48 protein-coding genes and 2 pseudogenes (1 of these 50 running past the window's edge) are annotated in these 57,671 nt (G+C 52.5%); 31 read left to right on the top strand and 19 right to left on the bottom strand.

Going from position 1 to position 57,671, the window contains the following annotated elements; genetic code table 11:
• Positions 1-106: 106 nt before the first annotated feature.
• Entirely contained in the window at positions 107-1,297 is a 1,191-nt protein-coding gene (gene malE, locus FEK50_RS19290; RefSeq protein ID WP_131162419.1) for a maltose/maltodextrin ABC transporter substrate-binding protein MalE, read from the bottom strand.
• A 364-nt stretch (positions 1,298-1,661) separates the two neighbouring features.
• Between malE and malK the strand changes: the two genes are divergently transcribed.
• The 5 genes from malK (at position 1,662) to ubiA (ending at position 6,912) form a co-directional block, all read left to right on the top strand.
• The gene (malK, locus tag FEK50_RS19295; RefSeq protein WP_130205781.1) at positions 1,662-2,777 is read left to right on the top strand and encodes a maltose/maltodextrin ABC transporter ATP-binding protein MalK; all 1,116 of its coding nucleotides are present in this window, start codon (positions 1,662-1,664) and stop codon (positions 2,775-2,777) included.
• 71 nt (positions 2,778-2,848) lie between these two features.
• A complete protein-coding gene (lamB, locus tag FEK50_RS19300; protein ID WP_130205783.1) occupies positions 2,849-4,189 on the top strand; it encodes a maltoporin LamB in 1,341 nt (446 codons plus the stop codon).
• Between the two features lie 241 nt (positions 4,190-4,430).
• Positions 4,431-5,351, top strand: coding sequence for a maltose operon protein MalM (gene malM / locus FEK50_RS19305; RefSeq protein ID WP_131162418.1), 921 nt, complete (start codon positions 4,431-4,433; stop codon positions 5,349-5,351).
• Positions 5,352-5,529: 178 nt separating this feature from the next.
• Positions 5,530-6,027, top strand: coding sequence for a chorismate lyase (gene ubiC, locus FEK50_RS19310; RefSeq protein WP_064525550.1), 498 nt, complete (start codon positions 5,530-5,532; stop codon positions 6,025-6,027).
• Between the two features lie 12 nt (positions 6,028-6,039).
• Positions 6,040-6,912 (top strand): 4-hydroxybenzoate octaprenyltransferase, encoded by an 873-nt coding sequence (gene ubiA, locus FEK50_RS19315; protein ID WP_130205787.1) that lies wholly within the window; start codon positions 6,040-6,042, stop codon positions 6,910-6,912.
• Between the two features lie 154 nt (positions 6,913-7,066).
• On the opposite strand, the gene plsB is transcribed toward ubiA, so the two are convergent.
• On the bottom strand, positions 7,067-9,490 hold the full coding sequence (gene plsB, locus FEK50_RS19320) for a glycerol-3-phosphate 1-O-acyltransferase PlsB (protein ID WP_130206092.1): 2,424 nt from the start codon (positions 9,488-9,490) through the stop codon (positions 7,067-7,069).
• A gap of 170 nt (positions 9,491-9,660) precedes the next feature.
• On the opposite strand from plsB, the gene dgkA reads away from it, so the two are divergent.
• The 4 genes from dgkA (at position 9,661) to FEK50_RS19340 (ending at position 12,470) form a co-directional block, all read left to right on the top strand.
• Positions 9,661-10,029: a diacylglycerol kinase gene (gene dgkA, locus FEK50_RS19325; RefSeq protein ID WP_000002907.1), complete on the top strand. Its 369-nt coding sequence runs from the start codon at positions 9,661-9,663 to the stop codon at positions 10,027-10,029.
• A 109-nt stretch (positions 10,030-10,138) separates the two neighbouring features.
• Positions 10,139-10,747, top strand: coding sequence for a transcriptional repressor LexA (gene lexA, locus FEK50_RS19330; protein ID WP_064525560.1), 609 nt, complete (start codon positions 10,139-10,141; stop codon positions 10,745-10,747).
• Positions 10,748-10,819: 72 nt separating this feature from the next.
• Positions 10,820-12,145 (top strand): MATE family efflux transporter DinF, encoded by a 1,326-nt coding sequence (gene dinF / locus FEK50_RS19335; RefSeq protein WP_130205792.1) that lies wholly within the window; start codon positions 10,820-10,822, stop codon positions 12,143-12,145.
• 115 nt (positions 12,146-12,260) lie between these two features.
• Positions 12,261-12,470 (top strand): CsbD family protein, encoded by a 210-nt coding sequence (locus FEK50_RS19340; RefSeq protein ID WP_001030602.1) that lies wholly within the window; start codon positions 12,261-12,263, stop codon positions 12,468-12,470.
• Positions 12,471-12,511: 41 nt separating this feature from the next.
• Here FEK50_RS19340 and zur read toward each other — a convergent pair whose 3' ends face one another.
• Entirely contained in the window at positions 12,512-13,027 is a 516-nt protein-coding gene (gene zur / locus FEK50_RS19345; protein WP_130205794.1) for a zinc uptake transcriptional repressor Zur, read from the bottom strand.
• Positions 13,028-13,182: 155 nt separating this feature from the next.
• On the opposite strand from zur, the gene dusA reads away from it, so the two are divergent.
• Positions 13,183-14,178, top strand: a complete 996-nt coding sequence (dusA, locus tag FEK50_RS19350) for a tRNA dihydrouridine(20/20a) synthase DusA (protein ID WP_135524432.1) — start codon at positions 13,183-13,185, stop codon at positions 14,176-14,178.
• A gap of 133 nt (positions 14,179-14,311) precedes the next feature.
• Complete coding sequence (gene pspG / locus FEK50_RS19355) at positions 14,312-14,554, top strand: envelope stress response protein PspG (protein ID WP_000891404.1); 243 nt, start codon at positions 14,312-14,314, stop codon at positions 14,552-14,554.
• Between the two features lie 163 nt (positions 14,555-14,717).
• On the opposite strand, the gene FEK50_RS19360 is transcribed toward pspG, so the two are convergent.
• The 5 genes from FEK50_RS19360 to FEK50_RS19380 all read right to left on the bottom strand — a co-directional run bounded on the left by FEK50_RS19360 (position 14,718) and on the right by FEK50_RS19380 (position 21,504).
• Positions 14,718-15,701, bottom strand: a complete 984-nt coding sequence (locus tag FEK50_RS19360) for a quinone oxidoreductase (RefSeq protein WP_130259467.1) — start codon at positions 15,699-15,701, stop codon at positions 14,718-14,720.
• Positions 15,702-15,806: 105 nt separating this feature from the next.
• Entirely contained in the window at positions 15,807-17,843 is a 2,037-nt protein-coding gene (locus FEK50_RS19365; RefSeq protein WP_131161381.1) for an FAD-binding protein, read from the bottom strand.
• A gap of 10 nt (positions 17,844-17,853) precedes the next feature.
• Entirely contained in the window at positions 17,854-19,083 is a 1,230-nt protein-coding gene (locus tag FEK50_RS19370; protein WP_165383160.1) for an Nramp family divalent metal transporter, read from the bottom strand.
• A 77-nt stretch (positions 19,084-19,160) separates the two neighbouring features.
• Positions 19,161-19,940 (bottom strand): enoyl-CoA hydratase/isomerase family protein, encoded by a 780-nt coding sequence (locus FEK50_RS19375; protein WP_131161380.1) that lies wholly within the window; start codon positions 19,938-19,940, stop codon positions 19,161-19,163.
• A complete protein-coding gene (locus FEK50_RS19380) occupies positions 19,933-21,504 on the bottom strand; it encodes a CoA-transferase (RefSeq protein WP_130259471.1) in 1,572 nt (523 codons plus the stop codon). Before FEK50_RS19380 ends, FEK50_RS19375 begins: the two co-directional genes overlap by 8 nt.
• Before the next feature lie 255 nt (positions 21,505-21,759).
• Here FEK50_RS19380 and FEK50_RS19385 point away from each other — a divergent pair, with 255 nt between their 5' ends.
• The 7 genes from FEK50_RS19385 to FEK50_RS19420 all read left to right on the top strand — a co-directional run bounded on the left by FEK50_RS19385 (position 21,760) and on the right by FEK50_RS19420 (position 28,799).
• A complete protein-coding gene (locus tag FEK50_RS19385; protein WP_130205808.1) occupies positions 21,760-22,794 on the top strand; it encodes a LacI family DNA-binding transcriptional regulator in 1,035 nt (344 codons plus the stop codon).
• A gap of 70 nt (positions 22,795-22,864) precedes the next feature.
• Complete coding sequence (dnaB, locus tag FEK50_RS19390; RefSeq protein WP_130205810.1) at positions 22,865-24,280, top strand: replicative DNA helicase; 1,416 nt, start codon at positions 22,865-22,867, stop codon at positions 24,278-24,280.
• A 52-nt stretch (positions 24,281-24,332) separates the two neighbouring features.
• On the top strand, positions 24,333-25,412 hold the full coding sequence (alr, locus tag FEK50_RS19395) for an alanine racemase (RefSeq protein ID WP_130218569.1): 1,080 nt from the start codon (positions 24,333-24,335) through the stop codon (positions 25,410-25,412).
• Positions 25,413-25,665: 253 nt separating this feature from the next.
• Complete coding sequence (tyrB, locus tag FEK50_RS19400) at positions 25,666-26,859, top strand: aromatic amino acid transaminase (RefSeq protein WP_131161379.1); 1,194 nt, start codon at positions 25,666-25,668, stop codon at positions 26,857-26,859.
• 339 nt (positions 26,860-27,198) lie between these two features.
• Positions 27,199-27,912, top strand: a complete 714-nt coding sequence (gene aphA, locus FEK50_RS19410; protein WP_130205816.1) for an acid phosphatase AphA — start codon at positions 27,199-27,201, stop codon at positions 27,910-27,912.
• A gap of 110 nt (positions 27,913-28,022) precedes the next feature.
• Positions 28,023-28,439, top strand: coding sequence for a secondary thiamine-phosphate synthase enzyme YjbQ (locus FEK50_RS19415; RefSeq protein ID WP_130205818.1), 417 nt, complete (start codon positions 28,023-28,025; stop codon positions 28,437-28,439).
• Between the two features lie 3 nt (positions 28,440-28,442).
• Positions 28,443-28,799, top strand: a complete 357-nt coding sequence (locus tag FEK50_RS19420) for an MmcQ/YjbR family DNA-binding protein (RefSeq protein WP_130205820.1) — start codon at positions 28,443-28,445, stop codon at positions 28,797-28,799.
• Between the two features lie 51 nt (positions 28,800-28,850).
• Here the strand turns inward: FEK50_RS19420 and FEK50_RS24750 are convergent.
• Together FEK50_RS24750 and uvrA are read right to left on the bottom strand one after the other, a co-directional pair.
• Positions 28,851-28,958 (bottom strand): annotated as a pseudogene (locus FEK50_RS24750) (hypothetical protein); the annotation flags it as partial.
• 48 nt (positions 28,959-29,006) lie between these two features.
• The gene (gene uvrA / locus FEK50_RS19425) at positions 29,007-31,829 is read right to left on the bottom strand and encodes an excinuclease ABC subunit UvrA (RefSeq protein ID WP_130205822.1); all 2,823 of its coding nucleotides are present in this window, start codon (positions 31,827-31,829) and stop codon (positions 29,007-29,009) included.
• A 252-nt stretch (positions 31,830-32,081) separates the two neighbouring features.
• On the opposite strand from uvrA, the gene ssb1 reads away from it, so the two are divergent.
• Positions 32,082-32,618 (top strand): single-stranded DNA-binding protein SSB1, encoded by a 537-nt coding sequence (ssb1, locus tag FEK50_RS19435; RefSeq protein WP_000168309.1) that lies wholly within the window; start codon positions 32,082-32,084, stop codon positions 32,616-32,618.
• A gap of 76 nt (positions 32,619-32,694) precedes the next feature.
• Here the strand turns inward: ssb1 and FEK50_RS19440 are convergent, their stop codons facing one another.
• Positions 32,695-32,976, bottom strand: coding sequence for a YjcB family protein (locus FEK50_RS19440; RefSeq protein ID WP_130205826.1), 282 nt, complete (start codon positions 32,974-32,976; stop codon positions 32,695-32,697).
• Between the two features lie 439 nt (positions 32,977-33,415).
• Between FEK50_RS19440 and FEK50_RS19445 the strand changes: the two genes are divergently transcribed.
• On the top strand, positions 33,416-35,002 hold the full coding sequence (locus FEK50_RS19445; RefSeq protein WP_131161378.1) for an EAL domain-containing protein: 1,587 nt from the start codon (positions 33,416-33,418) through the stop codon (positions 35,000-35,002).
• A gap of 2 nt (positions 35,003-35,004) precedes the next feature.
• On the opposite strand, the gene soxS is transcribed toward FEK50_RS19445, so the two are convergent.
• Positions 35,005-35,328 carry a superoxide response transcriptional regulator SoxS gene (gene soxS, locus FEK50_RS19450; protein ID WP_000019357.1) on the bottom strand — a complete coding sequence of 108 codons (324 nt, stop codon included), beginning with the start codon at positions 35,326-35,328 and terminating at the stop codon, positions 35,005-35,007.
• An 85-nt stretch (positions 35,329-35,413) separates the two neighbouring features.
• On the opposite strand from soxS, the gene soxR reads away from it, so the two are divergent.
• From soxR to FEK50_RS19465, 3 genes are all read left to right on the top strand, one after another.
• The gene (gene soxR, locus FEK50_RS19455) at positions 35,414-35,878 is read left to right on the top strand and encodes a redox-sensitive transcriptional activator SoxR (RefSeq protein WP_000412432.1); all 465 of its coding nucleotides are present in this window, start codon (positions 35,414-35,416) and stop codon (positions 35,876-35,878) included.
• A 544-nt stretch (positions 35,879-36,422) separates the two neighbouring features.
• Positions 36,423-37,772 (top strand): guanine/hypoxanthine transporter GhxP, encoded by a 1,350-nt coding sequence (ghxP, locus tag FEK50_RS19460; protein ID WP_130205830.1) that lies wholly within the window; start codon positions 36,423-36,425, stop codon positions 37,770-37,772.
• A 149-nt stretch (positions 37,773-37,921) separates the two neighbouring features.
• On the top strand, positions 37,922-39,571 hold the full coding sequence (locus tag FEK50_RS19465; protein WP_130205832.1) for a Na+/H+ antiporter: 1,650 nt from the start codon (positions 37,922-37,924) through the stop codon (positions 39,569-39,571).
• An 82-nt stretch (positions 39,572-39,653) separates the two neighbouring features.
• Here the strand turns inward: FEK50_RS19465 and actP are convergent, their stop codons facing one another.
• The 3 genes from actP to acs all read right to left on the bottom strand — a co-directional run bounded on the left by actP (position 39,654) and on the right by acs (position 43,955).
• Positions 39,654-41,303 carry a cation/acetate symporter ActP gene (gene actP, locus FEK50_RS19470; RefSeq protein ID WP_000832550.1) on the bottom strand — a complete coding sequence of 550 codons (1,650 nt, stop codon included), beginning with the start codon at positions 41,301-41,303 and terminating at the stop codon, positions 39,654-39,656.
• Positions 41,300-41,614, bottom strand: coding sequence for a DUF485 domain-containing protein (locus FEK50_RS19475; RefSeq protein ID WP_001337746.1), 315 nt, complete (start codon positions 41,612-41,614; stop codon positions 41,300-41,302). Before FEK50_RS19475 ends, actP begins: the two co-directional genes overlap by 4 nt.
• Before the next feature lie 382 nt (positions 41,615-41,996).
• Positions 41,997-43,955: an acetate--CoA ligase gene (acs, locus tag FEK50_RS19480; protein WP_130205834.1), complete on the bottom strand. Its 1,959-nt coding sequence runs from the start codon at positions 43,953-43,955 to the stop codon at positions 41,997-41,999.
• 393 nt (positions 43,956-44,348) lie between these two features.
• Here acs and nrfA point away from each other — a divergent pair, with 393 nt between their 5' ends.
• The 8 genes from nrfA to gltP all read left to right on the top strand — a co-directional run bounded on the left by nrfA (position 44,349) and on the right by gltP (position 52,378).
• A complete protein-coding gene (gene nrfA, locus FEK50_RS19490; protein ID WP_131161377.1) occupies positions 44,349-45,785 on the top strand; it encodes an ammonia-forming nitrite reductase cytochrome c552 subunit in 1,437 nt (478 codons plus the stop codon).
• Positions 45,786-45,829: 44 nt separating this feature from the next.
• On the top strand, positions 45,830-46,396 hold the full coding sequence (gene nrfB / locus FEK50_RS19495) for a cytochrome c nitrite reductase pentaheme subunit (protein ID WP_131161376.1): 567 nt from the start codon (positions 45,830-45,832) through the stop codon (positions 46,394-46,396).
• The gene (gene nrfC, locus FEK50_RS19500) at positions 46,393-47,064 is read left to right on the top strand and encodes a cytochrome c nitrite reductase Fe-S protein (RefSeq protein WP_000220281.1); all 672 of its coding nucleotides are present in this window, start codon (positions 46,393-46,395) and stop codon (positions 47,062-47,064) included. The genes nrfB and nrfC overlap by 4 nt, the downstream gene beginning before the upstream one ends.
• Positions 47,061-48,017: a cytochrome c nitrite reductase subunit NrfD gene (gene nrfD / locus FEK50_RS19505; protein WP_131161375.1), complete on the top strand. Its 957-nt coding sequence runs from the start codon at positions 47,061-47,063 to the stop codon at positions 48,015-48,017. The genes nrfC and nrfD overlap by 4 nt, the downstream gene beginning before the upstream one ends.
• Before the next feature lie 19 nt (positions 48,018-48,036).
• Positions 48,037-49,755: a heme lyase CcmF/NrfE family subunit gene (locus tag FEK50_RS19510; RefSeq protein WP_131161374.1), complete on the top strand. Its 1,719-nt coding sequence runs from the start codon at positions 48,037-48,039 to the stop codon at positions 49,753-49,755.
• Entirely contained in the window at positions 49,748-50,131 is a 384-nt protein-coding gene (gene nrfF / locus FEK50_RS19515; protein ID WP_001032531.1) for a heme lyase NrfEFG subunit NrfF, read from the top strand. The genes FEK50_RS19510 and nrfF overlap by 8 nt, the downstream gene beginning before the upstream one ends.
• Entirely contained in the window at positions 50,128-50,724 is a 597-nt protein-coding gene (nrfG, locus tag FEK50_RS19520; protein WP_131161373.1) for a heme lyase NrfEFG subunit NrfG, read from the top strand. Before nrfF ends, nrfG begins: the two co-directional genes overlap by 4 nt.
• Positions 50,725-51,064: 340 nt before the next feature.
• Positions 51,065-52,378, top strand: coding sequence for a glutamate/aspartate:proton symporter GltP (gltP, locus tag FEK50_RS19525; RefSeq protein WP_130205847.1), 1,314 nt, complete (start codon positions 51,065-51,067; stop codon positions 52,376-52,378).
• Between the two features lie 194 nt (positions 52,379-52,572).
• Here gltP and yjcO read toward each other — a convergent pair whose 3' ends face one another.
• From yjcO to mdtO, 4 genes and pseudogenes are all read right to left on the bottom strand, one after another.
• Positions 52,573-53,262: a Sel1 family TPR-like repeat protein YjcO gene (yjcO, locus tag FEK50_RS19530; protein ID WP_064525643.1), complete on the bottom strand. Its 690-nt coding sequence runs from the start codon at positions 53,260-53,262 to the stop codon at positions 52,573-52,575.
• Positions 53,263-53,355: 93 nt separating this feature from the next.
• Positions 53,356-55,503 carry a formate dehydrogenase subunit alpha gene (gene fdhF / locus FEK50_RS19535; RefSeq protein ID WP_077629246.1) on the bottom strand — a complete coding sequence of 716 codons (2,148 nt, stop codon included), beginning with the start codon at positions 55,501-55,503 and terminating at the stop codon, positions 53,356-53,358.
• A 197-nt stretch (positions 55,504-55,700) separates the two neighbouring features.
• The gene (gene mdtP / locus FEK50_RS19540) at positions 55,701-57,167 is read right to left on the bottom strand and encodes a multidrug efflux transporter outer membrane subunit MdtP (protein WP_130205853.1); all 1,467 of its coding nucleotides are present in this window, start codon (positions 57,165-57,167) and stop codon (positions 55,701-55,703) included.
• Positions 57,164-57,671, bottom strand: a pseudogene (gene mdtO / locus FEK50_RS19545) (multidrug efflux transporter permease subunit MdtO) (it continues 1,543 nt past the right edge of the window). The gene mdtP and the pseudogene mdtO overlap by 4 nt, the downstream one beginning before the upstream one ends.

Below are 57,671 nucleotides of genomic sequence, written 5' to 3' on the forward strand. Positions count from 1 at the left end.
CGGCAACAACTGCCTGATGCGTCGCTGACGCGTCTTATCAGGCCTACATACGTTTAGTTTTCGTAGGCCGGATAAGGCGTTTACGCCGCATCCGGCATTTCAGGCATTACTTAGTGATACGACCCTGTGCATCTTTTAGCGCGGCATCAACGGTCTGACGACCACTGGCTGCGTTGATTACTGCGGTACGCACGGCATACCAGAAGGCGGACATCTGCGGGATGTTCGGCATGATTTCACCGTTCTTGGCGTTATCCATGGTGGCGGCGATGCGTTGATCTTTCGCCAGCTGATCCTGGTAAGACTTCAGCGCCACGGCACCCAGCGGTTTGTCTTTATTCACCGCTTCCAGACCTTCGTCGGTCAGCAGGTAGTTTTCGAGGAACTCTTTCGCCAGCTCTTTGTTCGGACTGGCCGCGTTAATGCCTGCGCTCAGCACGCCAACGAACGGTTTGGACGGTTGTCCCTTGAAGGTTGGCAGCATCGTCACACCGTAGTTCACTTTGCTGGTGTCGATGTTAGACCATGCCCACGGACCATTAATGGTCATCGCAGTTTCACCTTTGTTAAAGGCTGCCTCTGCAATGGAGTAGTCAGTATCCGCATTCATGTGTTTGTTTTTAATCAGATCAACCAGGAAGGTCAGACCCGCTTTCGCGCCAGCGTTATCCACGCCAACGTCTTTCACGTTGTATTTGTCGTTTTCATACTTGAACGCATAACCACCGTCGGCAGCAATCAGCGGCCAGGTAAAGTACGGTTCTTGCAGGTTGAACATCAGCGCGCTCTTACCTTTCGCTTTCAGTTCTTTATCCAGCGACGGGATCTCTTCCCAGGTTTTTGGCGGGTTCGGCAGCAGATCTTTGTTATAAATCAGCGATAACGCTTCAACGGCAACCGGGTAAGCAATGAGTTTGCCGTTAAAACGCACGGCATCCCAGGTGAATGGATAAATCTTGTCCTGGAGCGCTTTGTCCGGAGAGATTTCAGCTAACAGACCAGACTGGGCATAGCCGCCAAAGCGGTCGTGCGCCCAGAAGATGATGTCCGGACCATCGCCAGTTGCCGCAACTTGGGGGAATTTCTCTTCCAGTTTATCCGGATGCTCAACGGTGACTTTAATTCCGGTATCTTTCTCGAATTTCTTACCGACTTCAGCAAGGCCGTTGTAGCCTTTATCGCCGTTGATCCAGATTACCAGCTTACCTTCTTCGATTTTGGCGAGAGCCGAGGCGGAAAACATCATCGTCGTTAAAACAGATAATGCGAGGATGCGTGCACCTGTTTTTATTTTCATAATCTCTGGTCCTTGTTGGTGAAGTGCTTGTGAAAACGCCTAAACGGACTCTAGTTTCTTTATACGGCAACCTCTTTCCATCCTCCTTGCCCCTACGCCCCACCTTCGTTTTGTGTGATCCATGTCGCAGAAACGGCAGTATTGCGGGAGGGCGCACACAAAATCGCCATGTTTTTTGCAAGCAACATCACGAATTTCCTTACTTTCCTTCGGATTAGTACGCAGACACCACCTTCTCATCCTCCCGCCTCCTCCCCCATAAAAAAGCCTGGGGGTGGAGGATTTAAGCTATCTGTCGATCAAGCATAGTCACCGCATCATGAATGTTGCTGTCGATGACAGGTTGTAACGAAGGGAGAAGGGCATGGCGAGCGTACAGCTGCAAAATGTAACGAAGGCCTGGGGGGATGTGGTGGTATCGAAAGATATCAACCTCGAGATCCACGAAGGTGAGTTCGTGGTGTTTGTCGGGCCATCTGGCTGCGGTAAATCAACGTTACTGCGCATGATTGCCGGTCTTGAGACGATCACCAGCGGCGACCTGTTCATCGGTGAGAAACGAATGAACGATACCCCGCCAGCAGAACGCGGCGTCGGCATGGTGTTCCAGTCCTATGCGCTCTATCCCCATCTGTCAGTGGCAGAAAACATGTCCTTTGGCCTGAAACTGGCGGGCGCGAAGAAAGAGGTGATCAACCAGCGCGTTAACCAGGTGGCGGAAGTACTGCAACTGGCGCACTTGCTTGATCGCAAACCGAAGGCACTCTCCGGCGGGCAACGTCAGCGAGTGGCGATTGGTCGAACGCTGGTGGCAGAGCCAAGCGTGTTTTTACTTGATGAACCGCTATCCAACCTTGACGCTGCGCTGCGTGTGCAGATGCGTATCGAAATCTCCCGCCTGCATAAACGTCTGGGCCGCACGATGATTTACGTCACCCACGATCAGGTCGAAGCGATGACGCTGGCCGATAAAATCGTGGTGCTGGATGCCGGGCGCGTGGCGCAGGTCGGGAAACCTCTCGAACTGTATCACTATCCGGCAGACCGCTTTGTCGCAGGTTTTATTGGTTCGCCGAAAATGAACTTCCTGCCGGTAAAAGTGACCGCCGTTGCAATCGATCAAGTCCAGGTTGAGCTGCCGATGCCAAACCTCCAGCAAGTCTGGCTTCCGGTTGAAAGCCACAACGTTCAGGTCGGAGCCAACATGTCACTGGGCATTCGCCCGGAACATCTACTGCCAAGTGATATCGCCGACGTCATCCTTGAAGGTGAAGTTCAGGTCGTCGAGCAACTCGGCAACGAAACCCAAATTCATATCCAGATCCCTTCCATTCGTCAAAACCTGGTGTACCGCCAGTCTGACGTGGTGTTGGTAGAAGAAGGTGCCACATTCGCTATCGGCCTGCCGCCAGAGCGTTGCCATCTGTTCCGTGAGGATGGCACTGCATGTCGTCGACTGCATCAGGAGCCGGGCGTTTAAGCACCCTACAAAAGACACAAAACCTGTGACAGGTGATGTGAAAAAAGAAAAGCAATGACTCAGGAGATAGAATGATGATTACTCTGCGCAAACTTCCTCTGGCGGTTGCCGTCGCAGCGGGCGTAATGTCTGCTCAGGCAATGGCTGTGGATTTCCACGGTTACGCTCGTTCCGGTATCGGCTGGACAGGGAGTGGCGGTGAACAACAGTGTTTCCAGACCACTGGTGCTCAAAGTAAATACCGTCTTGGCAACGAATGTGAAACTTATGCTGAATTAAAATTGGGTCAGGAAGTGTGGAAAGAGGGCGATAAGAGCTTCTATTTCGACACTAACGTGGCCTATTCCGTCGCGCAACAGAATGACTGGGAAGCCACTGATCCGGCCTTCCGTGAAGCGAACGTGCAGGGTAAAAACCTGATTGAATGGCTGCCTGGTTCCACCATCTGGGCGGGTAAGCGTTTCTATCAACGTCATGACGTTCATATGATCGACTTCTACTACTGGGATATTTCTGGTCCTGGTGCCGGTCTGGAAAACATCGATGTTGGCTTCGGTAAGCTCTCTCTGGCTGCAACCCGCTCTTCTGAAGCAGGTGGTTCTTCCTCGTTCGCCAGCAACAATATCTATGACTACACCAACGAAACTGCGAACGATGTCTTCGACGTGCGTTTAGCGCAGATGGAAATCAACCCAGGCGGTACGTTAGAACTGGGTGTCGACTACGGTCGCGCTAACCTGCGTGATAACTATCGTCTGGTTGATGGCGCATCGAAAGACGGTTGGTTATTCACTGCTGAACATACTCAGAGCATCCTGAAGGGCTTCAACAAGTTTGTTGTTCAGTACGCAACTGACTCGATGACCTCGCAGGGTAAAGGTCTGTCGCAGGGCTCTGGCGTCGCGTTTGATAACGAACACTTTGCCTACAACATCAACAACAACGGTCACATGCTGCGTATTCTTGATCACGGTGCGATCTCGATGGGCGACAACTGGGACATGATGTACGTGGGTATGTATCAGGATATCAACTGGGATAACGATAACGGCACCAAGTGGTGGACCGTCGGTATTCGCCCGATGTACAAGTGGACGCCAATCATGAGCACTTTGATGGAGATCGGCTACGACAACGTCGAATCCCAGCGCACTGGCGACAAGAACAATCAGTACAAAATTACCCTCGCACAACAATGGCAGGCTGGCGACAGCATCTGGTCACGCCCGGCTATTCGTGTCTTCGCAACCTACGCCAAGTGGGATGAGAAATGGGGCTATGACTACAACGGTAGTTCCTCTTCCAACCCGAACTACGGTAAAGCCGTTCCGGCGAGCTTCGAAGGTGGTAGCTTCGGTCGCGGTGATAGCGACGAGTGGACCTTCGGCGCCCAGATGGAAATCTGGTGGTAATAGCAATGTGTATGCCGGATAAGGTGCTTGCGCCGCATCCGGCAACCAACGCCTGATGCGACGCTGCCGCGTCTTATCAGGCCTACAACTGCTGCCGAATGTAGGCCGGATAAGGCGTTCACGCCGCATCCGGCATAAAAACACGTTGCCATTATCTATAAGGGGCGCAAGCCCCTCTGATTATCGGTTTAGCGCGCTATTGCCTGGCTACCGCTGAACTCCAGATTTTGAGGTGAAAACAATGAAAATGAAGAAAAGTCTCATCGCCCTCTGTTTATCAGCAGGGTTGCTGGCGAGCGCGCCTGGAATTAGCCTCGCCGACGTCAACTACGTACCGCAAAACACCAGTGACGCGCCTGCCATTCCATCTGCTGCGCTGCAACAATTAACCTGGACACCCGTCGATCAATCCAAAACTCAGACTACCCAGTTAGCGACTGGCGGCCAACGGTTGAACGTTCCTGGTATCAGTGGCCCGGTTGCGGCATACAGCGTTCCGGCAAACATTGGCGAACTGACCCTTACGCTGACCAGCGAAGTGAACAAACAAACCAGTGTATTTGCGCCGAACGTGCTGATTCTTGATCAAAACATGACGCCATCTGCCTTCTTCCCCAGCAGTTATTTCACTTACCAGGAACCTGGCGTCATGAGCGCCGATCGTCTGGAAGGAGTGATGCGCCTGACACCAGCACTGGGGCAGCAAAAACTGTATGTTCTGGTCTTTACCACGGAAAAAGATCTCCAGCAGACGACGCAACTGCTCGACCCGGCAAAAGCCTATGCCAAAGGTGTTGGTAACTCGGTGCCAGATATTCCAGATCCGGTTGCCCGTCATACCACTGATGGCCTGCTGAAACTGAAAGTGAAAACCAACTCCAGCTCCAGCGTGTTGGTGGGGCCGTTATTTGGTTCTTCCGCTCCAGCTCCGGTTACGGTAGGTAACACGACGGCACCCGCCGTGGCTGCACCCGCTCCGGCACCGGTGAAGAAAAGCGAACCGATGCTCAACGACACGGAAAGTTATTTTAATACCGCGATCAAAAACGCTGTCGCGAAAGGTGATGTTGATAAGGCGTTAAAACTGCTTGATGAAGCTGAACGTCTGGGATCGACATCTGCCCGTTCCACCTTTATCAGCAGTGTAAAAGGCAAGGGGTAAGTACGCCCCACAGTGCTGATTTTGCAACAACTGGTGCGTCTTCGGGCGCACCTTTTTTTCTCCCTCCCAGTGATTGTTGCGTTTTTGTTGCGTATTAGATCACTTAATATGCTTTACATCTCCCGTTATCGCTTTTCTGCGATACAATGCCTTTACGTTATGTAACGGAGAGTTCGGCATGTCACACCCCGCGTTAACGCAACTGCGTGCGCTGCGCTATTTTGCAGAGATTCCTGCGCTGGAACCGCAACTGCTCGACTGGTTGTTGCTGGAAGATTCCATGACTAAACGTTTTGAACAGCAGGGAAAAACGGTGAGCGTAACGATGATCCGCGAAGGGTTTGTCGAGCAGAATGAAATCCCCGAAGAATTACCGCTGCTGCCGAAAGAGCCCCGTTACTGGTTACGAGAAATATTGTTATGTGCTGATGGTGAACCCTGGCTCGCCGGGCGTACCGTCGTTCCTGTGTCAACGTTAAGTGGCCCCGAGCTGGCGTTACAAAAATTAGGTAAAACGCCGTTAGGCCGCTATCTGTTCACATCATCGACATTAACCCGGGACTTTATTGAGATAGGCCGTGATGCCGGATTGTGGGGGCGACGTTCCCGCCTGCGATTAAGCGGTAAGCCACTGCTGCTGACCGAGCTATTTTTACCGGCGTCACCGTTGTACTAAGAGGAAAAAAATATGGAGTGGAGTCTGACGCAAAATAAGCTGCTGGCGTTTCACCGCTTAATGCGTACGGATAAGCCAATTGGCGCGTTACTGCTGCTCTGGCCAACGTTGTGGGCGCTGTGGGTGGCGACACCGGGTGTTCCCCAACTCTGGATCCTGGCGGTGTTTGTCGCAGGCGTCTGGCTGATGCGCGCCGCCGGTTGCGTGGTGAATGACTATGCTGACCGTAAGTTTGACGGCCATGTTAAGCGCACGGCAAACCGACCACTTCCCAGCGGTGCGGTTACGGAGAAAGAGGCGCGAACGCTATTTGTGGTGCTGGTGCTGCTTTCGTTCTTACTGGTATTGACACTGAACACGATGACCATTCTGTTGTCGATTGCCGGACTGGCGCTGGCGTGGGTTTACCCGTTTATGAAGCGGTATACCCATTTACCGCAAGTGGTGCTGGGGGCGGCGTTTGGTTGGTCGATTCCAATGGCTTTTGCCGCTGTGAGTGAATCAGTGCCGTTAAGCTGCTGGCTGATGTTCCTTGCCAATATTCTGTGGGCGGTGGCTTACGACACGCAATATGCGATGGTCGACCGTGACGATGACGTGAAGATTGGCATTAAATCCACCGCAATCCTGTTCGGCCAATACGATAAGTTGATTATCGGTATTTTGCAGATTGGCGTACTGGCGCTGATGGCAATCATCGGTGAGTTAAATGGCTTAGGCTGGGGATATTACTGGTCAATTCTGGTGGCTGGCGCTCTGTTTGTTTATCAACAAAAACTGATTGCCAACCGCGAGCGTGAAGCCTGCTTTAAAGCATTTATGAATAATAACTATGTTGGCCTGGTGCTGTTTTTAGGGCTGGCAATGAGTTACTGGCATTTCTGATGATGTAAAAAAGCCGGATGATCATCCGGCTTTCTTCTGGGCTGCCTGATGCGCTGCGCTTATCAGGCCTACACAATAAATCGCAATTTATTGAATTTGCAGATTATGGCCGGCCGGATAAGGCGTTTGCGCCGCATCCGGCAACTCTCACCGATTACCCTTCGCTTTGCGTCGCACTCTCAATCGTCAAACGTACATCTGACGTAATCAACTCCGCCAGCAACTGATAGACCTTCATCGTCTCTGCCGGTTCGGCGTCGCCGCTGTCGCTGATATACCCTTCATCACGCAGCGTCAGTACCAGAGAACTGAATACTGCTTTGTCGAAGAACTCTGGCGCGTTGATGCCGTGAAGCACGGAGAGACGTTGCGCCACGGTGCGGCTCTCTTTCTCCAGCGTACCGCGGTTGATCGACGGGTTGGCGCTCAGCAGCCAGAAAGTGATGGCATAACGTTGCAGCGTTTCGCGCGCGCCTGCGGCCAGCAACTGAAGCGTGCGGGAATGCGCTGGGTTGATATGCAATTCATCATCTTGCAGCGTAATCAGCCCCTGGCGTTGCATTTCATTCGCCAGCGCATCAATAACGCCCGGCAACTCGTCGCGCTCCCAGCGCAGGAACAGCTCCGCTTTCAGCATCGGATACAGCACATTGACGTGCTCCATCAATACGTCGCGGGAGATGTGGCGATGCTGGGTGACAATTGCCGCCATCAGCGAAGGCAGCACCAACATATGCGCAATGTTGTTGCGATAGTAGGTCATCAGCACTGCTTGCTCGCGCGGCAGAATGATGATGTCGCCGATCGTATCCTTCTCAACTTCAAACTTGTTCATCTGCAGCGCGTGATCGATAAGCTCGCTGGCACTGGCTGAAGGAACGGTAGAGTCCGTGGAGTAAGGCACGTTGCGCATCAAATCCAGATAGCAGTTGAGTTGCTCGGTTAACTGCTCGCGGGTGAGTGAGCGCTGACGTGACGCCAGAAGTGCAGTACAGCACAGGTTCATGGCGTTAGCCGCGCCCGCGTTGTTAATGCGTACCATCAGATCGGCAGCAATGTTATTGACCGTCGGCGTTAACCAGGCCGGACGCACCGCTTCGATGGGATCGATAGATTCACGCCAGTCTGGCACGTGCTGGTTAAGGTAGGTCATCAACGGCATTGGTTCACCGAAGTTGACATAGCCCTGACCGAGATTACGCAGCTTGCTTAAACCGCGCAGCATCTGCAGCAGGCTCTCTTTCTCTTTCGTTGCCCCGCGCAGTTCTTTGGCGTAAGTACCCACTTCCATGACGTGCTCATAACCGATGTAGATCGGAATTAACGTAATCGGACGTGTGCCGCCACGCAGCATCGCCTGAATGGTCATCGACAGCGTACCGGTTTTCGGGTCCAGCAAACGGCCTGTACGGGAACGACCGCCTTCCACAAAGTACTCGACGGAATAACCACGGCTGAACAGTTCGCCGAGATACTCACGGAAAACCGTGGAATAAAGTTTATTGCCTTTAAACGTACGGCGAATAAAGAACGCACCCAGACGGCGGAAAATCGGCCCGGCAGGCCAGAAATTCAGGTTGATCCCGGCGGCGATATGCGGCGGCACCAGCCCCTGGTGATACAGCACGTAAGAAAGCAGCAGGTAGTCCATGTGGCTGCGGTGGCAAGGCACATACACCAGCTCATGACCGTCGTGGGCCAACTGGCGAACGCGCTCGGCGTTATGGACGTTGATGCCCTGATAAAGTCGGTTCCAGGTGAAGCCCAGAATACGGTCAGTCAGGCGGATCATCTCGTAAGAAAAGTTCGCAGCAATCTCTTCCATCAGTGCAATAGCATTCTGCTGCGCTTTTTCATGGGAGATTTTTTTGCTGCGCGCTTCGTCTTCTACCGCTTTGGCAATGGCGCGGGAGGCGAGCAGTTTGTTAAACAGATCCTGACGAGCTGGCAGGCGCGGCCCTACGGCAGCCAGACGCTGGCGGGCAAAGTGCATACGCGCCACGCGTGCCAGTTTTTGGGCGATGGTTTTATCCGTGCCGTGTTCATCCGCCATACGGCGCAGCGAAACTGACGGAGAGAAGCGCACAAAACTGTCGCGACCGAGCCATAGCACGGCGAAAAATTTCTGTACGCCGTTGAGCATGCGCAGTGGCGGGTTAACTTCACCTTTTTCGCGCCCCGGCGCACGACCAAACATCACCGATACCGGCACCATCTGCACATCCAGATTTGGGTTGCTGCGGTGCAGATCGAGATAGTCGTGGAACAGCTTAATAGACTCTTCTTTCGGTGTGTAATAGGTGAAAACACGCGGCCCGCCATGAATAAACACATAGCGCGGTAGTAACGTGCCGTCTATTTCCAGCGGCTCTAATGGGTCAGGCAGGTCGTGCGCCAGGCACTGGGCGCGCAACGTCAGCAAATCCGCTTTTGAGTTGTACGGTAAAACGTACATAATTGGACGAGAGGTATCCAGTCCCAGTTCCGGGGCAGGATCTGCCGGAATAGACTTGCTTTTTACCAGGATGCTTAATGGTAAATTCAGTAATTTGTAGTAAATTCGTGGCCAGCCGGACATAAACGATGTAAAGCCTCTGGTTAATAATGCAAATGCGCGGGAAGGATAGCAGAAAGTCATGGGAAATTCTGTGGTATCCGCTCATGTTTCGCGCGACGTTACGCTAACCGTAATCTTCGGATTCAACGGTACACTGATATTGACGCTCATAATGTAAAAAGGTTCTTTCGATGGCCAATAATACCACTGGATTCACCCGAATTATCAAAGCTGCTGGCTATTCCTGGAAAGGTTTACGTGCCGCATGGATCAACGAAGCGGCATTCCGTCAGGAAGGTGTCGCGGTATTGTTGGCAGTTGTTATTGCCTGTTGGCTGGATGTGGATGCAATAACCCGAGTATTGCTTATTAGTTCTGTCATGCTGGTGATGATTGTGGAAATTCTCAATAGTGCCATCGAAGCGGTGGTTGACCGTATTGGCTCTGAATACCATGAGCTTTCCGGGCGGGCGAAAGATATGGGCTCTGCCGCGGTGCTGATCGCCATTATCGTCGCCGTGATTACTTGGTGCATTCTGTTATGGTCGCATTTTGGATAACCCTTCCAGAATTCGATAAATCTCTGGTTTATTGTGTAGTTTATGGTTCCAAAATCACCTTTTGCTGTATATACTCACAGCATAACTGTATATACACCCAGGGGGCGGAATGAAAGCGTTAACGGCCAGGCAACAAGAGGTGTTTGATCTCATCCGTGATCACATCAGCCAGACAGGTATGCCGCCGACGCGTGCGGAAATCGCGCAGCGTTTGGGGTTCCGTTCCCCAAATGCGGCAGAAGAACATCTGAAGGCGCTGGCACGCAAAGGCGTTATTGAAATTGTTTCCGGCGCATCGCGCGGGATTCGTCTGTTGCAGGAAGAGGAAGAAGGGTTGCCGCTGGTGGGCCGTGTGGCTGCCGGTGAACCGCTTCTGGCGCAGCAGCATATTGAAGGTCATTATCAGGTCGATCCTTCCCTGTTCAAACCGAATGCCGATTTCCTGCTGCGCGTCAGTGGGATGTCGATGAAAGATATCGGCATTATGGACGGCGACTTGCTGGCAGTGCATAAAACCCAGGATGTGCGTAATGGTCAGGTCGTTGTCGCGCGTATAGATGACGAAGTTACCGTTAAGCGTCTGAAAAAACAGGGTAATAAAGTCGAACTTCTGCCAGAAAATAGCGAGTTTAAACCCATTGTCGTTGACCTTCGTCAGCAGAGCTTCAGCATTGAAGGGCTGGCGGTTGGTGTTATTCGCAACGGCGACTGGCTGTAATCTATCTCTGATACCGCGATGCCGCCTGGCATCGCGGTTTGTTTTTAATCTCTCTTCATCAGGCTTGTCTGCATGGCATTCCTCACTTCATCTGATAAGGCACTCTGGCATCTGGCTTTACCCATGATTTTCTCCAATATCACCGTTCCCTTGCTGGGACTGGTTGATACGGCGGTCATTGGTCATCTTGATAGTCCGGTTTATCTGGGCGGCGTGGCGGTTGGCGCAACGGCGACCAGTTTTCTCTTTATGCTGTTGCTGTTTTTGCGTATGAGCACTACCGGGCTTACTGCACAGGCTTATGGTGCCAAAAATCCTCAGGCATTGGCGCGTGCACTGGTGCAGCCGTTGCTGCTGGCACTGGGGGCCGGAGCGTTGATTGCCTTACTGCGTACGCCGATTATCGAGCTGGCGCTGCATATTGTTGGTGGTAGCGAAGCGGTTCTGGAACAGGCGCGGCGCTTTCTTGCAATCCGCTGGTTAAGCGCACCGGCGTCGCTGGCGAATCTGGTGCTGCTCGGCTGGTTGCTCGGCGTGCAATATGCCCGCGCGCCAGTGATTTTGTTAGTGGTTGGCAATATCCTCAACATTGTGCTGGATGTCTGGCTGGTGATGGGGCTGCATATGAACGTGCAGGGCGCGGCGCTGGCGACGGTTATTGCGGAATATGCAACATTGCTGATTGGTCTGCTAATGGTGCGTAAAATCCTCAAACTACGTGGCATCTCCGGCGAAATGCTGAAAACTGCCTGGCGAGGAAACTTCCGTCGCTTGCTGGCGCTTAACCGCGATATCATGCTGCGCTCGCTGTTGTTGCAACTCTGTTTCGGCGCGATCACCGTACTTGGCGCGCGACTGGGGAGCGATATTATCGCCGTCAACGCAGTCCTGATGACGTTACTCACCTTTACAGCCTATGCGCTGGATGGTTTTGCCTACGCGGTTGAAGCCCACTCCGGTCAGGCGTATGGTGCGCGCGACGGTAGCCAGTTACTGGATGTCTGGCGCGCAGCGTGCCGCCAGTCGGGGATCGTGGCATTGTTGTTTTCGGTGGTTTATTTGCTGGCGGGTGAACATATCATCGCGTTGCTAACGTCGTTAACGCAGATCCAGAATCTGGCCGATCGCTACCTAATCTGGCAGGTTATTTTACCGCTGGTAGGAGTCTGGTGTTATCTGCTGGATGGTATGTTTATTGGCGCAACGCGCGCTGCCGAAATGCGCAATAGTATGGCAGTCGCAGCAGCAGGGTTCGCTTTGACGCTACTGACGTTGCCGTGGTTGGGTAACCATGGTTTATGGCTGGCGTTAACCGTCTTTCTGGCGTTGCGCGGGCTTTCTCTGGCAGCTATCTGGCGGCGTCACTGGCGCAACGGTACCTGGTTTGCCGCAACATGACGGTTAAAAGTTCTGAATAAATAATCCTAAGCCAAATTCCTGACTACACTTAATCCCACGTTCAGAAGAAAAGTGAGCGTACACTCATTCACCACCTAACGATGAGGATTTGAATATGAATAAAGACGAAGTCGGCGGTAACTGGAAACAGTTCAAAGGTAAAGTGAAAGAGCAATGGGGCAAACTGACCGATGATGACATGACGGTCATTGAAGGTAAGCGTGACCAGTTAGTGGGTAAAATCCAGGAACGTTACGGTTACCAGAAAGATCAGGCAGAAAAAGAGGTTGATAGCTGGGAAAAACGCCATGATTACCGTTGGTAATTAATCCCTCCTGCCCGACGTGTACAAGGATGTACGCCCTCTTAACGCGGTTTCTTTTTAACCTGCACAGAGTGATCATGCTGGCACTGTTCAGGATGACGACACGCTTCAACTTCCACACATGCCGCACAGAGACCATGTGCTTCAATCACATTATGCCGCAGGGCAAAACCCATTTTTGCCGCCAGCGTATGCATAATGTCTTCCACGCCTTCTGCACACTCTTCTTTCACTGCGCCGCAGCGATCGCAAATAAACATGGCTGAAGTATGCGTAGGCTGATCGAACAGATGACAGAGCACATAACTGTTGGTGGATTCCACCTTATGCACAAAACCTTGTTCAAGCAGAAAATCGAGCGCGCGATAAACCGTCGGCGGCTTGGCTTGCGGCTCGGCTTCGCGCAGCAAATCAAGTAGATCGTAGGCGCTGATAGCCCCTTCTTGCAGGCTCATCAGGCGCAGCACTTCGAGACGTTGCGGTGTCAGGCGCACATTACGCTGCGCGCAGAGTTTTTCAGCCTGCGCCAATAACTCCTGCGTTGTGGTCTTTTCCATTGTACACCTCGAAAGTGGGGTTAAGAATGTCCTTACTTTACCATAATTCTCACTTAAACGCCGACAACCGGGCATCGAAGCTGCCACATTGCCTGATCGCATATTCGTTATGCTATAGTAGCGCCCCCAATTCACCAGATGCTTAAAAAATCGCCATGTCAGCAGAATCACAAACCGCTTATCCCGTATACCGTTTCTCTATTGCTCCTATGCTCGACTGGACGGACAGACACTGCCGTTATTTCCTGCGTCTGCTCTCCCGTAATACGCTGCTCTATACCGAAATGGTGACCACAGGGGCGATTATTCACGGTAAAGGTGATTACCTGGCATACAGTGAAGAAGAGCATCCGGTGGCGTTGCAGTTGGGCGGTAGCGATCCGGCGGCGCTGGCGCAGTGTGCAAAGCTGGCAGAAGCGCGCGGATATGATGAGATCAACCTGAATGTCGGCTGCCCGTCAGACCGGGTACAGAACGGCATGTTTGGCGCGTGCCTGATGGGGAATGCGCAACTGGTGGCTGACTGCGTAAAAGCGATGCGCGATGTTGTGTCGATTCCAGTGACGGTGAAAACGCGTATTGGCATTGACGACCAGGACAGCTATGAATTTCTCTGTGATTTTATCGACACTGTTTCCGGCAAAGGCGAATGCGAGATGTTTATTATCCATGCGCGCAAAGCCTGGCTTTCTGGTTTAAGTCCGAAAGAAAACCGTGAGATCCCGCCGCTCGATTACCCGCGTGTCTATCAACTGAAGCGTGATTTCCCGCATCTGACTATGTCGATTAACGGCGGCATCAAGTCACTGGAAGAGGCTAAAGCACACCTGCAACATATGGATGGCGTGATGGTCGGGCGTGAAGCGTATCAAAACCCAGGCATTCTGGCGGCGGTGGATCGAGAGATATTTGGTTCCTCGGATACCGATGCCGATCCGGTGGCGGTGGTACGCGCTATGTATCCGTACATTGAGCGTGAACTCAGCCAGGGGACGTATCTCGGTCATATCACCCGGCATATGCTGGGGCTGTTCCAGGGGATTCCTGGTGCGCGGCAGTGGCGGCGGTATTTAAGTGAAAATGCCCATAAAGCGGGCGCTGACATTAACGTGCTGGAACATGCGCTCAAACTGGTAGCGGATAAGCGTTAATTTTTCACCACAAAGTAGTCAAATTCACCACGTCCTGCGCTTCGACGCGGGGCGTTTTGTTGATAAATCAATATGTTATTTCTGGCATGATTCTTGTAAAACAAGCAAGAGATTTCATTTTTGGGAGAACATCATGCTGGAACTACTTTTTGTGATTGGCTTTTTTGTCATGTTGATGGTCACCGGCGTTTCATTGCTGGGCATTATCGCTGCGCTGGTTGTGGCGACGGCCATTATGTTCCTCGGTGGGATGCTGGCATTGATGATTAAGTTGCTGCCGTGGCTGCTGTTGGCGATTGCGGTAGTGTGGGTGATCAAGGCGATTAAAGCGCCAAAAGTGCCTAAATATCAGCGTTATGACCGCTGGCGTTACTAAGGGATTGTGCGGATGATCACAACCTCGGGTTTTATCCTTAGAACAAAATAGGAATTGATAATCAAATCTGTCACTATTGCGCGTCAAACAAATTCATCGAGCTGTACCCTACATACAGCCGAACTATAAAAGAAAGGGCTTCCCAGGTGGAAGCCCAATTTCTTTATGGAATCAGTAAGCTGGAACCCTGCGTCGCCCGGCTTTCCAGAATCTCATGCGCACGCCGCGCATCCTTCAGCGGGTACTTCTGATGTTCTGCGACATCCACTTTAATTACGCCGCTGGCAATCAAAGAAAACAGTTCATTACTGGCTTCAGTTAACTCTTCCCGCGTGGTGATATAGCCTTGCAGGGAAGGGCGTGTCACATACAGCGAGCCTTTCTGATTGAGAATGCCTAAGTTCACACCCGTCACCGCGCCTGATGAGTTGCCAAAACTGACCATTAAACCGCGACGTTGCAGGCAATCCAGCGAGCGTTCCCAGGTATCTCTGCCCACGGAATCGTACACTACGCGCACTTTCTTGCCGTCGGTAATCTCTTTTAACCGCTCGACCAGATTCTCTTCGCGATAGTTAATGACCTGCCATGCCCCGGCTTTTAAGGCGCTTTGCGCTTTTTGCGCCGTTCCCACGGTGCCGATAAGTTTTGCCCCTAAGGCTTTTGCCCACTGACAGGCAATTAAGCCCACGCCGCCAGCAGCCGCATGGAACAGGAACTGTTCGTCAGGTTTGATTTCATACGTTTTGCGTAGCAGATAATAAACCGTTAAGCCTTTCAGGAATGATGCGGCGGCTTGCTCAAAAGAGATCGCCGCGGGAAGAATTGCGGCTTTATCGGCATTGACGTTATGCACAGAGCTGTAAGCCCCTAACGTTGACTGTGCATAAACCACGCGATCGCCTGCTTTAATATGCTTCACGCCGCTACCGACTTTGCTCACGATGCCAGCCGCTTCTGTGCCTAATCCACTGGGCAGCGATGGCGGCGGATAAAGGCCGCTGCGGATATACGTGTCGATAAAATTAATGCCAATGGCTTTATTTTCGACCTGGATTTCATTCTCTGCCGGATCGACAGGCGTGAACTCCACGGCTTGCAGAACTTCCGGGCCACCGTGCTTGTGAAATTCGATGCGTGTTGCCATTTAAACTCCTTTACTGAGCGACATATCTGTTTTAAGCCTAACAGTAGTCGCCGGGCCGCGCGGGGATTTTTTCCGGGCTGTGGTCACAACCCGGAATATCTCTGGTCAGTATTGAAACAGCGTCGCCGCAATCCAGTTTTGCCACTGGCGCTCAAAGGTGGTTAGCGTTGATACGCCCCGCTCACGGCACAAGCGAATCCAGGCATGGCAATCATTAGCTTCCAGACAAACACAAATCATGTATTGCCGGGCATCCTGATTTTCTGGTCGAAAACGCCAGGTCAGGAGTGGCCCACCTGGCGTTTGCGGTGCGATACCGGCTTCGCCATCATAGACAGCCCTGGCGCCACGGCTCCCGCCACCATTTTCGATATAGCATTGTAAAGAGCGCAGTACAGCCAGTGCCAGTTGCGCACTTTGCCGCCACTGGAAAGATTGGGCGAGGCTGTTTTCATCGCTTTGAATGCCTTCCCGGCGAATATCTTCACAAAGTGTTGCTATGGTTTGCGCGGCAGTGTTGATCCCCTGCGTATGACACAAAATTGCAGCATGGTGGCTCATGGTATTTTGTATCGTTTCTCGCACGTCGTCGCGCAGCAGCCCCTGATTCAGGAACTGTTGCGCCTCATTAATCGTGCTGAGAATTTGTTGCCTCTCGAGAGGGAGGTCCTGACTTTTCTGATGAGCAATATGCAATGCACAGCGGCGGGCGAAAACTTGCCCGGCATTGAGCGCCGACCCACCAGGACGCGTCACACCATGTGTTCCGGCATTTTCTCCGGCAGCATAACAACCAGTTAGCGATGTACGCCCCCAAATATCAACATCAATTCCGCCATTAAGATGTTGATTGTTTAGCGTAAATTTTAGCGGTGAGGCTGTGAGATCATGACCATGCATCTGATACAAACGAATAGCCAGAGGATTCATCTGTGTTAATCGCGCCAGCGGTTGCGCCAGCAGGGCGTGATTTTGTTGCAGATAGTCGATGACATCATCATCCAGTTCCCGCAGGTTGAATGGCGTTCCGTCCGCTGCGGGTTCGGGTTCCCGCAGAAAATCGAGGAAAACATCGCGCCCTTTTTGTGTCTCCTCATACACCGCGACATCCAGCAGGCTGGAGCCATATTCCAGCATTCGTTCCGCGTGAAACGGCCACTGGTAACCTTTGCGAAATATCGCGGAGGCCAGCATACGAGTCGTGGGGTAATAAGCTGCCAGAAAATTATACTGACGTCCGGAGTGGTCCTGCGAGTAGATGCGCGGCATCGCTTGCATGTAAGTACCGGAAAGATTCCACGGAAATTGGCTGCGCGGTGTACCGATACCAAACTGACTCTCCGTAAGATTCACCAGGCTTATACCTGCTTCCAACGCCATGCCCAACGCACTAAAACAGTTCACCGGATAGACACTGTCACGATAAAGTTCACCTGGCCCGCCCGTGGCTAAAACCAGATGTTGGCAGCGAATCACTATCATTCGCCAGGGATTATCCCGACAGGCTTTATCGATAGCGATCACCCCTACGACTCGTCTGTTTTCTCCTTCACCGCGGGTCAGGATACGAATCGCCGTTGTGTGATCGCGCAGAGGAATATTAAGGCGCATTGCCTCCAGAGCCAGAACTTTAACCATCAGGCGAGAAGTTCGTGGGCCGCAACTGGTGGCGCGACCGAACTCATCGTGATCGGTTTGATAACGCAACGTTGCGCCAAAGAGATCTTCTGGCAGATCCAGACCCAGATATTTCAGTACTTCACAGGTGTTCACTGAGCCGACGGCTTCAACATAGGCAGTGTCATGATCCATCGAACCGCCCGCCGCCAGAGTGTCACTTAATGCCAGAAAATGGTCACCATTTGCACGGGTATTGGCGGTGTGGAGAGTTTGTTTATCAGAACCAGAACAGGCGGAAGTGCCCCAGAAAACTTTGCTGGAAGCGACCATGACATCGATATTTTGCCGTTTCAGCTCGACGGCAGCTCGCCATCCGGCAGCACCACTGCCTAGCACCAGCGTGTTGCAGCAGTACTCAGGTAAAATGGCGCCGTTAAGGTCGATACTACCGCTGGCTTGAGCCAGCGGTGAGTAATGGGGCATTTTGATATCAGTGAGCGCCGTTAGCGTTTCGTCAATCATTGCGTCCCACCTATTTCATCAGACTTTCGATTAAGCCGCTCATTGCCATATAGCCCATGATTAGCGTAAATGCGCTTATGGCAACAAACATGACGTTTTCCCAGCGTGAGCAACGATATTCGCCCATTAACGAAGGCTTGTTCGCCAGCCAGAACATACATAAAACAGTCAGCGGCAGAATAATGGCGTTAAAGGCCTGGCTGGCAATCATCACCAATACCGGGCGTGCGTGGAACAGCGGCACAACCAGACAAAGCAGAGACATAACCGTCATCAGGATACGGTAACCTGGGCTAACTTCGTTGCTGGTATCACGCCAGTCAGCCAGCAGCCAGGGCGTTAACAGTAAATTCGGGAACTGACTGGAAAGCCCGGCAGCAACAATACCGATAACAAATAGTCCCACGGCAGCCGAGCCAGCAATAGGTTCGAGAATAATGACCATTTGCGAGGCGTTATTTAAACCTGTGCCAGTTTGATACAACGTACCCGCAGCCGCAGCCATCACCGCCGCACTGATGATGAACATCATTCCTGCACTGACAATGGCATCACGATTTTGATGAGGCAGATTGTCCACACCCCAACCATTACTTTTTACCAGAGTCGTGCGCATAAGAAACATTGCTGGCGCTACGGTGGTACCCACCATGCCAGAAATTATCAGAAATGGCGTACTGTTATCGCCAGCGACAGGATCGGGAACAGACGGAATAAATCCGGCCAGCAGATCTGCGACCGGCGGCATCATAATGAAAAAATTAATCACAAACGCCAGCCCCATAATGCCAACCAGCGCGGAGAGGATTTTGTCGAACCCGGCGTTGCTGTTGGTCCAGAGCATCACGTTAATCATAATGACCATCGCGATAGCCCAGGCGAGTGCTGAGATACCGCCACTAAACCAGGTCGTGGACCATGTTGCCATTACATCCGCCAGAATGCCCATTACCCCCATAATGGAACCACTGACGGCAACGGTTAACCCGATCAGAAACAACATAGCAACGCCAGGATGGATATGGCGACGAAATGCAGTCAACGCGCGTTCACCTGTGACGGAAGCATAACGACCATAAATACGGATTAAAAACCAGGTAACAATGCAAGAAAGCGCCACGGCCCACATCAGCGAGACGCCATAGTTTGCACCCGCTTTCGCCATAGTGGTGATACTGCCTGTCCCAATGCTGTAGCCAATAAGAAAGATGCCAGGCGCAAAGGCCGCAAGTTTTGTCATTATTCGCCGGAATAAAGAAGGCGTTTGGGGAACAGAGGTTGTCATATTCATTATCTTTCTTTCCTTGTAAGAGGCTTTCAGCGCGCCTGAAAGTGCGGGAGACGCTTCTCGGCGAATGCCTGACTTCCTTCACGAGCATCTTCAGTAGTGGCGGAAAAAGCGCCAGCAAGCGCTTCAAGCGTCGAGGCAACGGCAATACCTTCTCCGGCATCGATAACTTGCTTGGCGATCTGCACAGCAACCGGAGCACGTTGGGCGATACGTTGTGCCAGTTGCAGGCCTGCGTCGTGTAACGCTTCCCTGGTGACAACACGATTCACCAGCCCGCAGGACAGCGCACGCTGTGCATCTAGTGGTTCGCCGGTAAATACCAGTTTTTTCACCAGTGAACGCCCAAGTAGTGCCGTCAGCCGCTGCGTTCCTGACCAGCCAGGCACTGTCGCCAGTCCGGTTTCTGGTAGCGCCATCCGAGCCTCGGCGCTACAAATACGGATATCGGCGGTAGCAGCCAGTTCCAGACCACCGCCATAAGCCAGTCCGTGCACCAGGGCGATTACGGGTTGTGGCAGTTGTGCCAGAGCGTCAAATGCCTGATGACCGCGGCGGATCCAGTTGCGCCACATATCAAGTGCAGAAAGAGAGGTCCAGCGATGAATATCCGCACCGACACAAAACGCTTTTTCACTGGCGCTGGTCAGCAGAACCACGCGGATCTCCGAATCCGTTTCCAGCGTGTGGCAATGTGTCAGCAGCTGTTCAAGCATCTCCGGGGTTAATGCGTTGAGTTTCGCCGGACGATTAATCACCAGAGTGGCAATGAAACCGTTGCGCTGGAGGTCAATAGTGCCGTTATTCATGGTGACGTCCTTGTTGAAAATAGTGGGGATTCATTAGCTTGAGATCGTCTGCCAGACGGAGTGGGGCATCGCTTTGGGCGAGAATGTCGCGTTCAGGATCAATACCAGGGGCAATTTCTGTGACCAGTAGCCCGTCTGGTGTTAATTCCAGAACGCAGCGTTCAGTGATGTACTGCACTTGCTGCCCGAGTCTTATTGCGCGTTTGCCGGAGAACGTCACGTGGGCGACTTCTTGCACCAGCTTTTTGGCTTTGCCTTCTTTAATGATACGCAGCTGACCATCATCCAGTTGCAGCTGGGCACCAGCATTGAAAAAGCCAGAGAAAATAATTCGCTTCGCATGTGAAGTGATATCAATAAACCCACCGCATCCGGCAGTGACATGTGGACGGGCAGGCAGATGCGAGACGTTTACTGAGCCATCTGCGCCGATTTGTAAAAATGACATCAGAGTGAGATCAAAACCCCCGCCCTGGAAATAGGTGAACTGCTGGGGAGAGGGCAAAAATGCTTCTGCATTAGAGGCGCAGCCGAATTGAAATTCCAGTAGTGGAACTCCGCCAATTGCGCCCTGTTCCAGCAGCCAGGTGACATCACCGTGGCGACCTTGTTCCAGTAAAATACGCGGTACATTGGCAGAAATACCAAAGCCAATATTTACCGCATCTCCACTTTGTAGTTCTTGCGCGACTCGCTGGGCAATAACCCGCGCCGGGCCATGTTCCATATAACGAAAGGCGGACAGCGGACGACTGATTTCGCCGGAAATGGCAGGTTCGTATTGTGTTTGCGTGGTTTGTGTTTGTTCCGGCTCAATCACGATGTAATCCACCAGTACACCCGGAATACGCACCTCTTTTGGTTTCAGACTTCCGGCGGCAACCTGCCGTTTTACCTGCGCAATTACGATGCCACCGTTATTGCGAACAGCTGTGGCCTGTTCCAGTGGCCCAAGATAAGCCCCTTCATGTTCATAAGTCAGGTTGCCGCGTTCATCGGCAGTGGTAGCGCGAATGATCGCTACCTGGGGCACGATGCTGGGGAAAAACAGCCAGTCGTCGTTAGCAAATCGAACACGTTCAACCAGAGATTGTTGCGCCGCTTTTTCATTCATTGCGCCGCCCTGCAACAGGGGATCCACATAGGTATCCATGCCTGTTTGTGTCAGCACGCCAGGACGATGAGCCGCCGCTTCCCGGTGCATATCAAATAAGATCCCGGAAGGCAGATTCCAGGCGGGGATCGCGTTGTCATTGATCATTTGCCAGATTAACGGAGGCGTCATTGATGATGGCCCGGAGGGGTAGGAGCCAGCGATCACTTTTGCCAGTAAACCCGATTGCGCCAGATGATCGATGCCTTTTACGCCATACATATCACCTGCGGCGATAGGGTGGATGCTGGTGATGTTTTGCGGATGTCCGGCATGTTGAAAGCGTTCACCTATTGCTGCCAGCACGGCATCAGGACACCCCATTCCACTGGAGGAGGAGACGGTGACAACTGCGCCATCAGCAATCAAATCTGCAGCTTCCGATGCAGTGATCGTGCGTACAGAGCACATAATAATTTCCTTATTTCGATATAAAAATAATTAAAAATATCAATGTAAAACAACATAATAGTGATTATAAATTAATTGGAACGATCTAATTTATGCGTAATTTGTACGATTGGTGTGCAAAAAATACAACAAGGGAAGTATGAATCTGTGATCGAAACGACGATCTCCTGCGATCCATGGCGTTAACGGATCGCATGAGTAAAAGGAGATTATGATAAAGTAAATGCCTTGATCTTATGGGGGTTTGGAGTAGTCATGGCGAAGTCGGATACAGGAAGAAAGCGGGTAACATTAACCGATGTTGCACGTGCGGCTGGCGTTTCGAAATCGACCGTGTCGCTGGTACTCAACGACAGTCCGCTTATCAAAAAAGAGACGCAACAAAAAGTCCAGCAAGCCATTGAGCAATTAGGCTATGTCTATAACCGTTTTGCTGCCAATCTGCGTTCGCAAAAATCGCTGACTATCGGCGTGGTGATTGATGATTTGACCAACCCTTTTTTCGCTGAATTTACAATGGGCCTTGAGATCACGCTGGCGGAGCACGGTTTTATCACCGTAATGTCCAATACCTCCCAGCGTAGCGATCGGCAAAAACAGGTACTTGATACCTTGCTGGAACACCACGTCGCGGGCATTGTCCTCTGTCCAGTAAACAGCACCTCAGAAGCCGATTTACAGCGTTATGCCAACAGTTCCACACCCTTATTAATCACAATGCGCCCTCTGGACTGGCAACAATTGCCCGTCGATTACGTTGGCGTGGACAGCCACGCAGGCGTCCGGGAAGCTACGGAATATCTCATTCAACAAGGGCACAGAGACATCGTGTTTATTGGGGGACTTACGCACCATATGCGTTATCAGGGATACCTGGAGGCGATGAACCATCATGATTTACAGCCGTGGAGCACTGATGCTTTTTCGCTTCGCGCTGAACCGACTCAGGCCAACGGTTACCAGTTGATGCAACAACTGTTGGATATGCCTTCGCCACCCACAGCGGTGATTTGTTATAACGATTTAATGGCTTTTGGCGCGGAGTCGGCACTGGGCGAAAGAGGATTATTTGCCGGGGAAGATATTTCGTTGATTGGTAATGATGGCGTGGCGGCTTGTGCTTACAGTAACCCGCCGTTAACCACAATTGCGGTAGAACCATTGGCTCTGGGGAAACAGGCGGCGCAGCAAATTTTACGGCGTATTGCGCAGCCAGACGCACCGCTCAGCCATTACGTCTATCGCCCAACCCTGCAAATTCGCGCTTCTACCGGAAGACGGGGGCGTTAAATGCTGTAGCGAGAAACTGTTTCTCGCTATACTCTCTATCCCTTTTTAACAGCAGGTAACTCCATTCACTATGGCTGGAAATAAACCCTTCAACAAACAGCAGGCTGAGCTTCGCGAACGCGATCCACAAGTTGCCGGGCTGAAAGTGCCTCCGCACTCGATCGAAGCGGAGCAGTCGGTGTTGGGCGGTTTAATGCTGGATAACGAACGCTGGGACGATGTGGCCGAGCGTGTAGTGGCAGACGATTTCTACACCCGTCCGCACCGCCATATCTTTACCGAAATGGCGCGTTTGCAGGAAGGTGGTAGCCCGATAGACCTGATAACACTGGCGGAATCGCTGGAGCGCCAGGGGCAACTTGATAGCGTCGGTGGTTTCGCTTATCTGGCAGAGCTGTCAAAAAATACGCCAAGTGCGGCGAACATCAGCGCTTATGCTGACATCGTGCGGGAACGTGCTGTTGTCCGTGAGATGATCTCAGTTGCTAACGAGATTGCCGAAGCTGGTTTTGATCCGCAAGGGCGCACCAGTGAAGACTTGCTGGACCTTGCTGAATCCCGCGTCTTTAAAATTGCCGAAAGTCGCGCCAATAAAGACGAAGGGCCGAAGAACATCGCCGATGTGCTCGACGCTACCGTGGCGCGTATTGAGCAACTGTTCCAGCAGCCGCATGATGGCGTTACTGGCGTAAACACCGGCTATGACGATCTCAACAAAAAAACCGCCGGTTTGCAGCCGTCGGACTTGATTATCGTCGCGGCGCGTCCGTCGATGGGTAAAACGACATTTGCGATGAACCTCGTCGAAAATGCGGCGATGTTGCAGGATAAACCGGTACTTATCTTCTCGCTGGAGATGCCATCGGAACAGATTATGATGCGTTCTCTGGCATCGCTGTCGCGCGTTGACCAGACCAAAATCCGTACCGGGCAACTGGATGATGAAGACTGGGCGCGTATTTCTGGCACGATGGGCATTTTGCTCGAGAAACGTAACATCTATATTGATGACTCCTCCGGTCTGACGCCAACGGAAGTGCGCTCGCGCGCGCGTCGTATTGCCCGTGAGCACGGCGGCATCGGGCTTATCATGATCGACTACCTGCAGCTGATGCGTGTGCCGTCACTTTCCGACAACCGTACGCTGGAAATTGCGGAAATCTCCCGCTCGCTGAAGGCGCTGGCAAAGGAACTGAATGTGCCGGTGGTGGCCCTGTCCCAGTTGAACCGTTCTCTGGAACAACGTGCCGACAAACGTCCGGTCAACTCCGACTTGCGTGAATCCGGCTCCATCGAGCAGGATGCGGACTTGATCATGTTTATCTATCGTGATGAGGTTTATCACGAGAACAGTGATTTGAAAGGCATCGCGGAAATTATTATCGGTAAACAACGTAACGGCCCAATCGGGACGGTACGCCTGACCTTTAACGGTCAATGGTCGCGCTTCGACAACTACGCGGGGCCGCAGTACGATGACGAATAATAATTATTTTATGTATTAGGTAATTAAAGCAAACACTTATCAAGGAATACAAATGCAAGCGGCAACTGTAGTGATTAACCGCCGCGCTCTGCGACACAACTTGCAACGTCTGCGTGAACTGGCCCCCGCCAGTAAACTGGTTGCGGTGGTGAAAGCGAACGCTTATGGTCACGGTCTTCTTGAAACCGCGCGAACGCTTCCTGATGCCGACGCCTTTGGCGTAGCCCGTCTCGAAGAAGCCCTGCGGCTTAGAGCAGGGGGCATCACGCAACCTATATTGTTACTGGAAGGCTTTTTTGAAGCAGACGATCTGCCGACGATTTCCGCTGAACATCTGCATACTGCCGTGCATAACGAAGAACAGCTTGCTGCTCTGGAAGAGGCCAGTCTGGAGGAGCCAGTTACCGTCTGGATGAAACTCGACACCGGTATGCATCGACTGGGCGTTTTACCGGAACAAGCTGAGGCGTTTTATCAACGTCTTACGCAATGTAAAAACGTCCGTCAGCCGGTGAATATTGTCAGCCACTTTGCTCGCGCTGATGAGCCAAAATGCGGCGCGACTGAGAAACAACTCGATATCTTCAATACCTTTTGCGAAGGCAAACCCGGCAAGCGTTCAATCGCCGCATCGGGCGGAATTTTGTTATGGCCGCAGTCGCATTTTGATTGGGTGCGCCCGGGCATCATTCTTTACGGCGTGTCACCGCTGGAAGATGGCTCCACCGGTGCTGATTTCGGTTGCCAGCCTGTGATGTCACTGACCTCCAGCCTGATTGCCGTGCGTGAGCATAAAGCGGGTGAACCGGTAGGCTATGGCGGCACCTGGATTAGCGAGCGCGATACTCGCCTTGGCGTGGTGGCGATGGGCTATGGCGATGGCTACCCGCGCGCCGCGCCGTCCGGTACGCCAGTGCTGGTTAATGGTCGTGAAGTGCCGATTGTTGGTCGCGTGGCGATGGATATGATCTGCGTAGATTTAGGTCCACAGGCGCAGGATAAAGCCGGGGACCAGGTCATTTTATGGGGTGAAGGTTTGCCCGTAGAGCGTATCGCAGAAATAACAAAAGTGAGTGCTTACGAACTTATCACGCGCCTGACGTCAAGGGTCGCGATGAAATACGTGGATTAATCGTTCTGTAATAGTTGATTGTCTGTGCCGGATGCGGCGTGAATGCCTTATCCGGCACGTAATATCTTGTAAATTCAATAAATTGATATTCTCGCATAGGCCTGATAAACGTCATGCATCTGGTGGTTTTGCGTTTGTCATCAGTCTTACCCTCTGGTTAATTGCCGTTCGTCGCTGAACATCCTCTCGATCTTCGCCATCTTCCGGTTTATTGTGTTTTAACCACCTGCCCGTAAACCTGGAGAACCATCGCGTGTTTCAAAAAGTTGACGCCTATGCTGGCGACCCGATTCTTTCGCTTATGGAGCGTTTTAAAGAAGACACTCGCAGCGACAAAGTGAATTTGAGTATCGGTCTGTACTACAACGAAGACGGGATTATTCCGCAACTAAAAGCTGTCGCGGAAGCGGAAGCGCGTCTGAATGCACAACCTCATGGCGCTTCGCTTTATTTACCGATGGAAGGGCTGAACAGCTATCGCCATGCCATTTCGCCGCTGCTGTTTGGCTCTGACCATCCGGTGTTACAACAACAGCGTGTGGCGACCATTCAGACGCTCGGTGGTTCGGGGGCATTAAAAGTAGGCGCTGACTTCCTGAAACGCTACTTCCCGGAATCAGGCGTCTGGGTCAGCGATCCTACCTGGGAAAACCATGTGGCAATATTCGCGGGGGCTGGATTCGAAGTGAATACTTACCCCTGGTATGACGAAGCGACTAACGGCGTGCGTTTTAATGACCTGTTGGCGACGCTGAAAACATTACCTGCCCGCAGCATTGTGCTGCTGCATCCTTGTTGTCATAACCCAACGGGCGCAGATCTCACCAACGACCAGTGGGATGCGGTGATTGAAATTCTCAAAGCACGCGAGCTTATCCCATTCCTCGATATTGCCTATCAAGGATTTGGTGCCGGTATGGAAGAAGATGCCTATGCCATTCGCGCGATCGCCAGCGCCGGATTACCTGCTCTGGTGAGCAATTCATTCTCAAAAATTTTCTCCCTTTACGGCGAGCGTGTTGGCGGTCTTTCTGTGGTGTGTGAAGATGCCGAAGCCGCAGGCCGCGTACTGGGGCAGTTGAAAGCAACTGTTCGCCGTAACTACTCCAGCCCGCCGAATTTTGGTGCGCAGGTGGTGGCTACGGTGCTGAATGATGCGGCGTTAAAAGCTAGCTGGCTGGCAGAAGTGGAAGAAATGCGTACCCGTATTCTGGCGATGCGTCAGGAACTGGTGAAGGTATTGAGTAAAGAGATGCCAGAACGCAATTTTGATTATCTGCTTAAGCAGCGCGGCATGTTCAGCTATACCGGTTTAAGCGCTGCTCAGGTTGACCGACTGCGTGACGAGTTTGGTGTTTACCTGATTGCCAGCGGCCGCATGTGTGTTGCCGGACTTAATGCGCAAAATGTGCATCGCGTGGCGAAGGCGTTTGCAGCCGTGATGTAATGTCGTTAGCAGGTGGTTGAACAGCCGCCTGCTCAATTTTAACTTGTTGATATAATTAGTATCATTGAGAATAGAGAGAAAGAAATATTCTGCCCCTCATATAAAGCCGCTCACTTCTGGTAAGCGATATTAACCACGGACTAAATGGATATACCTACTCCACGGATAGACATTAAGCTATTAAAAAACACGAACTTCTCTCATGTGATCCTGCTCCCTTTCTCTAACAAAACCGCAGATAATCCTTCCTTTCCCCCGCTGCTGGCGTTATGGTCAGATGGTTTTTTCAACAAATCTCACAATAAAAAGTTTTAACTTACTGACTATTTAGGGAAAAATATGCGCAAGATCACACAGGCATTGAGTGCCGTTTGCTTATTGTTCGCTCTAAACAGTTCCGCTGTTGCCCTGGCCTCATCACCTTCACCGCTTAATCCGGGTACTAACGTAGCCAAACTCGCTGAACAGGCGCCAATTCATTGGGTTTCAGTCGCCCAAATTGAAAACAGTCTGGCAGGACGCCCACAGATGGCTGTTGGGTTTGATATTGATGACACTGTTCTGTTTTCCAGCCCTGGATTCTGGCGCGGCAAAAAAACGTTCTCGCCAGAAAGCGAAGATTATCTAAAAAACCCAGCATTCTGGGAAAAGATGAACAACGGTTGGGATGAATTTAGTATTCCAAAAGAGGTCGCGCGTCAGCTGATTGATATGCATGTCCGCCGTGGCGACACCATTTTCTTTGTGACAGGTCGTAGCCCTACGAAAACTGAAACAGTGTCAAAAACGCTGGCTGATGACTTTCACATTCCTGCAACCAGTATGAACCCGGTGATTTTTGCGGGCGATAAAGCAGGACAAAATACAAAAACGCAGTGGCTACAGGATAAAAATATCCGAATTTTTTATGGTGATTCCGATAACGATATTACCGCTGCACGTGATGTTGGCATCCGTGGCATCCGCATTCTGCGAGCCTCCAACTCCACCTACAAACCCTTGCCACAAGCGGGTGCATTCGATGAAGAGGTGATCATCAATTCAGAATACTGATAAGTCGGGAGAGCGCCTGACTCTCCCGAATGCTGTTTTTTTAATCGCACCTTTATCCTTTCGCTGTCTTGCTGCAAACTGATTAAGAGAGTTTTATCAAGGAGCAGCACATGTGGTTTCAAAAGACGCTCACGCTTAGCGCTAAATCTCGTGGGTTTCATTTGGTAACGGATGAAATCCTGACTCAACTAGCTGATATGCCGCGTGTTAATGTCGGTTTACTGCACCTGTTGCTGCAACACACTTCCGCCTCTCTGACACTTAATGAGAATTGCGACCCCACAGTACGCTATGACATGGAGCGTTTTTTCCTCCGCACCGTTCCCGACAACGGAAACTATGAGCATGACTATGAAGGGGCAGACGATATGCCTTCTCATATCAAATCCTCGATGCTGGGGGTATCGCTCGTATTGCCAGTGCATCAGGGGCGTATTCAGACCGGCACCTGGCAGGGAATATGGCTTGGGGAACATCGCATCCACGGCGGTTCGCGTCGCATTATCGCGACACTACAAGGGGAGTAAAAAATGACCATTTCGGAGTTGCTACAATATTGCATGGCAAAACCAGGCGCAGAACAGAGTGTGCATAGTGACTGGAAAGCAACGCAAATCAAAGTGGAAGATGTGCTGTTTGCGATGGTGAAAGAAGTGGAAAATCGCCCAGCGGTTTCGCTGAAAACCAGCCCTGCGCTGGCCGAGCTTTTGCGACAGCAGCATAGCGATGTTCGTCCCAGTCGGCATCTGAACAAAGCGCACTGGAGCACCGTATATCTCGACGGCTCGTTGCCGGATTCGCAAATCTATTATCTGGTCGATGCGTCGTATCAGCAGGCGGTGAATTTGCTGCCGGAAGAAAAACGTAAATTGCTGGTGCAATTCTGAAAGGAAAAGACCGTTCAGCAAGCGGCCTGAGAATGATGACAAACGCAAAATTGCCTGATGCGCTACGCTTATCAGGCCTACGTAACCCATGCAATATATTGAAATTGCATGTTTTTGTAGGCCGGATAAGGCGTTCACACCGCATCCGGCAAGAACAAAGCGCACTTTGTCAATAATCTGAGGCCGCTCAGAAAGCGGCCTTAACGATTACAGCATCGGCTTGAGGAAGCGTGCCGTGTGTGATGCTTCACACTCCGCGACGGTTTCTGGCGTACCGGAGACGAGGATCTCGCCGCCGCCGCTACCACCTTCCGGCCCCAGGTCGACAATCCAGTCTGCGGTTTTGATTACGTCGAGATTGTGCTCAATCACCACAATGGTGTTGCCCTGATCGCGCAGTTTATGCAGCACGTCGAGCAGTTGCTGAATATCGGCGAAGTGCAGGCCGGTAGTCGGCTCGTCGAGAATATACAGCGTCTGCCCGGTGCCGCGTTTTGACAGCTCACGCGCCAGCTTCACACGCTGGGCTTCACCGCCGGAAAGCGTGGTTGCGGACTGCCCCAGGCGAATGTACGTCAGGCCAACATCCATTAGCGTTTGCAGCTTACGCGCCAGTGCAGGTACGGCATCGAAGAACTCTCGCGCCTCTTCGATGGTCATATCCAACACTTCGTGGATGGTTTTGCCTTTGTACTTAATCTCCAGCGTTTCACGGTTATAGCGTTTACCTTTGCACTGGTCGCACGGTACGTAAATATCCGGCAGGAAGTGCATCTCCACTTTGATTACGCCATCGCCCTGACAGGCTTCGCAGCGTCCGCCACGGACGTTAAAGCTGAAACGCCCCGGCGTATAGCCGCGCGCACGAGATTCCGGTACGCCCGCAAACAGTTCGCGCACAGGCGTAAACACGCCAGTATAGGTCGCCGGGTTAGAACGCGGAGTACGACCAATCGGGCTTTGGTCGATATCGATGACTTTATCGAAATGCTCAAGTCCCTGAATATCTCGATACGGTGCCGGTTCGGCGATGGTCGCGCCGTTCAACTGGCGTTGGGCAATCGGGAACAGCGTGTCGTTAATCAGCGTCGATTTACCAGAACCTGAAACACCTGTAATGCAGGTAAACAGACCGACCGGCAGCGTCAGCGTTACGTCTTTCAGGTTGTTGCCACGCGCGCCTGTCAGCTTCAACACTTTTTCCGGATCCGCCGGAACGCGTTTCTTCGGCACTTCAATCTTGCGTTTACCGCTCATGTACTGCCCGGTCAACGACTCCGGCACGGCCATAATCGCTTCCAGTGGACCTTCCGCGACCACTTCACCGCCGTGTACACCCGCGCCTGGACCAATGTCGATAACGTGGTCAGCGGCGCGAATCGCGTCTTCGTCGTGCTCCACCACAATCACGGTATTACCGAGATCGCGCAGGTGGATAAGCGTACCCAGCAGGCGTTCGTTATCGCGCTGGTGCAGGCCGATAGACGGCTCATCCAGTACATACATCACGCCAACCAGCCCCGCGCCAATCTGGCTCGCCAGACGGATACGCTGGGCTTCACCGCCGGAAAGCGTTTCTGCCGAGCGGGAAAGTGTCAGATAGTTCAGACCGACGTTAACGAGGAATTTCAGACGATCGCCAATCTCTTTGAGGATTTTTTCTGCAATCTTCGCCCGCTGACCAGCGAGTTTGAGATTGTTGAAAAACTCCATCGCATGACCAATGCTCATGTCGGAGATAGCAGGCAGCGGCGTATTCTCGACATACACGTGGCGTGCTTCCCGACGCAGACGTGTTCCGTCGCAGCTGGTACACGGGCGATTGCTGATAAACTTGGCTAACTCTTCGCGTACCGCGCTGGATTCCGTCTCTTTATAACGGCGTTCCATATTATGCAGCACGCCTTCGAACGGATGACGACGAATGGAGGTATCGCCACGATCGTTCATGTATTTGAATTCGATGTTTTCTTTGCCAGAACCGTAAAGCACCACTTTATGCACGTTCGCGCTCAGGCTGCCCCACGGCGCTTCGACGTCGAACTTATAGTGATCTGCCAGCGATTTCAGCATCTGGAAGTAATAGAAGTTGCGGCGATCCCAGCCACGGATCGCACCGCCAGCCAGCGACAGTTCCGGATTCTGGATCACGCGGTCAGGATCGAAATATTGCTGTACGCCGAGGCCGTCACAGGTCGGGCAGGCCCCCGCCGGGTTGTTAAACGAAAACAGACGTGGTTCCAGTTCACGCATACTGTAGCCGCAAATCGGACAGGCGAAGTTGGCGGAAAATAGCAGCTCTTCCGCTTTTGGATCGTCCATATCAGCGACGACCGCTGTACCGCCAGAAAGCTCCAGCGCCGTTTCAAACGACTCAGCCAGACGTTGGGTGAGATCGTCGCGCACTTTGAAACGATCAATAACCACTTCAATGGTGTGTTTCTTTTGCAGTTCCAGTTTCGGTGGATCGGAAAGATCGCAGACTTCGCCATCTATGCGCGCACGGATGTAGCCTTGACTTGCCAGATTCTCCAGCGTTTTCGTGTGTTCGCCTTTGCGCTCTTTAATAATCGGCGCCAGCAGCATCAGACGTTTACCTTCCGGCTGCGACAGCACGTTATCCACCATCTGGCTGACAGTTTGCGCCGCCAGCGGAACATCGTGGTCCGGGCAGCGCGGCTCACCGACGCGAGCGTACAGCAGACGCAAATAGTCGTGGATTTCGGTGATTGTCCCCACCGTAGAGCGCGGGTTATGAGACGTCGATTTCTGTTCAATTGAGATGGCGGGTGAAAGCCCCTCAATATGGTCGACGTCCGGCTTTTCCATCAGTGACAGAAACTGCCGCGCATAGGCGGAAAGGGATTCAACGTAACGACGCTGCCCTTCGGCATATAAGGTGTCGAAAGCGAGCGAGGATTTGCCAGAACCCGAAAGCCCGGTCACGACAATGAGTTTGTCGCGGGGGATAACGAGGTTGATGTTTTTTAGATTATGGGTGCGGGCGCCCCGAACTTCGATCTTATCCATTCACCTTTCCCGGATTAAACGCTTTTTTGCCCGGTGGCATGGTGCTACCGGCGATCACAAACGGTTAATTATGACACAGAATGACCTGAATGAATATACAGTGTTGGAATGTGAAACCCAGAGCGCGATGTAACAATGTTTGACCAGAATTGTTTAGCGGAACCGAGGTCACAACATAGTAAAACCGCTATTGGTAATGCTACAATCGCGCGTTTACACTTATTAGAACGTTTTTTTTCAGGAGACATGAACATGGCCAGCAGAGGCGTAAACAAGGTTATTCTCGTTGGTAATCTGGGTCAGGACCCGGAAGTACGCTATATGCCAAATGGTGGCGCAGTTGCCAACATTACGCTGGCTACTTCCGAATCCTGGCGTGATAAAGCGACCGGCGAGATGAAAGAGCAGACTGAATGGCACCGCGTTGTGCTGTTCGGCAAACTGGCTGAAGTGGCCAGCGAATATCTGCGCAAAGGTTCACAGGTTTATATCGAAGGTCAGCTGCGTACCCGCAAATGGACCGATCAATCCGGTCAGGATCGCTACACCACGGAAGTGGTGGTGAACGTTGGCGGCACCATGCAGATGCTGGGTGGTCGTCAGGGCGGTGGCGCTCCGGCTGGCGGTAACGTCGGTGGCGGTCAGCCGCAGGGCGGTTGGGGTCAGCCTCAGCAGCCGCAGGGTGGCAATCAGTTCAGCGGCGGCGCACAGTCTCGCCCGCAGCAGTCCGCTCCGGCAGCGCCGTCTAACGAGCCGCCGATGGATTTCGATGACGATATCCCATTCTGATTTTGTTTTAAGGTAGGTGATTAGCGCATCTGCCAGGGATAAAAAAAGAAGCCTCCATAATGGAGGCTTCTGCATATCACACCAAAATCATCGGCCATTGTGGTGGTGCCTGATTTGTGGCTTCGACCATTACCGACTCAATATTGTGCCAGATTGCGGCAATATCCATCATGGTGATTCCGAGCAGTCCCATCGCGAACCAGCAGGCGGAAACAACGCCCAGGCCACTACTGATCACCGCGAGTCCTATGTAATCAGACCGACGAAAACGGATGTTGAGCGTACTTGCCAGAAACATCAGTACGGCGCTAAGAAGCTGCCAGCGAAGAAGAACCACGCCAGTGGTGAGGGTAGCCATCGAACATTTCCTCTGAAAATAACCGATGCCCTGGACAGCACGGTGTTGTTCACGGGAGGCGTGATGCACTCTGGCTATCATGGGGCTTGCAAAATACCAAAATGAAACAATTAGTGCGTTTCATTATTTTTGTGAACTATATCACAATTGGTTGTTTGTTAGCCAGATAGAGTCGCTATTTTTATTAGCATGCTTATTTTGTGGTTTTTCAGTGGCGTCGCGGAAATACAAAATATCGTATCTTCCTGACTGACCCGTATTTTTTAGTAAATTCTTTTTGATATCAGCGTGTTATTTTTAATAAAACAACGATTATAAAGGTATCAATTTCAAATCAGGCAAAAGTGCTATTTATACCGTAAGATTTATCTAACGTCGTCGGTGGCCAGGGTTTTCACCTTGCAATGATCAGCTATAACCAGACAGGGAATTGATAGAAATGAGTCATCGTGCACGACACAAATTGCTGGCGTTGCCGGGCATTATCTTTGTAGCACTCCTCCCCATCATCCTGTCACTATGGATTGCCTTCATTTGGGCAAAATCAGAAGTGAACAATCAGCTTCGTGTCTTTGCCCAACTGGCGCTGGATAAATCCGAGCTGGTCATTCAACAGGCAGATTCAGCGAGCGATGAAGCGAAACGCTATCAGGGGCAAGTTTGTACACCGGATCATCAAAAGCGAATGTTGAATATTATTCGTGGCTATCTTTATATCAATGAACTGATATATGCCCAGGATAACCATTTTTTATGTTCTTCACTTATCGCCCCTGCTGACGGATATATGATCGCCCCCGCGGATTATAAGCGTGACCCTGACATTTCTATCTATTATTATCGCGATACCCCTTTTTTCTCCGGTTATAAAATGACTTATATGCAGCGGGGTAATTATGTGGCGGTCATCAATCCTTTATTCTGGAGTGAGGTGATATCTGACGATCCGACGCTACAATGGGGCGTGTATGATACGGTGACGAAAACCTTTTTTTCGTTAAGCAACCAGGCCTCGGCTGAAACGTTTACTCCGTTAATTCATCTGAATGATTTAACGGTGCAACGAAATGGTCATTTGTATGCAATGGTACATTCGACAAAACGCCCAATAGCGGCCATTGTTGCCACTTCAAATAAACGTCTTATCGCTCATTTTTATAATCATCTTATTTTTGCTTTGCCCGCAGGTATTTTTTGCAGTCTGGTACTCCTGTTACTCTGGTTGCGGATTAGCCAGGAGTACCAGTCACCCAAACGCAAATTGCAACGCGCCCTCGAAAAAAGACAGCTTTGTCTTTATTACCAGCCAATTATCGATATCAAAACAGAAAAATGTATTGGCGCTGAAGCATTGCTACGTTGGCCAGGTGGTCAGGGGCAAGTGATGAGTCCGGCAGAGTTTATCCCATTGGCGGAAAAAGAGGGGATGATTGAGTTAGTCACTGATTATGTTATTGATAATGTATTCAGCGATCTGGGGGCGTATCTGGCAACACATGCCGATCGCTATGTTTCTATTAACCTGTCGGCCTCCGACTTTCATACATCGCGTTTAATTGCGCGAACCAATCAGAAAATAGAGCAATACGCGGTGCGTCCGCAGCAAATTAAATTTGAAGTTACTGAACATGCGTTTCTTGATGTCACCAAAATGACGCCGATTATTCATGCTTTCCGTCAGGCCGGTTATGAAGTTGCGATTGATGACTTCGGTATTGGCTACTCCAACTTACACAACCTTAATTCATTGAATATCGATATTTTGAAAATCGATAAATCGTTTGTTGAGACGCTGACCACGCACAAAACCAGCCATTTGATTGCGGAACACATCATTGAACTGGCGCACAGTCTGGGGCTAAAAACGATAGCGGAAGGGGTAGAAACGTCAGAACAGGTTAATTGGCTGCGCAAACGCGGCGTGCGTTATTGTCAGGGCTGGTATTTTGCAAAGGCGATGCCGCCGCAAATGTTTATGGAATGGACAGGGAAATTACCCGCACATGAGTTAATGTGCGGGCAATAATTCTAGATACGGTGGCGATAATCGCTGGGAGTGCGATCAAACTGCCGACGGAAAACGCGGGAAAAGGTCTGCTGCGAGACATACCCAAGATCCATTGCGATATCAAAAATAGGGCGCTCGGTGGTGCGTAACTCAACGGCAGCCAGTAACAGGCGGCGTTGACGAATGTAATCACCAAGTGTCTGATGCGTTACCGTGCGGAACATCCGCTGTAAGTACCACTTTGAATAACCTGATTTTTTTGCGACGACATCAATGTTCAGTGGCTGGTCAATATGCTCGTCAATCCATGCGATAAGATCCTGAATAATTTTCTGATGGGACATAAATCTGCCTCTTTTCAGTGTTCAGTTCGTTAATTCATCTGTTGGGGAGTATAATTCCTCAAGTTAACTTGAGGTAAAGCGATTTATGGAAAAGAAATTACCCCGCATTAAAGCCTTGCTCACCCCAGGCGAAGTGGCGAAACGCAGTGGGGTAGCGGTATCTGCACTGCATTTCTATGAGAGCAAAGGGCTGATTACCAGTATTCGAAATAGCGGCAATCAGCGACGATATAAGCGTGATGTGCTGCGATATGTGGCGATTATCAAGATTGCTCAACGTATTGGCATTCCATTGGCGACTATTAGTGAAGCATTTGGTGTGTTGCCTGAAGGGCATACATTAAGCGCCAAAGAGTGGAAGCAGCTTTCTTCGCAATGGCGAGAAGAATTAGATCGGCGCATTCATACCTTAGTGGCTCTGCGAGATGAACTGGACGGTTGTATTGGCTGCGGCTGCCTTTCGCGTAGCGACTGCCCGTTGCGTAACCCGGGCGACCGCTTAGGGGAAGAAGGTACTGGTGCGCGTTTGCTGGAAGACGAGCAAAACTAAAGCGCCACAAGGGCGCTTTAGTTTGTTTCCGGTCTTTGTCTTTCACTCTATCCCGCTGGTACACAGGAGGGTTGCCCCCGACGTCAACACACCTCATTCGAGCACGTGGTGGAGGTTCCGGTTGGTGTTGATACTTTAATTGTATGCCGCCTCCGTATCTTCGCCAGTGCAAAAAGACGCTTTTTAGACGCAATGTTTTTGCCATCTTGCACGATTTTTTACTGCAACCCTTCGCTACAAGCTACCTACAAATGCCGTAATTTTGCGCATCGACGATAACGTTTGCGCATCAATTGCCTGGTTTTTCATCGTCAATACAAGAAAAGGGAAAAAAGCAGCAAACTTCGGTTGAAAAAGCCGCTATGATCGCCGGATAATCGTTTGCTTTTTTTTACCACCCGTTTTGTATGCGCGGAGCTAAACGTTTGCTTTTTTGCGACGCCCCACATTGTCGCAAACCTGAAGCAGGAAGATAACGTTTCGCTGGCAGGGGATTGTCCGCCACGCATCTTGACGAAAAATAAACTCTCAGGGGATGTTTTCTATGTCTACGCCATCAGCGCGTACCGGCGGTTCACTCGACGCCTGGTTTAAAATTTCACAACGTGGAAGCACTGTCCGTCAGGAAGTGGTTGCCGGGTTAACAACGTTTCTGGCGATGGTCTACTCGGTCATCGTCGTTCCGGGCATGCTGGGTAAAGCAGGCTTCCCACCAGCAGCCGTTTTTGTTGCGACCTGTCTGGTTGCCGGGATTGGTTCTATCGCGATGGGGCTGTGGGCCAATTTGCCGCTGGCTATCGGTTGCGCTATCTCCCTGACCGCGTTTACTGCATTCAGTCTGGTGCTGGGGCAGCATATTAGCGTTCCGGTCGCGCTGGGCGCCGTGTTCCTGATGGGGGTGCTGTTTACAGTCATTTCTGCAACGGGTATCCGTAGCTGGATTTTGCGCAACTTGCCACACGGTGTGGCGCACGGTACGGGGATTGGTATCGGCCTGTTCCTGCTGCTGATTGCTGCGAATGGTGTTGGCCTGGTCATTAAAAATCCGCTCGACGGTCTGCCGGTTGCGCTGGGTGATTTCGCCACCTTCCCGGTCATTATGTCGCTGGTAGGTCTGGCGGTGATCGTCGGTCTGGAAAAACTGAAAGTGCCGGGCGGCATTCTGCTGACCATTATCGGTATCTCGATTGTGGGCCTGATCTTCGATCCTAACGTTCATTTCTCCGGCGTTTTCGCTATGCCGTCACTGAGCGATGAAAATGGTAACTCGCTGATTGGTAGCCTGGATATTATGGGCGCGCTGAATCCGGTGGTACTGCCGAGCGTACTGGCGCTGGTGATGACGGCGGTCTTTGATGCGACCGGAACCATCCGTGCAGTCGCCGGTCAGGCGAACCTGCTGGATAAAGACGGGCAGATCATTGATGGCGGCAAAGCGCTGACCACCGACTCCCTGAGCAGCGTTTTCTCAGGCCTGGTGGGGGCGGCTCCGGCCGCGGTATACATCGAGTCTGCGGCGGGTACGGCAGCGGGTGGTAAAACCGGTCTGACGGCAATCACCGTTGGCGTGCTGTTCCTGCTGATTCTGTTCCTCTCTCCGCTTTCTTACCTTGTTCCAGGTTACGCAACGGCTCCTGCGTTGATGTATGTTGGCCTGCTGATGTTGAGTAACGTGGCGAAAATCGACTTTGCTGATTTTGTCGATGCGATGGCGGGGCTGGTGACGGCGGTATTCATTGTACTGACTTGTAACATCGTGACCGGCATTATGATCGGTTTCGCGACCCTGGTTATTGGCCGTCTGGTTTCTGGCGAATGGCGTAAGCTGAACATTGGTACCGTTGTTATCGCCGCGGCACTGGTGACCTTCTACGCGGGTGGCTGGGCTATCTAATCTTTAATAAGATTCTGAAAACGGGTGGCAATGGCTGCCCGTTTTTATTTTCTCCGTACATTGTGTGAGCTTTTGCGATATTCTGAAAAAACTGAGAATTCAGGCATAACGCCTTTCTCAAACCATAAAACATCGCAAACAGGGAACGCATGGAAATCTTCTTTACCATACTGATAATGACCCTCGTGGTTTCGCTGTCCGGGGTGGTCACTCGTGTCATGCCCTTTCAGATTCCGCTTCCGCTTATGCAAATCGCCATTGGTGCGCTACTGGCGTGGCCGACGTTTGGTTTGCATGTGGAGTTTGATCCTGAACTCTTTTTAGTTTTGTTTATTCCGCCGCTGCTCTTTGCTGATGGCTGGAAAACGCCGACCCGTGAATTTCTCGAACATGGTCGGGAGATCTTCGGTCTTGCGCTGGCGCTGGTGGTAGTCACCGTAGTCGGCATTGGCTTCCTCATTTACTGGGTGGTGCCAGGCATTCCGCTAATTCCGGCCTTTGCGCTGGCGGCGGTGCTCTCTCCGACCGATGCCGTGGCGCTCTCCGGGATTGTTGGCGAAGGGCGAATACCGAAAAAAATCATGGGCATTTTGCAGGGCGAAGCGTTGATGAATGACGCCTCCGGCCTGGTGTCGCTGAAGTTTGCCGTGGCAGTCGCGATGGGAACGATGATCTTCACTGTTGGCGGTGCGACGGTCGAATTTATGAAAGTCGCGATCGGCGGTATTCTCGCGGGGTTTGTGGTGAGCTGGCTATATGGTCGCTCGCTGCGCTTCCTGAGCCGCTGGGGCGGCGATGAACCTGCGACACAGATAGTCCTGCTGTTCCTGCTGCCGTTCGCCTCTTATCTGATTGCCGAACATATTGGCGTTTCCGGTATCCTTGCGGCAGTTGCTGCCGGGATGACCATTACCCGTTCAGGCGTGATGCGCCGTGCGCCGCTGGCGATGCGTCTGCGTGCGAACAGCACCTGGGCGATGCTGGAGTTTGTCTTTAACGGCATGGTGTTCTTGCTGTTGGGCCTGCAACTGCCGGGCATTCTGGAGACGTCGCTGATGGCGGCAGAGATCGACCCGAACGTCGAAATCTGGATGCTGTTTACCGACATCATCTTGATTTACGCAGCGCTCATGCTGGTCCGTTTCGGCTGGCTGTGGACGATGAAAAAGTTCAGTAACCGCTTCCTGAAGAAGAAACCGATGGAGTTTGGTTCGTGGACCACACGAGAAATTCTTATCGCGTCTTTTGCCGGGGTTCGCGGGGCTATCACCCTGGCTGGTGTGCTCTCTATTCCGCTGCTGTTGCCGGATGGCAACGTCTTCCCGGCGCGTTATGAGCTGGTGTTCCTGGCGGCTGGCGTCATTCTCTTCTCGCTGTTTGTTGGCGTGGTGATGCTGCCTGTTCTGCTGCAACACATTGAAGTCGCAGATCATTCTCAGCAGCTGAAAGAGGAACGCATTGCGCGCGCGGCAACGGCAGAAGTGGCGATTGTGGCGATCCAGAAAATGGAAGAGCGACTGGCGGCGGACACTGAAGAGAATATCGACAACCAGCTGCTTACCGAAGTCAGCTCTCGCGTCATCGGTAACCTGCGTCGTCGCGCCGACGGCCGAAACGACGTTGAAAGTTCTGTCCAGGAAGAGAACCTGGAACGTCGCTTCCGTCTGGCGGCGTTGCGTTCTGAACGTGCGGAACTTTATCACCTGCGCGCCACGCGGGAGATCAGCAACGAAACGCTGCAAAAGTTGCTACACGATCTTGATTTGCTGGAAGCGTTGTTAATAGAAGAGAACCAATAACGCTTTGGCGGTGTAATCGGTAAAAAGGTGCAGTACATCGCACCTTTTTACCGTTGGTCAGGTGACCAGAGGCTAGTGGAGATTAATGCGCGCGGCCCTGCTCAACGCCAAAGCCGGTCTGGGAACGGATAAATTGCGCACGGAACAGTTCACGCTCGCGCGCCCCTTCCGCTGAATTATCGGTTGCCGAGAAGAACCAGATGCCGAGGAATGCCACGGAGATGGAGAACAGCGCCGGGTATTCGTACGGGAAGATGGCTTTTTCGTGACCGAGGATCTGTACCCAAATCGTTGGGCCGAGGATCATCAGTACTACCGCAGTAATCAGCCCTAACCAACCGCCCATCATTGCGCCACGAGTAGTCAACTTCGACCAGTACATGGAAAGCAGAATGATTGGGAAGTTGCAGCTCGCGGCGATGGCAAACGCCAGGCCCACCATGAACGCGATGTTCTGATTCTCAAACAGCACGCCGAGGATAATGGCAATCACGCCGAGGATCAGCACGGTGATTTTCGAGACTCGCAGCTCTTCACGTTCGGTTGCGCCTTTTTTGAAGACGTTAGCGTACAGGTCATGCGAAACCGCGGAAGCGCCCGCCAGCGTCAGACCCGCAACTACCGCGAGGATAGTGGCGAAAGCAACCGCTGAAATAAAGCCGAGGAACAGGTTGCCGCCCACCGCATTGGCCAGGTGAACTGCCGCCATGTTGTTACCACCAATCAGATGGCCCGCCGCGTCTTTATATTCCGGATTCGCACCGACCAGCATGATCGCGCCGAAGCCGATAATAAAGGTCAGGATGTAGAAGTAGCCCATAAATCCGGTGGCGTAGAACACGCTCTTACGCGCTTCGCGTGCATCGCTGACCGTAAAGAAGCGCATCAGAATATGCGGCAAGCCAGCCGTACCAAACATCAGTCCAAGCCCCAGAGAGAGCGCGGAGATCGGATCTTTCACCAGTCCGCCCGGTTTCATGATGTCGACACCTTTTGGGTGTACCGCCATCGCTTCGCTGAACAGATTGTTGAAGCTAAAGCCGACGTGTTTCATCACCATAAAGGCCATAAAGCTGGCACCGAACAGCAACAGAACGGCTTTGATAATCTGCACCCAGGTGGTCGCCAGCATGCCGCCGAACAGGACGTACATCATCATCAGCACGCCAACCAGCACCACCGCAATGTGATAGTTAAGGCCGAACAGCAGTTCAATCAATTTACCTGCGCCGACCATCTGGGCGATAAGGTAAAGTGCTACCACCACCAGAGAACCACAAGCCGAAAGAATACGAATCGGCCCTTGTTTCAGGCGGTAAGAAGCCACATCCGCAAAGGTATAGCGGCCTAGGTTACGCAGACGTTCAGCAATCAGGAACAGAATGATTGGCCAGCCCACCAGGAAGCCCAGCGAGTAGATCAGCCCGTCATAGCCGGAAGTAAACACCAGCGCGGAGATCCCCAAAAATGAGGCGGCAGACATATAGTCCCCGGCAATCGCCAGCCCGTTCTGGAAGCCAGTGATATTGCCGCCTGCGGTGTAGTAGTCATTACGAGAACGTACGCGTTTTGACGCCCAGTAGGTAATGCCGAGCGTGAACACGACGAAAATCAGGAACATAATAATCGCCTGCCAGTTTGTTGGCTGGCGCTCAACGGCCCCGCTAATAGCATCCGCGGCGTTAGCTGCGAAAGGGAGTGTGGCGGCAAGCGCCGTCAGAACTCTTTTCATGATGCTTGTACCTCATGCAGGACTTCATTATTTAGACGGTCGAATTCGCCGTTCGCCCGCCAGATGTAGATACCAGTGAGAACAAAGGAGATAACAATGACCCCAACGCCAACGGGAATACCGCGTGTGACGCTGGTGTTCGGATTCAGCGGGGTGCCCAGCCAGCCGGGCGCGAAGGCGATCAGTAAAATAAAGCTGATATAAACTGCCAGCATAATAATCGACAGGATGGTGGCAAACCGTTGCCGTTTTTCGACTAACTCCCTGAAATGCGCATTGTCTTCTATCCGCTGATAAATAGTACCATTCATCACAGATTCTCCAGAGGTAATGTAGGGATTGTTTTAATTCCCGCTCCCTTATGGGAGAAGGTTAACGCTCGGGTAACCCTTGCCGAATGTAGGCCGGATAAGGCGTTCACGCCGCATCCGGCAACCAGTGCCTGATGCGCCGCTGTCGCGTCTTATCAGGCCTACAAACCGTTACCGAATGTAGGCCGGATAAGGCGTTTACGCCGCATCCGGCAATCAACGCCTGATGCGTCGCTGTCGCGTCTTATCAGGCCTACAGCCGTTGCCGAATGTAGGCCGGATAAGGCGTTTACGCCGCATCCGGCAACCAGCGCCTGATGCGCCGCTGTCGCGTCTTATCAGGCCTACAAACCGTTACCGACTCACATCGGGCAATTGTGGGTTACGATGGCATCGCGATAGCCTGCTTCTCTTCAAGCAGCTTCTCGACCACGCCAGGATCGGCAAGCGTCGAGGTATCGCCCAGGTTGCTGGTATCGCCCGCCGCAATTTTGCGCAGAATACGGCGCATAATTTTGCCGGAGCGGGTTTTAGGCAGGGAGTCGGTCCAGTGCAGCACGTCTGGCGTCGCCAGCGGGCCAATCTCTTTACGCACCCAGTTGCGGACTTCTGCGTATAGTTCTGGTGACGGTTCCTCCCCGTGATTAAGCGTGACGTAGGCGTAGATCGCCTGACCTTTAATATTGTGCGGAATACCCACCACGGCGGCTTCGGCAATCTTCGGATGCGCCACCAACGCCGACTCAATCTCCGCCGTCCCCAGACGGTGACCAGAGACGTTCAGCACGTCGTCCACGCGCCCGGTGATCCAGTAATAGCCATCTTCATCGCGACGCGCGCCGTCGCCGCTGAAATACATATTTTTGAAGGTGGAGAAGTAGGTCTGTTCAAAACGTTCGTGATCGCCAAACAGCGTACGCGCCTGACCCGGCCAGGAATCGGTGATCACCAGACTGCCTTCAGCGGCACCTTCTTGTGGATTACCTTCGTTATCCACCAGCGCCGGTTGTACGCCGAAGAACGGACGCGTTGCAGAACCGGCTTTCAGTTCGGTCGCCCCAGGCAGCGGCGTAATCATGAAACCGCCAGTTTCGGTCTGCCACCAGGTGTCGACCACTGGGCATTTCTCGTTGCCGATCTTCTTCCAGTACCACTCCCACGCTTCCGGATTGATTGGCTCGCCCACGGAACCGAGAATGCGTAGCGACGAACGGTCGGTGCCTTCAATCGCTTTATCGCCTTCCGCCATCAGCGCGCGAATCGCCGTTGGCGCGGTGTAAAGAATATTGACCTGATGCTTATCCACCACCTGCGCCATACGGGCAGGCGTCGGCCAGTTCGGTACACCTTCAAACATCAGCGTGGTCGCGCCGCAGGCCAGCGGGCCGTACAGCAAATAACTGTGTCCGGTAACCCAGCCCACATCAGCGGTACACCAGTAGATATCGCCCGGATGATAATCAAAGACATATTTAAAGGTCAGCGCCGCGTACACCAGATAACCGCCGGTAGTGTGCAGCACGCCTTTCGGCTTACCGGTAGAACCGGAGGTGTAGAGAATAAACAGAGGATCTTCGGCGTTTATCTCTTCCGCCTGATGCTGATCGCTGGCTTGCTCAACCAGGTCGTGCCACCACAGGTCGCGCCCTTCCTGCCAGTCGATTTTTCCGCCAGTACGCTTCAGTACCACCACATGTTCAATGCTGGTGACGTTCGGGTTTTTCAGCGCGTCATCAACGTTTTTCTTCAGCGGAATACTACGCCCGGCGCGCACACCTTCATCGGAAGTGATCACCAACCGTGAGTTAGAATCGATAATGCGTCCGGCAACGGCTTCCGGCGAGAAGCCGCCGAAAATTACCGAATGCACCGCGCCAATGCGGGCGCAGGCCAGCATCGCGACCGCAGCTTCCGGTACCATCGGCATATAAATCGCCACCACATCACCTTTTTTAATGCCCAGCTCGAGCAGGGTATTGGCGAAGCGGCAGACGTCGCGGTGCAGCTCTTTATAACTAATATGTTTGCTCTGACTGGCGTCATCGCCTTCCCAGATAATAGCGGTACGATCGCCGTTTTCTTGCAGATGGCGGTCAAGGCAGTTTGCCGCCAGATTCAGCGTGCCGTCCTCGTACCATTTAATGGACACATTACCGGGGGCAAAGGAGGTGTTTTTCACCTTCTGGTACGGTTTGATCCAGTCGAGAATTTTTCCCTGTTCGCCCCAAAAGGTATCTGGTGCGTTAATTGATTGTTGGTACATCGCTTCGTACTGCTGAGGGTTTATCAGGCAATGGTCTGCGATGTTGGCAGGAATGGTGTGTTTGTGTATTTGGCTCATGCTTTTGTTCTCCTTGTAGGATGTTAATAATATGTGTCATAAGCGTTAAATGTAGGGGTATTGGCAGTTTTGTTTAGTATTTGGGCGGCAGATCACGCAAAAGTAGAATTGTGCAAATAAACGACAGGATTATTTTTGAAGGACACCAACAAAAGTTGGCATTTTCTTTCTGGAACATGCAGTTATGCATGTGTTTGAAATGGAGGAAATTATCAACTAACTCTAAAGTGGTATTTTACATGCACTTACAATTGATTAAAGACAACATTCCGCATGTGGTTATTTGTTACACATAGGGGCGAGCAATGTCATGACAGTGTATGTGCGGTTACTGTCATGAAAAAACAATAAAAACTGCCATTGCCTCAATGGCAAAATTTGGATAAAGCCCCTATGACAAGGATAAAAATAAACGCACGCCGTATCTTCAGCTTGTTGATTCCTTTTTTCTTTTTCACTTCTGTTCACGCTGAACAAACGGCTGCTCCCGCAACACCTGTAACTGAGGAAGCGAAGAATGAAACCTTTGCCCCGCAGCATCCCGATCAATATCTCTCCTGGAAAGCTACCTCGGAACAGTCAGAGCGTGTTGACGCTCTGGCGGAAGATCCACGGCTGGTGATCCTGTGGGCGGGGTATCCCTTCTCGCGCGATTACAACAAGCCGCGTGGACATGCCTTTGCTGTGACCGATGTGCGTGAAACTCTGCGTACCGGTGCGCCGAAAAACGCCGAAGATGGTCCGCTACCGATGGCATGCTGGAGTTGTAAAAGCCCGGATGTGGCGCGCCTGATCCAGAAAGACGGCGAAGATGGCTACTTCCACGGTAAATGGGCGCGCGGCGGCCCGGAAATCGTCAACAACTTAGGTTGTGCCGACTGCCATAACACCGCCTCACCAGAGTTCGCCAAAGGTAAGCCGGAGTTAACCCTTTCCCGTCCATATGCGGCGCGTGCAATGGAAGCCATTGGCAAACCTTTTGAGAAAGCTGGACGTTTCGACCAGCAATCGATGGTTTGCGGTCAGTGCCATGTGGAGTATTACTTCGACGGCAAAAACAAAGCGGTTAAATTCCCGTGGGATGACGGCATGAAAGTCGAAAATATGGAGCAGTATTACGACAAAATTGCCTTCTCTGACTGGACTAACTCCCTGTCGAAAACGCCAATGCTGAAAGCGCAGCACCCGGAATATGAAACCTGGACAGCGGGCATTCACGGCAAAAACAACGTGACCTGTATCGACTGCCATATGCCAAAAGTGCAGAACGCCGAAGGCAAACTCTACACCGACCATAAAATTGGTAATCCGTTTGATAACTTCGCCCAGACTTGTGCGAACTGCCATACCCAGGACAAAGCCGCCTTGCAAAAAGTGGTCGCGGAACGTAAGCAGTCGATTAACGACCTGAAAATCAAGGTTGAAGATCAACTGGTTCACGCTCACTTCGAAGCGAAAGCGGCACTGGACGCAGGCGCGACGGAAGCCGAAATGAAGCCGATTCAGGACGATATCCGTCATGCCCAGTGGCGTTGGGATCTGGCGATCGCTTCCCACGGTATTCATATGCACGCACCGGAAGAAGGTCTACGGATGCTCGGTACTGCGATGGATAAAGCGGCGGATGCGCGCACCAAACTGGCGCGCCTGCTGGCGACCAAAGGCATCACCCATGAAATCCAGATCCCGGATATCTCGACCAAAGAGAAAGCCCAGCAGGCAATTGGCCTGAACATGGAGCAAATCAAAGCCGAGAAACAGGATTTCATCAAAACGGTGATCCCGCAGTGGGAAGATCAGGCACGTAAAAACGGTCTGTTAAGCCAATAACCCCGTTCCGCCTCGCAAGGGGCGGAAAACACAATGGAGTGAATATGAGCGTATTACGTTCGTTATTAACTGCCGGGGTGCTGGCGTCGGGCCTGTTGTGGAGCCTGAACGGAATTACCGCTACCCCTGCGGCGCAGGCATCTGGCGATCGCTACGAAGTTACCCAGCAGCGTAACCCGGATGCCGCCTGTCTGGACTGTCATAAACCAGATACCGAAGGTATGCATGGCAAACATGCTTCCGTTATCAACCCGAATAACAAACTGCCGGTCACTTGCACCAACTGTCACGGCCAGCCATCACCGCAACACCGCGAAGGGGTGAAAGATGTGATGCGCTTTAACGAGCCGATGTACAAGGTTGGAGAGCAGAACAGCGTCTGTATGTCCTGCCATCTACCGGAACAGTTGCAAAAAGTGTTCTGGCCGCACGATGTTCACGTAACCAAAGTGGCGTGCGCCAGCTGCCATTCCCTGCATCCACAGCAAGATACGATGCAGACGTTAAGTGACAAAGGACGGATCAAGATTTGCGTCGATTGCCACAGCGATCAGCGCACCAATCCGAACTTTAACCCGGCGTCTGTTCCGTTGCTTAAGGAGCAGCCATGACCTGGTCACGTCGCCAGTTTCTCACCGGCGTCGGTGTGCTGGCAGCCGTCAGCGGCACCGCAGGGCGCGTGGTGGCGAAAACGTTGAATATCAATGGGGTGCGTTACGGCATGGTGCATGATGAGTCGTTATGCATCGGCTGTACCGCCTGTATGGATGCTTGTCGAGAAGTGAACAAGGTGCCGGAAGGTGTGTCGCGCCTGACGATTATTCGTAGCGAGCCGCAGGGCGAATTTCCTGATGTGAAATATCGCTTCTTCCGTAAGTCTTGCCAGCACTGCGATCATGCGCCGTGTGTTGACGTCTGCCCAACGGGTGCCTCTTTTCGCGATGCCGCCAGTGGGATTGTCGATGTTAATCCGGATCTCTGCGTCGGTTGTCAGTACTGCATCGCCGCCTGTCCGTACCGCGTGCGCTTTATCCATCCGGTCACGAAGACAGCGGACAAATGCGATTTCTGCCGCAAGACTAATTTGCAGGCCGGTAAGTTACCCGCGTGCGTTGAAGCTTGCCCGACGAAGGCGCTGACGTTTGGCAATCTGGACGATCCCAACAGTGAGATTTCACAACTGCTGCGCCAGAAGCCCACTTACCGCTACAAGCTGGCGCTGGGAACCAAACCGAAGCTGTACCGCGTGCCGTTTAAATACGGGGAGGTGAGCCAATGACTCAGGCTTCCGCATTTCATTTTGAATCGCTGGTGTGGGACTGGCCGATTGCCATCTATCTGTTTTTGGTGGGGATCTCTGCCGGACTGGTGACGCTGGCGGTGTTGCTGCGTCGCTTCTACCCACAAGCGGGTGGTGCAGACAGTACGTTGCTGCGCACCACGCTGATTGTCGGGCCTGGCGCGGTGATCCTCGGTCTGTTGATCCTCGTCTTCCACCTGACAAAGCCGTGGACCTTCTGGAAGCTGATGTTCCACTACAGTTTTACCTCGGTGATGTCGATGGGGGTGATGCTGTTTCAGCTCTACATGGTGGTGCTGGTGCTGTGGCTGGCGAAAATCTTTGAACACGATTTGCTTGCCCTGCAACAACGCTGGTTGCCGAAGTTGGGGAGCGTGCAAAAGGTCTTGAGCCTGCTGACGCCCGTTCATCGCGGACTGGAAACGTTGATGCTGGTGCTGGCGGTACTGCTGGGGGCTTATACCGGCTTTCTGCTGTCGGCGCTGAAATCGTATCCGTTCCTCAATAACCCGATCCTGCCTGTGCTGTTCCTCTTCTCCGGCATCTCGTCCGGTGCGGCGGTGGCGCTGATCGCCATGGCGATACGCCAACGCAGTAACCCGCATTCCACGGAAGCGCACTTTGTTCACCGGATGGAAATCCCTGTGGTATGGGGCGAAATCTTCCTGCTGGTGGCGTTTTTTGTCGGTCTGGCGCTGGGCGATGACGGTAAAGTGCGTGCGCTGGTGGCGGCATTGGGCGGCGGTTTCTGGACGTGGTGGTTCTGGCTTGGTGTCGCTGGGCTGGGGCTGATTGTGCCAATGTTGCTCAAACCGTGGGTCAATCGCAGTTCCGGCATTCCTGCCGTGCTGGCGGCGTGTGGGGCCAGCCTGGTCGGCGTGTTGATGCTGCGCTTTTTCATTCTCTACGCCGGACAGTTGACGGTGGCGTAAGCCAGAAAAGAGGTGGTTTCTGGACGTATTCCTTCCTGAAGTCGGTTTTCTGGCGTTGTTGTTAAGTCTCGGGGTCAACGTGTTGACCCCGTTGATGACCTTCGCGGGAGTGCGGTTACGCTGGCCTGCCATGATACGGCTCACTTGCATCGGCATTCTGGCGCAGTTCACACTCCTGCTGCTCGCCTTTGGCGTACTGACGTATTGTTTTCTCATCAGCGATTTCTCGGTCATTTATGTCGCACAACATAGCTACAGCCTGCTGTCGTGGGAACTCAAACTGGCGGCGGTGTGGGGTGGTCATGAAGGTTCGTTGCTACTTTGGGTGCTGTTGCTTTCCGCCTGGAGCGCGCTGTTTGCCTGGCATTATCGGCAGCAAACCGATCCGCTATTTCCGCTGACGCTAGCCGTTTTATCTCTCATGATCGCCGCACTGCTACTGTTTGTGGTGCTGTGGTCCGATCCCTTCGTGCGGATATTCCCCCCAGCAATCGAAGGCCGCGATCTCAATCCGATGCTGCAACATCCCGGTCTTATCTTTCATCCACCGCTGCTTTACCTTGGCTATGGCGGTTTGATGGTAGCGGCGAGCGTGGCGCTGGCGAGTCTACTGCGCGGCGAGTTTGATGCGGCCAGCGCCCGAATTTGCTGGCGCTGGGCGTTACCTGGCTGGAGCGCATTAACGGCGGGGATCATCCTCGGTTCCTGGTGGGCCTATTGCGAACTGGGCTGGGGCGGCTGGTGGTTCTGGGATCCGGTGGAAAACGCCTCTTTATTACCCTGGCTTTCTGCCACTGCGCTGCTGCACAGTTTATCCCTGACACGCCAGCGGGGGATTTTCCGCCACTGGTCGCTGCTGCTGGCGATCGTTACTCTGATGCTGTCGCTGCTGGGGACGTTGATTGTCCGTTCTGGCATTCTGGTTTCGGTTCATGCGTTCGCGCTGGATAACGTCCGCGCCGTGCCGTTGTTCAGCCTGTTTGCGCTGATTAGCCTTGCGTCTCTGGCTCTGTATGGCTGGCGAGCGCGGGACGGTGGCCCGGCGGTGCGTTTTTCAGGGTTATCGCGAGAAATGTTAATCCTCGCTACGCTGTTGCTGTTTTGCGCGGTGCTACTGATCGTGCTGGTGGGAACGCTTTATCCGATGATTTACGGCTTGCTGGGCTGGGGACGCCTCTCCGTTGGCGCACCGTATTTTAACCGCGCGACGTTACCGTTTGGTCTGTTGATGCTGGTGGTGATTGTGCTGGCGACGTTTGTCTCTGGCAAACGCGCGCAGCTTCCGGCGCTGCTGGCGCATGCGGGCGTGCTGTTATTTGCCGCGGGGATCGTGGTTTCCAGCGTCAGCCGTCAGGAGATCAGCCTGAATTTACAGCCGGGGCAGCAGGTAAAACTGGCAGGATACACCTTCCGGTTTGAGCGCCTCGATCTGCAAGCCAAAGGCAATTACACCAGCGAAAAAGCGATAGTGGCACTGTTTGACCATCAGCAACGTATTGGTGAATTAACGCCGGAGCGGCGTTTCTATGAAGCACGCCGTCAGCAAATGATGGAGCCGTCAATTCGCTGGAACGGCATCCATGACTGGTATGTGGTCATGGGCGAGAAAACCGGAGCGGATCGTTACGCTTTTCGTTTGTATGTACAAAGCGGTGTGCGCTGGATCTGGGGGGGAGGATTGTTGATGATTGCAGGCGCATTGTTAAGCGGATGGCGGGGGAGGAAGCGCGATGAATAAAGGGCTTCTCACTTTGCTGCTGCTATTTACCTGTTTTGCGCACGCTCAGGTCGTAGACACCTGGCAATTCGCCAATCCGCAACAACAGCAACAGGCGTTAAATATTGCCAGCCAGTTACGTTGTCCGCAGTGCCAGAATCAGAACTTACTGGAATCCAACGCGCCAGTGGCGGTCAGTATGCGCCATCAGGTTTACAGTATGGTGGCGGAGGGGAAAAACGAAGTTGAAATCATTGGCTGGATGACCGAACGCTACGGAGATTTTGTTCGCTATAACCCACCGTTAACTGGTCAGACGCTGGTGTTGTGGGCGCTGCCAGTGGTGTTGTTACTGCTGATGGCACTGATCCTCTGGCGAGTGAGGGCGAAGCGATGAAACAGCCTCAAATACCGGTGAACATGCTGACAACACTCACGATTTTGATGGTATTTCTCTGTGTCGGCAGTTATCTGTTAAGTCCAAAATGGCAGGCGGTGCGTGCGGAGTATCAGCGTCAGCGCGATCCGCTACATCAGTTTGCCAGCCAGCAAACCCCGGAAGCGCAGCTTCAGGCATTGCAGGATAAAATCCGCGCCAATCCACAAAACAGTGAACAGTGGGCGTTGCTGGGCGAGTACTATCTGTGGCAAAACGATTACAGCAATTCGCTGCTGGCGTACCGTCAGGCGTTGCAACTACGTGGTGAGAACGCTGAACTGTATGCGGCGCTGGCGACGGTGCTTTATTACCAGGCCAGCCAGCATATGACCGCCCAGACTCGCGCAATGATCGACAAAGCCCTCGCGCTGGACAGTAATGAAATCACCGCCCTGATGCTGCTGGCTTCAGATGCGTTTATGCAGGCGAATTACGCGCAAGCCATCGAACTATGGCAAAAAGTGATGGATCTAAACTCACCACGAGTTAACCGAACACAGCTGGTTGAGTCGATTAATATGGCAAAACTGCTGCAGCGGCGAGCGGATTAATCATTCAGTGTTGAAGATTATGTTATTGAGATGTGTAAAAAATAATCGAATGAACACATGCAAAAAATAATCACCAATCAGTATTATTGCAAATTAAACAAATAAAAATCTTTTCATAACAAATAGTTATTCATTAATTTTGCCATAAAGTCGCGTTATTATGCATTAATGCAGCGAAAAGCTCTGTTGTTAAAGGGTTGCGCGACATACCGCGCAAATGATACTGATCATAAGCGTTAAAAAAATCCACAAACCAACGCAACACAATCCATACCCTGCAGTTTATAACGTTCTTGCGTTTTTGAACGGGGAACGGCGTTCCACTGAGGAAGTCAATCGTATGAAAAATATAAAAATCAGCCTTGCCTGGCAGATACTCATTGCTATGGTGCTGGGCATTCTCCTGGGAAGTTACCTGCATTATCACAGCGACAGCCGTGACTGGTTAGTCGTTAATTTTCTCTCCCCGGCAGGTGATATCTTTATCCACCTGATTAAAATGATCGTTGTGCCGATCGTGATTTCCACGCTGGTGGTCGGTATCGCGGGCGTCGGCGATGCCAAACAGCTTGGGCGAATTGGCGCGAAAACCATTATCTACTTCGAGGCGATCACCACTGTCGCCATCATCCTGGGGATCACCCTGGCGAACGTCTTCCAGCCTGGAGCAGGGGTCGATATGTCACAGCTGGCGACTGTCGATATCTCGAAATATCAGAGCACCACGGAAGCGGTACAAAGCAGTTCTCACGGTATTATGGGGACGATTTTGTCGCTGGTGCCGACGAACATTGTGGCATCGATGGCGAAAGGCGAAATGCTGCCAATCATCTTCTTCTCGGTGCTGTTTGGTCTGGGGCTTTCCTCCCTGCCCGCGGCGCATCGCGAACCGCTGGTGACCGTGTTCCGCTCCATCTCTGAAACCATGTTTAAAGTGACGCACATGGTGATGCGCTATGCCCCAGTGGGGGTGTTCGCGCTGATTGCGGTGACGGTGGCTAACTTTGGTTTCTCTTCTCTGTGGCCACTGGCGAAACTGGTGCTGCTGGTGCATTTCGCCATTCTGTTCTTCGCGCTGGCGGTGTTGGGAATTGTGGCGCGCCTGTGCGGGTTAAGTGTCTGGATCTTGATTCGTATTCTGAAAGATGAGTTGATTCTGGCGTACTCCACTGCCAGCTCAGAAAGCGTACTGCCGCGAATTATTGAGAAGATGGAAGCCTACGGCGCCCCGGCATCGATCACCAGTTTCGTGGTGCCGACCGGTTACTCTTTTAACCTTGATGGTTCGACGCTGTATCAAAGTATTGCCGCTATTTTCATCGCGCAGTTGTATGGCATTGACCTGTCTATCTGGCAGGAAATCATTCTGGTGCTGACGCTGATGGTGACCTCGAAAGGGATTGCTGGCGTGCCGGGCGTGTCGTTTGTGGTGCTGCTGGCGACGCTGGGCAGCGTAGGTATTCCGCTGGAAGGTCTGGCGTTTATTGCTGGTGTTGACCGTATCCTCGACATGGCACGTACCGCGCTGAACGTAGTGGGTAATGCGCTGGCGGTGCTGGTGATTGCCAAGTGGGAACACAAATTTGACCACAAAAAAGCGATGGCCTACGAGCGTGAAGTGCTGGGCAAATTTGATAAGACTGCGGATCAGTAATTGAAGATTGCCGGGGACATCCACCCGGCAATGTGTGGATGCCTGATGCGACGCTTAGCGCGTCTTATCAGGCCTACGCCAGACAGCGTAATATCCTGATTTAGCGTGATTTTGTAGGTCGGATAAGGCGTTTACGCCGCATCCGACATCAACAATATCTGATGCGACGCTTAACGCGTCTTATCAGGGCTACCTTAACCATTGGTTAATTTTTCAAACTCTTCACACCCGGTATCAAACCCTTCCATACAGCTCAGGTTCAACCAGTGCAGCGCCTTCTGTTTGTTCTTCTCGATAAAACCTTCTTCACCGTTTAAGAACATCATTCCTGCCCAGTACTCGGAATAACCGGTACGGGAAATCGCAGAGCTACGCTTGAAATACCAGGTCGCTTTCTCATCATCGGCCTTAATGCCTATGCCGTTGGCGTAAATCAAACCAAGCAGCATCTGGGCATCGACGGCGGAGTCGTTCTCCAGATCTTCCGAGGCGTTTTCTAACAGCGAAATCGCCTTCGGATAATCCGGTTTACCTGCCTGAGTATTCACCAGAATATGTGCCAGCGTCACTTCACCTTCTTTACTGCCCGCTTGCGCTGCTTTTTCGGCGAGAATTTTTGCTTGTGGATAGTCCAGACTGACCGGATTGGTGATTTTAATCTGCGCCAACAGCGCGCAGGCATCGGCATCACCACTGTCGGCGGCTTTCTGTGCCCAATATTCGGCTTTGCTCAAATCGCCGGAGCTAAACCAGCTGTCGGCAAGAAAATATTGTGCGCGTCTGTCTCCGGCCTCTGCCGCCTTTACATACTGGCTGCCAGGCTCAGAGTCATTCGCGTGGGCAAAGAATGTCAAAAACAACATCAATGCGATAATTTTTTTCATTTTGATAATACGATTGGGTAGGGTGTATCCAGTATAAAGAGTTCGAATGGATAAAAAAACAGCCTCCCAGAGGAGGCTGTAGAAGGGACTTATTTACGCCAGTGCCGCTTCGCGCAGGCGAGTTTTCAACTTGTTGTACTCGTCAATAACGTACTGCTCGGCGGCGCGCTGATCGGCGATCGGCTCGACGCGCACGGCGCAGTATTTGTATTCCGGCGTTTTGGTAATCGGGCTTAAGTTCTCGGTAACCAGCTCGTTACAGGCGCCAATCCACCACTGGTAGGTCATGTAAATCGCCCCTTTGTTAGGACGATCGCTGACCTGCGCACGGGTGATAATTTTGCCTTTACGCGAGTGCACCCAAACCAATGCCTCATCTTCAATACCCAGACGCTTGGCGTCTTCGGTATTGATTTGTGCGTAGCCAGGTTCATCAGCCAGCGCTGCCAGTGCCGCACAGTTACCGGTCATCGAACGGCAAGAGTAGTGGCCAACTTCACGCACCGTTGACAGTACCATCGGGTACTCGTCGGTGAGTTTGTCGATTGGCGCTACCCAGTCGCAGGTGAAGAACTGCGCCAGACCGTTCGGGGTATCAAACTTCTCTTTAAACAGATAAGAAGTCCCCTGATCGGCATCTGACGTATCGCGGCAAGGCCACTGGATGAAGCCCAGTTCGCCCATCTTCTCGTAAGTTGCACCGTAGAAATCCGGGCACAGATGACGCAACTCGTCCCAGATCTCTTGGGTGTTGTTGTAGTGCATCGGATAACCCATACGGGTGGCGATTTCACTGATAATCTGCCAGTCCGTTTTCAGATCCCACTTCGGTTCAACCGCCTTGAAGAAACGCTGGAAGCCACGGTCAGCCGCAGTATAGACACCTTCATGCTCGCCCCACGACGTTGACGGTAATATGACATCCGCCGCCGACGCGGTTTTGGTCATAAAGATGTCCTGAACGATGACCAGTTCCAGATCTTCAAAGGCTTTACGGACTGCCGACAGTTCCGCATCCGTTTGCAGCGGATCTTCGCCCATAATGTACGCGGCACGCACTTCGCCATGCGCTGCGCGGTGCGGCAGCTCGCTGATGCGATAGCCGGTATGAGCAGGCAGGCTTTCTACGCCCCAGGCTTTGGCGAATTTCTCGCGGTTAGCCGGATCTTTCACGTACTGGTATCCCGGATACGTATCCGGCAGCGCGCCCATATCACAGGCGCCCTGCACGTTGTTCTGACCACGAACCGGGTTAACACCCGCATGCGGCTTACCGAGGTTACCGGTCAGCATCGCGAGGCTGGTCAGAGAACGGACGGTTTCCACGCCCTGATAGAACTGGGTCACACCCATGCCCCACAGAATAGATGCGCTTTCCGCCTGGGCATACATCCGCGCCGCCTGACGAATCTCACTGGCGCTAACGCCGGTGATATCTTCAACCGACTCCGGCGTGTAGCCTTCAACGATTTTACGATACTCTTCAAAGCCCTCTGTGCGAGAAGCGACGAACGCTTTGTCGTACAGATTTTCTTCAATAATGACATGGCCCATCGCATTCAACAGCGCGATGTTCGAGCCGTTTTTCAGTGCGATGTGCATGTCAGCAATGCGCGCGGTTTCAATTTTGCGCGGATCGCAGACGATAATTTTCGCCCCGTTACGTTTAGCGTTAATCACGTGATTCGCCACGATAGGGTGGGAATCCGCCGGGTTGTACCCGAAAACGAACACTAAATCGGTATTATCAATTTCGTTAATGGCATTGCTCATTGCGCCGTTACCGACCGATTGGTGCAGACCTGCAACCGATGGGCCGTGTCAGACGCGAGCGCAGCAGTCAACGTTATTGGTACCAATAACGGCGCGCGCAAATTTTTGCATTACATAGTTGGTTTCGTTACCCGTACCACGCGAGGAGCCTGTCGTCTGGATGGCATCCGGACCGTACTTCTCTTTGATGGCGCTCAGGCGCTCGGCAACGTAATTCAGTGCCTCATCCCAGGAAACAGGTTCGAGTTTGCCGCCACGCTGGCGACGGATCATGGGGGTTTTCAGGCGCGGGGTCAGGATCTGGGTATCGTTAATAAAATCCCAGCCATAATAACCCTTCAGACACAGAGTACCCTGGTTGGTTTTCCCCTGTGCTGCCTCCGCCCGGACGATTTTGCCGTTATCGACGACCAGGTTGATTTTGCAACCTGATGCGCAATATGGGCAAACCGTGACGACTTTTTTCATCAGTCTCGCTCCAGTTAATCAAATCACGCATACGCGCTCTCGACCACAGTATGCATCTTTTATGCCACATTTTATTTGAGGCTATTCCCTGATATTACGGGCACTATTTATTCAAAACTCTGACGAAAAACAGGCTGTCGTCAGTTTTGACGTGACGAAACGAAATACCGCGTGACAGCCATCACGCGGCAGACATTTTATTTTTTCTCAACGACGGGAGCCGCCTGATACCCGCCGCCCAGCGATTTCATCAACTGAATACTTTGAATCACCCGGCGGCTGTCCAGCATCAGTAATGACATCTCTTCGGAAAGAACCGGCAACTGAGCTTCGGTGGCCAGTAAACGGCTGGTTAGACCGCGTTGGTAGGCGGCGTCGGCGGCACGCTGGGTGAAGCGGGTTGCTTCTACGCGTTCTGCCTGCATCTCCCGCTCGTCGTTGAGCGTTTGCAGACGTGTGCCATTGACTGCAACGTCGCGCACCGCGTTCAGTACTGACTGGTTGTAACGTTCAATCATCATGTTGCTGGCGGCGCGAGTGCCTTCGAGATTGGCATTCAACCGTCCACCGTCAAACAGCGGCAATTTCAGACCTGGGATGAAGTTGAACTGGCGACTGGTTTTTTTGAATAAGGTATCCAGGTGGATGGAGTCCAGACCGAAAAACGCTTTGATATCAAAGCTCGGATAGAACAACGCCCGCGCGGAATCTACCTGATCTAATGACGCCTGAACATACCAACGCATGGCTTGCAGATCCGGGCGCCTGGCGAGCAACTCATAAGAGAGTGTCGCCGGAATACCGGTCTGTACTTGCGGTAATGCCACCGACTTGATCTCCGGCATATCGCTGGCTCCCGCGCCAATCAATGCACGCAGAGATTCTCGCGTTTCGGTGATTTGCCCTTTGACGGCAGCAATTTGTTTATCGACGGCCAGAATCTGCGCCCGCGCGCCGTGGAAAGGCACTTGCGCTTCCAGACCGTGCGCCACTTTGCTCTGGTGCGCTCTCACCGCGTAATCAATCACATCGCGAGTTTGCTCTAACAGATCAAGCATCTGGTAGCTGGCCTGCATGCTGTAATAAAGCTGCGCTACGCCAGTGGTCAGCGATAGCTCTACTGCTGCGGTTTCTGCCAGCGCGGCATTATGCGCGCCAATGGCGGCGGCAACCGCCGAGCGATGCACACCCCACAAATCAAGATCCAGTCCGGCAAACAAACCTACTGTGGCTTCCGTATAGTACGGCCCGTCCATACCCAGTGCTGGCGCATCCATTGAATAAGGGCTTAAAAAACCGTTCGCCGAGACGCGTTGGCGGTTGAGCATCCCTATCGCCGCCACCTGCAATTGTGAACCGGCATCTAACAGGTCGGCCTGTGATTGCGCTTTTTCTTCCCGCAGTTTCGCTTCGGCAAGCGTGTGTGAACCTTGCAACGTGTGCTGGATCAGGGCATCCAGTTGCGGGTCGTTAAATTGTTTCCACCACTGCGCCTGCGGCCAGCCGGAACTGGCCAGATGAATATCATCGGCAAGTTTGATTTGTTCCGGTTTGAGCTGTTGATGAGGCGCAGAATCCTTGCGTACCAGGGCACAGCCGGAAATCAGCGTCGTGCTGCCGAGAATGCTGCACAACAGCAGACGTGAAAGTTGACGATTGATCATTGTGTGGCTCCTTGTGCCTGTTCCGTGGCGGGCGTTAATGCCGGGGCTGTCCAGTCTGGCAAGCGGGCGAAAAGCTGGCAGACGTGTTGCTCCTGTTTTAATAAGGTGGGCAGGATGGCCTGCGAGGCGGGGGGTTCTTCAAGCGTTATTTGAGGAGAACGGCTGAGTGCGGTTGCCAGACCGGCGGCGTATTTCTCCAGTGCGTCGGCAAACTGGCCTGCTCTGTCCGGCTGTAGTGCGTTATCCAGCGCCTGCGCCGAGTTCCAGGTCGCATCCCAGGCGTGAAGAATGTCGCGTCCCTGACGAATAACCGTTTGCGAACGTTCAATCAGTAATGCGCGTTCTTCGCTGTCCAGTTGACGCTCCAGCGCCACGCGTTGGCACATCTCTTCACAGGCATTAAACGCCGCATGCAGACCTATGCGAATTTGCAGATAAGTGCGCAGAGCCGTGGCTTCCTGCTGGCGTGGGATCCGCATTACCTTACTTAACATACCCAGCGCA

The sequence above is a fragment of the Escherichia sp. E2586 genome (assembly GCF_005781105.1).
Classification (GTDB): Bacteria; Pseudomonadota; Gammaproteobacteria; order Enterobacterales; family Enterobacteriaceae; genus Escherichia.

Excerpts from the sequence above, each read along its gene's own strand:
- malE (WP_131162419.1), bottom strand. The coding sequence starts at position 1,297 with ATGAAAATAAAAACAGGTGCACGCATCCTCGCATTATCTGTTTTAACG.
- malK (WP_130205781.1), top strand. The coding sequence starts at position 1,662 with ATGGCGAGCGTACAGCTGCAAAATGTAACGAAGGCCTGGGGGGATGTG.
- lamB (WP_130205783.1), top strand. The coding sequence starts at position 2,849 with ATGATGATTACTCTGCGCAAACTTCCTCTGGCGGTTGCCGTCGCAGCG.
- malM (WP_131162418.1), top strand. The coding sequence starts at position 4,431 with ATGAAAATGAAGAAAAGTCTCATCGCCCTCTGTTTATCAGCAGGGTTG.
- ubiC (WP_064525550.1), top strand. The coding sequence starts at position 5,530 with ATGTCACACCCCGCGTTAACGCAACTGCGTGCGCTGCGCTATTTTGCA.
- ubiA (WP_130205787.1), top strand. The coding sequence starts at position 6,040 with ATGGAGTGGAGTCTGACGCAAAATAAGCTGCTGGCGTTTCACCGCTTA.
- plsB (WP_130206092.1), bottom strand. The coding sequence starts at position 9,490 with ATGTCCGGCTGGCCACGAATTTACTACAAATTACTGAATTTACCATTA.
- dgkA (WP_000002907.1), top strand. The coding sequence starts at position 9,661 with ATGGCCAATAATACCACTGGATTCACCCGAATTATCAAAGCTGCTGGC.
- lexA (WP_064525560.1), top strand. The coding sequence starts at position 10,139 with ATGAAAGCGTTAACGGCCAGGCAACAAGAGGTGTTTGATCTCATCCGT.
- dinF (WP_130205792.1), top strand. The coding sequence starts at position 10,820 with ATGGCATTCCTCACTTCATCTGATAAGGCACTCTGGCATCTGGCTTTA.
- FEK50_RS19340 (WP_001030602.1), top strand. The coding sequence starts at position 12,261 with ATGAATAAAGACGAAGTCGGCGGTAACTGGAAACAGTTCAAAGGTAAA.
- zur (WP_130205794.1), bottom strand. The coding sequence starts at position 13,027 with ATGGAAAAGACCACAACGCAGGAGTTATTGGCGCAGGCTGAAAAACTC.
- dusA (WP_135524432.1), top strand. The coding sequence starts at position 13,183 with ATGTCAGCAGAATCACAAACCGCTTATCCCGTATACCGTTTCTCTATT.
- pspG (WP_000891404.1), top strand. The coding sequence starts at position 14,312 with ATGCTGGAACTACTTTTTGTGATTGGCTTTTTTGTCATGTTGATGGTC.
- FEK50_RS19360 (WP_130259467.1), bottom strand. The coding sequence starts at position 15,701 with ATGGCAACACGCATCGAATTTCACAAGCACGGTGGCCCGGAAGTTCTG.
- FEK50_RS19365 (WP_131161381.1), bottom strand. The coding sequence starts at position 17,843 with ATGATTGACGAAACGCTAACGGCGCTCACTGATATCAAAATGCCCCAT.
- FEK50_RS19370 (WP_165383160.1), bottom strand. The coding sequence starts at position 19,083 with ATGACAAAACTTGCGGCCTTTGCGCCTGGCATCTTTCTTATTGGCTAC.
- FEK50_RS19375 (WP_131161380.1), bottom strand. The coding sequence starts at position 19,940 with ATGAATAACGGCACTATTGACCTCCAGCGCAACGGTTTCATTGCCACT.
- FEK50_RS19380 (WP_130259471.1), bottom strand. The coding sequence starts at position 21,504 with ATGTGCTCTGTACGCACGATCACTGCATCGGAAGCTGCAGATTTGATT.
- FEK50_RS19385 (WP_130205808.1), top strand. The coding sequence starts at position 21,760 with ATGGCGAAGTCGGATACAGGAAGAAAGCGGGTAACATTAACCGATGTT.
- dnaB (WP_130205810.1), top strand. The coding sequence starts at position 22,865 with ATGGCTGGAAATAAACCCTTCAACAAACAGCAGGCTGAGCTTCGCGAA.
- alr (WP_130218569.1), top strand. The coding sequence starts at position 24,333 with ATGCAAGCGGCAACTGTAGTGATTAACCGCCGCGCTCTGCGACACAAC.
- aphA (WP_130205816.1), top strand. The coding sequence starts at position 27,199 with ATGCGCAAGATCACACAGGCATTGAGTGCCGTTTGCTTATTGTTCGCT.
- FEK50_RS19415 (WP_130205818.1), top strand. The coding sequence starts at position 28,023 with ATGTGGTTTCAAAAGACGCTCACGCTTAGCGCTAAATCTCGTGGGTTT.
- FEK50_RS19420 (WP_130205820.1), top strand. The coding sequence starts at position 28,443 with ATGACCATTTCGGAGTTGCTACAATATTGCATGGCAAAACCAGGCGCA.
- uvrA (WP_130205822.1), bottom strand. The coding sequence starts at position 31,829 with ATGGATAAGATCGAAGTTCGGGGCGCCCGCACCCATAATCTAAAAAAC.
- ssb1 (WP_000168309.1), top strand. The coding sequence starts at position 32,082 with ATGGCCAGCAGAGGCGTAAACAAGGTTATTCTCGTTGGTAATCTGGGT.
- FEK50_RS19440 (WP_130205826.1), bottom strand. The coding sequence starts at position 32,976 with ATGGCTACCCTCACCACTGGCGTGGTTCTTCTTCGCTGGCAGCTTCTT.
- FEK50_RS19445 (WP_131161378.1), top strand. The coding sequence starts at position 33,416 with ATGAGTCATCGTGCACGACACAAATTGCTGGCGTTGCCGGGCATTATC.
- soxS (WP_000019357.1), bottom strand. The coding sequence starts at position 35,328 with ATGTCCCATCAGAAAATTATTCAGGATCTTATCGCATGGATTGACGAG.
- soxR (WP_000412432.1), top strand. The coding sequence starts at position 35,414 with ATGGAAAAGAAATTACCCCGCATTAAAGCCTTGCTCACCCCAGGCGAA.
- ghxP (WP_130205830.1), top strand. The coding sequence starts at position 36,423 with ATGTCTACGCCATCAGCGCGTACCGGCGGTTCACTCGACGCCTGGTTT.
- FEK50_RS19465 (WP_130205832.1), top strand. The coding sequence starts at position 37,922 with ATGGAAATCTTCTTTACCATACTGATAATGACCCTCGTGGTTTCGCTG.
- actP (WP_000832550.1), bottom strand. The coding sequence starts at position 41,303 with ATGAAAAGAGTTCTGACGGCGCTTGCCGCCACACTCCCTTTCGCAGCT.
- FEK50_RS19475 (WP_001337746.1), bottom strand. The coding sequence starts at position 41,614 with ATGAATGGTACTATTTATCAGCGGATAGAAGACAATGCGCATTTCAGG.
- acs (WP_130205834.1), bottom strand. The coding sequence starts at position 43,955 with ATGAGCCAAATACACAAACACACCATTCCTGCCAACATCGCAGACCAT.
- nrfA (WP_131161377.1), top strand. The coding sequence starts at position 44,349 with ATGACAAGGATAAAAATAAACGCACGCCGTATCTTCAGCTTGTTGATT.
- nrfB (WP_131161376.1), top strand. The coding sequence starts at position 45,830 with ATGAGCGTATTACGTTCGTTATTAACTGCCGGGGTGCTGGCGTCGGGC.
- nrfC (WP_000220281.1), top strand. The coding sequence starts at position 46,393 with ATGACCTGGTCACGTCGCCAGTTTCTCACCGGCGTCGGTGTGCTGGCA.
- nrfD (WP_131161375.1), top strand. The coding sequence starts at position 47,061 with ATGACTCAGGCTTCCGCATTTCATTTTGAATCGCTGGTGTGGGACTGG.
- nrfF (WP_001032531.1), top strand. The coding sequence starts at position 49,748 with ATGAATAAAGGGCTTCTCACTTTGCTGCTGCTATTTACCTGTTTTGCG.
- nrfG (WP_131161373.1), top strand. The coding sequence starts at position 50,128 with ATGAAACAGCCTCAAATACCGGTGAACATGCTGACAACACTCACGATT.
- gltP (WP_130205847.1), top strand. The coding sequence starts at position 51,065 with ATGAAAAATATAAAAATCAGCCTTGCCTGGCAGATACTCATTGCTATG.
- yjcO (WP_064525643.1), bottom strand. The coding sequence starts at position 53,262 with ATGAAAAAAATTATCGCATTGATGTTGTTTTTGACATTCTTTGCCCAC.
- mdtP (WP_130205853.1), bottom strand. The coding sequence starts at position 57,167 with ATGATCAATCGTCAACTTTCACGTCTGCTGTTGTGCAGCATTCTCGGC.